The 56,945-nt window shown below is 61.8% G+C and carries 51 protein-coding genes, 1 tRNA gene and 2 pseudogenes (1 of these 54 running past the window's edge); 22 read left to right on the top strand and 32 right to left on the bottom strand.

What is annotated here, in order from left to right:
* The 4 genes from uraD to AC1DOG_RS00255 form a co-directional block, all read right to left on the bottom strand.
* Positions 1 to 441 carry the 5' portion of a 2-oxo-4-hydroxy-4-carboxy-5-ureidoimidazoline decarboxylase gene (gene uraD / locus AC1DOG_RS00270; RefSeq protein ID WP_209235093.1) on the bottom strand. 57 nt of this gene lie to the left of the window's left edge, so the window shows 441 of its 498 coding nt (coding positions 1-441); the start codon lies at positions 439 to 441; its stop codon lies off the left edge, out of view.
* The gene (puuE, locus tag AC1DOG_RS00265) at positions 441 to 1,364 is read right to left on the bottom strand and encodes an allantoinase PuuE (RefSeq protein WP_477926387.1); all 924 of its coding nucleotides are present in this window, start codon (positions 1,362 to 1,364) and stop codon (positions 441 to 443) included. The genes uraD and puuE overlap by 1 nt, the downstream gene beginning before the upstream one ends.
* 98 nt (positions 1,365 to 1,462) lie before the next feature.
* Entirely contained in the window at positions 1,463 to 2,185 is a 723-nt protein-coding gene (locus AC1DOG_RS00260; protein ID WP_477926386.1) for a DUF1045 domain-containing protein, read from the bottom strand.
* Between the two features lie 224 nt (positions 2,186 to 2,409).
* Positions 2,410 to 3,588, bottom strand: a complete 1,179-nt coding sequence (locus AC1DOG_RS00255; RefSeq protein ID WP_477926385.1) for an NAD(P)/FAD-dependent oxidoreductase — start codon at positions 3,586 to 3,588, stop codon at positions 2,410 to 2,412.
* Between AC1DOG_RS00255 and mnmC2 the strand changes: the two genes are divergently transcribed.
* Complete coding sequence (gene mnmC2, locus AC1DOG_RS00250; protein WP_477926384.1) at positions 3,587 to 4,327, top strand: tRNA (5-methylaminomethyl-2-thiouridine)(34)-methyltransferase MnmC2; 741 nt, start codon at positions 3,587 to 3,589, stop codon at positions 4,325 to 4,327. The genes AC1DOG_RS00255 and mnmC2 overlap by 2 nt on opposite strands.
* Positions 4,328 to 4,340: 13 nt before the next feature.
* On the opposite strand, the gene AC1DOG_RS00245 is transcribed toward mnmC2, so the two are convergent.
* Positions 4,341 to 7,559, bottom strand: coding sequence for a response regulator (locus tag AC1DOG_RS00245; RefSeq protein ID WP_477926383.1), 3,219 nt, complete (start codon positions 7,557 to 7,559; stop codon positions 4,341 to 4,343).
* Positions 7,560 to 7,837: 278 nt separating this feature from the next.
* Between AC1DOG_RS00245 and AC1DOG_RS00240 the strand changes: the two genes are divergently transcribed.
* Positions 7,838 to 8,209: a hypothetical protein gene (locus AC1DOG_RS00240; protein WP_477926382.1), complete on the top strand. Its 372-nt coding sequence runs from the start codon at positions 7,838 to 7,840 to the stop codon at positions 8,207 to 8,209.
* Positions 8,210 to 8,564: 355 nt separating this feature from the next.
* The gene (locus AC1DOG_RS00235) at positions 8,565 to 10,277 is read left to right on the top strand and encodes a DEAD/DEAH box helicase (protein WP_477926381.1); all 1,713 of its coding nucleotides are present in this window, start codon (positions 8,565 to 8,567) and stop codon (positions 10,275 to 10,277) included.
* Positions 10,278 to 10,350: 73 nt separating this feature from the next.
* On the opposite strand, the gene AC1DOG_RS00230 is transcribed toward AC1DOG_RS00235, so the two are convergent.
* Positions 10,351 to 11,250 (bottom strand): DMT family transporter, encoded by a 900-nt coding sequence (locus AC1DOG_RS00230; protein ID WP_477926380.1) that lies wholly within the window; start codon positions 11,248 to 11,250, stop codon positions 10,351 to 10,353.
* A 355-nt stretch (positions 11,251 to 11,605) separates the two neighbouring features.
* On the opposite strand from AC1DOG_RS00230, the gene AC1DOG_RS00225 reads away from it, so the two are divergent.
* From AC1DOG_RS00225 to AC1DOG_RS00215, 3 genes are read left to right on the top strand one after another with little or no spacing between them, the layout of a single operon-like run.
* Positions 11,606 to 13,015, top strand: a complete 1,410-nt coding sequence (locus tag AC1DOG_RS00225; RefSeq protein ID WP_113012089.1) for a circularly permuted type 2 ATP-grasp protein — start codon at positions 11,606 to 11,608, stop codon at positions 13,013 to 13,015.
* Between the two features lie 4 nt (positions 13,016 to 13,019).
* A complete protein-coding gene (locus AC1DOG_RS00220) occupies positions 13,020 to 13,961 on the top strand; it encodes an alpha-E domain-containing protein (protein WP_112943882.1) in 942 nt (313 codons plus the stop codon).
* Positions 13,962 to 13,973: 12 nt separating this feature from the next.
* On the top strand, positions 13,974 to 14,798 hold the full coding sequence (locus AC1DOG_RS00215) for a transglutaminase family protein (protein ID WP_477926379.1): 825 nt from the start codon (positions 13,974 to 13,976) through the stop codon (positions 14,796 to 14,798).
* Here the strand turns inward: AC1DOG_RS00215 and AC1DOG_RS00210 are convergent.
* From AC1DOG_RS00210 to chvE, 11 genes are all read right to left on the bottom strand, one after another.
* Complete coding sequence (locus tag AC1DOG_RS00210; RefSeq protein ID WP_477926378.1) at positions 14,752 to 15,636, bottom strand: transglutaminase-like domain-containing protein; 885 nt, start codon at positions 15,634 to 15,636, stop codon at positions 14,752 to 14,754. The two genes, AC1DOG_RS00215 and AC1DOG_RS00210, sit on opposite strands and share 47 nt — an antisense overlap.
* Before the next feature lie 99 nt (positions 15,637 to 15,735).
* Positions 15,736 to 16,611, bottom strand: a complete 876-nt coding sequence (locus AC1DOG_RS00205) for a transglutaminase family protein (protein WP_477926377.1) — start codon at positions 16,609 to 16,611, stop codon at positions 15,736 to 15,738.
* A 79-nt stretch (positions 16,612 to 16,690) separates the two neighbouring features.
* Positions 16,691 to 16,909 (bottom strand): hypothetical protein, encoded by a 219-nt coding sequence (locus AC1DOG_RS00200; protein ID WP_296434711.1) that lies wholly within the window; start codon positions 16,907 to 16,909, stop codon positions 16,691 to 16,693.
* Positions 16,910 to 17,019: 110 nt separating this feature from the next.
* Positions 17,020 to 17,532 (bottom strand): VOC family protein, encoded by a 513-nt coding sequence (locus AC1DOG_RS00195; protein ID WP_477926376.1) that lies wholly within the window; start codon positions 17,530 to 17,532, stop codon positions 17,020 to 17,022.
* 59 nt (positions 17,533 to 17,591) lie between these two features.
* Positions 17,592 to 17,846 (bottom strand): hypothetical protein, encoded by a 255-nt coding sequence (locus tag AC1DOG_RS00190; RefSeq protein WP_477926375.1) that lies wholly within the window; start codon positions 17,844 to 17,846, stop codon positions 17,592 to 17,594.
* 168 nt (positions 17,847 to 18,014) lie between these two features.
* Entirely contained in the window at positions 18,015 to 19,754 is a 1,740-nt protein-coding gene (araD, locus tag AC1DOG_RS00185; protein WP_018897238.1) for an L-arabinonate dehydratase, read from the bottom strand.
* A gap of 63 nt (positions 19,755 to 19,817) precedes the next feature.
* Entirely contained in the window at positions 19,818 to 21,251 is a 1,434-nt protein-coding gene (locus tag AC1DOG_RS00180) for an aldehyde dehydrogenase family protein (RefSeq protein ID WP_047506350.1), read from the bottom strand.
* Between the two features lie 83 nt (positions 21,252 to 21,334).
* Positions 21,335 to 22,330, bottom strand: coding sequence for an AraD1 family protein (gene araD1, locus AC1DOG_RS00175; RefSeq protein ID WP_477926871.1), 996 nt, complete (start codon positions 22,328 to 22,330; stop codon positions 21,335 to 21,337).
* Positions 22,331 to 22,456: 126 nt separating this feature from the next.
* Positions 22,457 to 23,665 (bottom strand): multiple monosaccharide ABC transporter permease, encoded by a 1,209-nt coding sequence (gene mmsB / locus AC1DOG_RS00170; protein WP_113200161.1) that lies wholly within the window; start codon positions 23,663 to 23,665, stop codon positions 22,457 to 22,459.
* A complete protein-coding gene (gene mmsA / locus AC1DOG_RS00165) occupies positions 23,662 to 25,200 on the bottom strand; it encodes a multiple monosaccharide ABC transporter ATP-binding protein (protein WP_047506352.1) in 1,539 nt (512 codons plus the stop codon). The genes mmsB and mmsA overlap by 4 nt, the downstream gene beginning before the upstream one ends.
* A 100-nt stretch (positions 25,201 to 25,300) precedes the next feature.
* Complete coding sequence (chvE, locus tag AC1DOG_RS00160; protein ID WP_018897233.1) at positions 25,301 to 26,365, bottom strand: multiple monosaccharide ABC transporter substrate-binding protein; 1,065 nt, start codon at positions 26,363 to 26,365, stop codon at positions 25,301 to 25,303.
* Between the two features lie 242 nt (positions 26,366 to 26,607).
* On the opposite strand from chvE, the gene AC1DOG_RS00155 reads away from it, so the two are divergent.
* On the top strand, positions 26,608 to 27,639 hold the full coding sequence (locus AC1DOG_RS00155; RefSeq protein ID WP_477926374.1) for a LysR family transcriptional regulator: 1,032 nt from the start codon (positions 26,608 to 26,610) through the stop codon (positions 27,637 to 27,639).
* Positions 27,640 to 27,713: 74 nt separating this feature from the next.
* Complete coding sequence (locus AC1DOG_RS00150; protein ID WP_477926373.1) at positions 27,714 to 28,235, top strand: hypothetical protein; 522 nt, start codon at positions 27,714 to 27,716, stop codon at positions 28,233 to 28,235.
* Here AC1DOG_RS00150 and AC1DOG_RS00145 read toward each other — a convergent pair whose 3' ends face one another.
* On the bottom strand, positions 28,236 to 28,502 hold the full coding sequence (locus AC1DOG_RS00145; RefSeq protein WP_477926372.1) for a hypothetical protein: 267 nt from the start codon (positions 28,500 to 28,502) through the stop codon (positions 28,236 to 28,238). It lies immediately after the preceding gene.
* 167 nt (positions 28,503 to 28,669) lie between these two features.
* On the opposite strand from AC1DOG_RS00145, the gene iolG reads away from it, so the two are divergent.
* Both iolG and AC1DOG_RS00135 read left to right on the top strand, forming a co-directional pair.
* Positions 28,670 to 29,662 carry an inositol 2-dehydrogenase gene (gene iolG / locus AC1DOG_RS00140; RefSeq protein WP_477926371.1) on the top strand — a complete coding sequence of 331 codons (993 nt, stop codon included), beginning with the start codon at positions 28,670 to 28,672 and terminating at the stop codon, positions 29,660 to 29,662.
* A gap of 295 nt (positions 29,663 to 29,957) precedes the next feature.
* On the top strand, positions 29,958 to 31,103 hold the full coding sequence (locus AC1DOG_RS00135) for an acyltransferase family protein (protein WP_477926370.1): 1,146 nt from the start codon (positions 29,958 to 29,960) through the stop codon (positions 31,101 to 31,103).
* On the opposite strand, the gene AC1DOG_RS00130 is transcribed toward AC1DOG_RS00135, so the two are convergent.
* On the bottom strand, positions 31,100 to 32,314 hold the full coding sequence (locus AC1DOG_RS00130; protein ID WP_477926369.1) for an ROK family transcriptional regulator: 1,215 nt from the start codon (positions 32,312 to 32,314) through the stop codon (positions 31,100 to 31,102). The two genes, AC1DOG_RS00135 and AC1DOG_RS00130, sit on opposite strands and share 4 nt — an antisense overlap.
* A 229-nt stretch (positions 32,315 to 32,543) precedes the next feature.
* Here AC1DOG_RS00130 and xylF point away from each other — a divergent pair, with 229 nt between their 5' ends.
* From xylF to AC1DOG_RS00105, 5 genes and pseudogenes are all read left to right on the top strand, one after another.
* Positions 32,544 to 33,584 carry a D-xylose ABC transporter substrate-binding protein gene (gene xylF / locus AC1DOG_RS00125; RefSeq protein ID WP_018897226.1) on the top strand — a complete coding sequence of 347 codons (1,041 nt, stop codon included), beginning with the start codon at positions 32,544 to 32,546 and terminating at the stop codon, positions 33,582 to 33,584.
* Positions 33,585 to 33,836: 252 nt separating this feature from the next.
* The gene (locus tag AC1DOG_RS00120; RefSeq protein WP_018897225.1) at positions 33,837 to 35,147 is read left to right on the top strand and encodes a sugar ABC transporter permease; all 1,311 of its coding nucleotides are present in this window, start codon (positions 33,837 to 33,839) and stop codon (positions 35,145 to 35,147) included.
* Between the two features lie 13 nt (positions 35,148 to 35,160).
* The gene (locus AC1DOG_RS00115; RefSeq protein WP_026282772.1) at positions 35,161 to 35,961 is read left to right on the top strand and encodes an ATP-binding cassette domain-containing protein; all 801 of its coding nucleotides are present in this window, start codon (positions 35,161 to 35,163) and stop codon (positions 35,959 to 35,961) included.
* A 122-nt stretch (positions 35,962 to 36,083) separates the two neighbouring features.
* Positions 36,084 to 36,160, top strand: a tRNA-Arg gene (locus AC1DOG_RS00110).
* Between the two features lie 498 nt (positions 36,161 to 36,658).
* Positions 36,659 to 36,739, top strand: a pseudogene (locus AC1DOG_RS00105) (SEC-C metal-binding domain-containing protein); the annotation flags it as partial.
* Positions 36,740 to 38,482: 1,743 nt separating this feature from the next.
* Here the strand turns inward: AC1DOG_RS00105 and AC1DOG_RS00100 are convergent.
* Together AC1DOG_RS00100 and AC1DOG_RS00095 are read right to left on the bottom strand one after the other, a co-directional pair.
* Positions 38,483 to 39,331, bottom strand: coding sequence for a hypothetical protein (locus AC1DOG_RS00100; protein ID WP_477926368.1), 849 nt, complete (start codon positions 39,329 to 39,331; stop codon positions 38,483 to 38,485).
* Between the two features lie 69 nt (positions 39,332 to 39,400).
* Entirely contained in the window at positions 39,401 to 40,261 is an 861-nt protein-coding gene (locus AC1DOG_RS00095) for a hypothetical protein (RefSeq protein WP_477926367.1), read from the bottom strand.
* A gap of 228 nt (positions 40,262 to 40,489) precedes the next feature.
* Here AC1DOG_RS00095 and AC1DOG_RS00090 point away from each other — a divergent pair, with 228 nt between their 5' ends.
* The 4 genes from AC1DOG_RS00090 (at position 40,490) to AC1DOG_RS00075 (ending at position 44,969) form a co-directional block, all read left to right on the top strand.
* Positions 40,490 to 40,927 carry a universal stress protein gene (locus AC1DOG_RS00090; protein ID WP_477926366.1) on the top strand — a complete coding sequence of 146 codons (438 nt, stop codon included), beginning with the start codon at positions 40,490 to 40,492 and terminating at the stop codon, positions 40,925 to 40,927.
* Positions 40,928 to 41,185: 258 nt separating this feature from the next.
* Positions 41,186 to 42,826: an arylsulfatase gene (locus AC1DOG_RS00085; RefSeq protein ID WP_477926365.1), complete on the top strand. Its 1,641-nt coding sequence runs from the start codon at positions 41,186 to 41,188 to the stop codon at positions 42,824 to 42,826.
* 164 nt (positions 42,827 to 42,990) lie between these two features.
* Positions 42,991 to 43,968: a formylglycine-generating enzyme family protein gene (locus AC1DOG_RS00080; protein ID WP_477926364.1), complete on the top strand. Its 978-nt coding sequence runs from the start codon at positions 42,991 to 42,993 to the stop codon at positions 43,966 to 43,968.
* Positions 43,965 to 44,969: an HAD family hydrolase gene (locus AC1DOG_RS00075; RefSeq protein ID WP_477926363.1), complete on the top strand. Its 1,005-nt coding sequence runs from the start codon at positions 43,965 to 43,967 to the stop codon at positions 44,967 to 44,969. Before AC1DOG_RS00080 ends, AC1DOG_RS00075 begins: the two co-directional genes overlap by 4 nt.
* A gap of 21 nt (positions 44,970 to 44,990) precedes the next feature.
* Here AC1DOG_RS00075 and AC1DOG_RS00070 read toward each other — a convergent pair whose 3' ends face one another.
* From AC1DOG_RS00070 to AC1DOG_RS00055, 4 genes are all read right to left on the bottom strand, one after another.
* Positions 44,991 to 45,968 carry a transporter gene (locus AC1DOG_RS00070; RefSeq protein ID WP_113012070.1) on the bottom strand — a complete coding sequence of 326 codons (978 nt, stop codon included), beginning with the start codon at positions 45,966 to 45,968 and terminating at the stop codon, positions 44,991 to 44,993.
* Between the two features lie 102 nt (positions 45,969 to 46,070).
* Positions 46,071 to 47,771: a tetratricopeptide repeat protein gene (locus tag AC1DOG_RS00065; protein ID WP_477926362.1), complete on the bottom strand. Its 1,701-nt coding sequence runs from the start codon at positions 47,769 to 47,771 to the stop codon at positions 46,071 to 46,073.
* Positions 47,772 to 47,895: 124 nt separating this feature from the next.
* Entirely contained in the window at positions 47,896 to 48,186 is a 291-nt protein-coding gene (locus AC1DOG_RS00060) for a hypothetical protein (protein WP_477926361.1), read from the bottom strand.
* A 226-nt stretch (positions 48,187 to 48,412) separates the two neighbouring features.
* Entirely contained in the window at positions 48,413 to 48,700 is a 288-nt protein-coding gene (locus tag AC1DOG_RS00055) for a hypothetical protein (protein ID WP_477926360.1), read from the bottom strand.
* A gap of 163 nt (positions 48,701 to 48,863) precedes the next feature.
* Between AC1DOG_RS00055 and AC1DOG_RS00050 the strand changes: the two genes are divergently transcribed.
* Positions 48,864 to 49,475: a GNAT family N-acetyltransferase gene (locus AC1DOG_RS00050; protein WP_477926359.1), complete on the top strand. Its 612-nt coding sequence runs from the start codon at positions 48,864 to 48,866 to the stop codon at positions 49,473 to 49,475.
* 34 nt (positions 49,476 to 49,509) lie between these two features.
* Here AC1DOG_RS00050 and AC1DOG_RS00045 read toward each other — a convergent pair whose 3' ends face one another.
* The gene (locus AC1DOG_RS00045) at positions 49,510 to 50,214 is read right to left on the bottom strand and encodes a hypothetical protein (protein WP_477926358.1); all 705 of its coding nucleotides are present in this window, start codon (positions 50,212 to 50,214) and stop codon (positions 49,510 to 49,512) included.
* Positions 50,215 to 50,409: 195 nt separating this feature from the next.
* Here AC1DOG_RS00045 and AC1DOG_RS00040 point away from each other — a divergent pair, with 195 nt between their 5' ends.
* The gene (locus AC1DOG_RS00040; RefSeq protein ID WP_477926357.1) at positions 50,410 to 50,571 is read left to right on the top strand and encodes a hypothetical protein; all 162 of its coding nucleotides are present in this window, start codon (positions 50,410 to 50,412) and stop codon (positions 50,569 to 50,571) included.
* Between the two features lie 134 nt (positions 50,572 to 50,705).
* Here the strand turns inward: AC1DOG_RS00040 and AC1DOG_RS00035 are convergent, their stop codons facing one another.
* The 6 genes from AC1DOG_RS00035 to AC1DOG_RS00010 all read right to left on the bottom strand — a co-directional run bounded on the left by AC1DOG_RS00035 (position 50,706) and on the right by AC1DOG_RS00010 (position 56,510).
* Positions 50,706 to 51,368 (bottom strand): GNAT family N-acetyltransferase, encoded by a 663-nt coding sequence (locus tag AC1DOG_RS00035; RefSeq protein WP_477926356.1) that lies wholly within the window; start codon positions 51,366 to 51,368, stop codon positions 50,706 to 50,708.
* A gap of 138 nt (positions 51,369 to 51,506) precedes the next feature.
* Entirely contained in the window at positions 51,507 to 52,712 is a 1,206-nt protein-coding gene (locus AC1DOG_RS00030; protein ID WP_477926355.1) for an adenylate/guanylate cyclase domain-containing protein, read from the bottom strand.
* 190 nt (positions 52,713 to 52,902) lie between these two features.
* The gene (locus AC1DOG_RS00025; RefSeq protein WP_113012467.1) at positions 52,903 to 53,769 is read right to left on the bottom strand and encodes an efflux RND transporter periplasmic adaptor subunit; all 867 of its coding nucleotides are present in this window, start codon (positions 53,767 to 53,769) and stop codon (positions 52,903 to 52,905) included.
* Entirely contained in the window at positions 53,766 to 53,975 is a 210-nt protein-coding gene (locus tag AC1DOG_RS00020; RefSeq protein WP_047515002.1) for a DUF1656 domain-containing protein, read from the bottom strand. The genes AC1DOG_RS00025 and AC1DOG_RS00020 overlap by 4 nt, the downstream gene beginning before the upstream one ends.
* Complete coding sequence (locus AC1DOG_RS00015; RefSeq protein WP_477926354.1) at positions 53,972 to 56,065, bottom strand: FUSC family protein; 2,094 nt, start codon at positions 56,063 to 56,065, stop codon at positions 53,972 to 53,974. Before AC1DOG_RS00015 ends, AC1DOG_RS00020 begins: the two co-directional genes overlap by 4 nt.
* The gene (locus AC1DOG_RS00010; RefSeq protein WP_183796194.1) at positions 56,049 to 56,510 is read right to left on the bottom strand and encodes a MarR family winged helix-turn-helix transcriptional regulator; all 462 of its coding nucleotides are present in this window, start codon (positions 56,508 to 56,510) and stop codon (positions 56,049 to 56,051) included. The genes AC1DOG_RS00015 and AC1DOG_RS00010 overlap by 17 nt, the downstream gene beginning before the upstream one ends.
* A gap of 248 nt (positions 56,511 to 56,758) precedes the next feature.
* Here AC1DOG_RS00010 and AC1DOG_RS00005 point away from each other — a divergent pair.
* Positions 56,759 to 56,945, top strand: a pseudogene (locus AC1DOG_RS00005) (efflux transporter outer membrane subunit); the annotation flags it as partial.

The following is a 56,945-nucleotide window of genomic DNA, read 5'->3' as shown; positions in this document are numbered from 1 at the left end:
CGTCGCCGTTTCGAATTCCGCGTCGCGGCTGTTGTCGATGCGCTTTTCAAAGGCCGAGAGGATTGCCTGCTTGTCGAGACCCTTTACCGCGATGATGAAGGGAAAGCCGAATTTTTCGACATAGGCGCGGTTGAGTTCGGTGAAGCGCTGGTGCTCCTCAGGGCTCAGCCGGTCGAGGCCGGCGCCGGCCTGTTCCTTTTTGCTATCCTCGGTCAACTCACCGGCGATCGCCAGGCGGCCGGCGAGATCGGGGTGGGCGCGCAGAACGCCGAGGCGTTCCTCCGGGCTCGCGGCGCGGAAGATCGCCACCAGCGCCGTGTGCACGCGGTCGACGTCGAGTGTCTCGCCGACGAAACCGTCGTCGAAGGCGCGCTCGGCGATGAAGGGCGAGTGCTCGAAGACGCCGCCGAAGCGGGAGATGAACTCGTCGCGCGCGATCATCAGATGGCCTCCGGCTTGTGGTGCTTGTGCCAATGCTCGGCGATCTCGATGCGGCGCGGGATCCACACCTTCTCGTGCTCCAGCACATATTGCATGAAGCGCTTCAGCGCCGCCGCGCGGCCCGGGCGGCCGACAAGCCGGCAATGCAGGCCGATCGACATCATCTTCGGGCTGCCCGCCTCACCCTCTTCATAAAGCGTATCGAAGGCATCCTTGAGATAGGTGAAGAACTGGTCGCCCGAGTTGAAGCCCTGCGGCGTGGCGAAGCGCATGTCATTGGTTTCGAGCGTATAGGGAATGATGAGGAACGGCTTGTCGTCCACGCCCTTCACCCAGAAAGGCAGATCGTCGGCATAGCTGTCCGACGAGTAGAGAAAGCCGCCCTCTTCCTGCACCAGCCGCAGCGTGTTGTCGGATGGCTTGCCCTGGTACATGCCGTAGGGCCGCTCGCCTGTTAGTTCGGTGTGCAGCCGCACGGCTTCGAGAATATGCTTGCGCTCCAGCTCTTCCTGGAAATCCTTGTATTCCAACCAGCGGTAGCCGTGGCTGGCGATTTCCCAGCCGGCTTCCTTCATCGCCGCCACCGCCTCGGGGTTGCGCGCCATGGCCTGCGTCACGCCGTAGACGGTCGCCTGCACCTTGAGCTCGGTGAACATCCGCCAAAGCCGCCAGAAACCGGCCCGCGAGCCGTATTCGTAGATCGATTCCATGTTGAGATTGCGCTGGCCGGGCCATGCCGCCGCGCCGACGATCTCCGACAGCAGATTTTCCGAGGCCGCGTCGCCATCCAGAATGCAGCTCTCGCCGCCCTCTTCGTAATTGATGACGAACTGCACGGCGATATTGGCGCCGCCGGGCCATTTCGGGTCGGGGGTGTTGCGGCCATAGCCGACGAGATTGCGCGGGTAAGTCTCGGATACCATGAAATCACCTTCCAGAAAGTCGGCGAACGGTAACACCTCAAGAGCGAATGTCGAGGCGGAAACTGCGCAACAGAGTTTTGCCTTTGTGGCACAACCGCTTAGGCCGGAACGGGAACCCGCTCGCGCCGCGCGCTGACCTTGCCCATCGGATGCAGCGAATGCACCCGGAACGGCCCGCCATTGCCCTCTTCGACCATCAGCGCCACGTTCGATATCTTTACGGGATCGACGAGAACCGGCTCGAAAACGCTGCGCAGCGATCGCTCGATGCGCGACATGTCGACCAGGCTGACCGGTCCGGTCAAAGGCATGTGGAAGCGGAACTCGTCCATCACGTGGGGGCATCCCCAGCGATGCAGATTGGCGAACTGCGCCGCCGAAAGCCCATCCGGATCGCTGCGCTCGATATCGGCATCGCTGAGCGGCGCCCGGAACTGGTCGAACTGCTGCACGATCGAGGAGGCCAGATACTGGACGTTGTCGCAGGGAAGCGAAGGCACCAGGCTGAAGATGCTACCGGTGCGCGCAACCTCGAGCCGCGGAATGGAAAATGGCGTCAGCGTGCCGCAGAAGCGCATCAGTTCCCGCAGGAGTTGCGGCTCCGACATGTCGGTAGCAAGCCGGAATGGTGCCTTCAACGCGCCGTGAAAACCGTAGCGCCGCGGCACCGCCGTATGAAAGGCGACCTCGTGGATGCTGAGCCCGCGGATCGCCGTGGGCTCCACCATTTCGCCAGAAAACACGTTTCGGCCAAGCCAATTGGCAGCCGCATGCGACAGCGGGTCATTCGCGGCGGGCGTGAAGCAGATGGCGTATCGCATGCAATTTTCTCCGTCGGCACCAGGCGCGACTCGTCAGCGCGCCGCCGTTTTGCAAGCAGATAGGCGATTTGCATGACAGATTGACGAAGGACAGCGAGTGCTAATTCACGTTTAACGTGAATTGCCAAATATCTCGCGAAAGTGGCCGCTGATTTCAGGATCAAGACGGCGAAAAGCGGAAAAGCGTAGGCGAAACGAGAAAATTCAAGCGAGCGCGAGGCACTTTAGCGTGAAGCGACGTGAATATGATTGATCAGGTGAAAGCTCTCGGGCACCGCAAACGGTATCGCGCTGCCAGCTGCCATACGCACCACCGCCTCGGCGAGCCGGTGAGCTAGGCCGAAGCTGACCTTGAAGCCACCGGTCAGCGCCAGCAGTCTCTCATGCGCGGGATGCGGACCGATCATCGGGTCGCGGTCGATCGCCTTGGGGCGCAGCCCCGCCCAGCGCTCGAAAACGGGCGCATCGCGCAGCAGAGGCACCAGCGCCCGCGCCTTCTCGACCAGCACATCCAGCTGCCCGTCGGTCGAAAAGGGTGCGTCGAAACGGTTCTCGCTGGTGCTGCCGATCGCGACATGCCCGCCCTCATGCGCCACCACGTAGAGCCCGTCGCGGAAGATTGTCGGGAGGCCAGGATCGATATCGGCCTTCAGAAGCGCCGACTGTCCCTTCACCGGCTGGCCGAGCGGCTGTGTCAGGCCCGCCGTGTCGCGCGCCAGAAGCGGAAACGACTGGTAACCGGCCGCAATGATGCAATGTCCGAAGGCAATCGGCCCCTCATCGGTCTCGGCGATCCCGCGCTCGGCATCTATGCCGCGAACAGCTGAATTCTCGATGATGCGGATGTGTTTGGCGCGGCGGAGGAACGCTGCGAGCACACCCGTCAGCGATCGTGGCGCCACCCGGCCGGCCAGCGTGTCATGCACAAAGCCGCCCTCCATACCGGAAGCGTCCGGCCAGCCGGATACTGCGGGCGTATCGATCACATGCCAATGGAAGCGGCGCTCGCCGGCATGCCAATGGCTGTCGGCATCGGCTGAATGTCCGAGCGCGATATCGCGCAGATGCGGCTTGGGCAGCGGGATCAGGCGGCCGGAGCGACGGTAGCCCGTTGAGAGACCCGTCTCGGCCTCCAACCGCGCCACCTCGGCCTCAAGCGCCACGAGCGCATCGAACTGAAACTGCTTCTTCGGGTTCCATTTGTCCGGCATGTGCGGCATCAGCGCGCCGAGCAGGCCACCGCTCGCCCCACCTCCGAGCACGCCGGCATCGATCAGCACCGCGTCGATCCCCATGCGCTCGGCGTAGACGGCCGCCCAAAGGCCCATGATGCCACCGCCGACGATCAACAGTTCAGTGGACGATTGACCCGAGGGCAAGGCCGGACTATCGGCTGTTGACATGACAGACATCGATCCCGATCAGATTAATTTGGCACAGGCTGAGATAGCGAACCGGCCGCTTGAATGGCGCGACGGCGATATGCCCTATTCGCCGGCCTTTGGCGACCATTTTTATTGCCAGACCGACGGCCGCCTCGAATGCGGCCATGTCTTCCTCGCCGGAAACGGCCTGCTCGAGCGATGGGCCGAGGCGCAAAACTTCCTGATCGGTGAGCTCGGTTTCGGCACCGGCCTCAACTTCGCCGAGACCTTCAGGAACTGGAAGCTGGAGCGCGCGGAAGGACAGCATCTGCACTTCATGTCCTTCGAGCTCTACCCGATGCGGCGAGACGAGATCGACCGCGCGCTGTCGCACTGGCCGGAGATCGACGCCGAGCGCATCGCGCTGGTCTCGGCCTGGCCCGATCAGCCCGAGGGCACCTTGTCCTTAAAGCTCGACGAGCAGACCACGCTCAGCGTCGTCTGCGGTCGGGCGCTCGATGGCGTGGCGGCCGCTAAGGCCGGCTTCGATGCCTGGTATCTGGATGGCTTCGCCCCATCGCGAAATGCCGACATGTGGTCGCAGGAGCTGATGACGCTCGTCTGCGAAAAGACCGTCCCCAATGGCACCTTCGCGACCTACGCCGCCGCCGGTTTCGTCCGGCGCAATCTGGGCGCCGCCGGCTTTGCGGTCGAGCGCCGTCCGGGTTTCGCCGGCAAGCGCGAAATGCTCTGCGGCGTCAAGCGCGCCGAGGGTTAGGTCGAGATCCGGATCAGCTCAGCGAAATCCCGCTCGCGCGGCTTTCCTTGCCGAGCCAGAGTGCGATCTTTTCTTCCAGCAGTTCCGGGCTGATCGGCTTGGCCATGTAGTCGTCCATGCCGGCGTCCAGGCAGAGATCGCGGTCGGCGTCGAGCGCGTGCGCGGTGACGCCGATGATCGGCACGCGGTGCCCCTGCCCGCGCTCAAGCTCGCGGATGCGCCGCGCCGCGTCGTGGCCGTTCATCACGGGCATCGATACATCCATCATGATGATGCGCGGCGTATAGGCTTCCCAGGCCTCGACAGCCTCTTCGCCGTTCTTGACGACGAGGAAGTTGAGACCCGTAGCCTGCAGGATCTGCGTGAAGACAATCTGGTTGACCTCATTGTCCTCGGCGACGAGCACATCGATGAAGGACGGCGGCGCTCTTTCGTTGAGTGGTTCCGGCAATAATTCAGGTTCCAGCGGCGGCGCCTCGATGACGGGGCGCAGCGTCGGCGCCAGCCTGATACGGTTGGTCCGGACGACGTCGACGATGGTATTGCGCAGCACGTTGGCCCGCGCCGGCTTCATCAGATGCGCCTGGCCGTTCAGCGCCGCGAATTCCTTCTCGGTGCCGGAGATATCCATCGACGTCAGGAAGACGATCGGCAAGTCGGCGAAGCGTTCGTCGGCGCGCAGCAGGCGGGCGATATCGGCGCCGTTCATGCCGGGGATCTGGTAGTCGAGCACAAGCGCATCGATCGAAACACCGAGCGCGAAGGCTTCCTCCAGAATGGCGAGCCCCTCGACGCCGTCTTCGGCCGCCGCGCCATCGAAGCCCCATTGCGTGAGTTGCTCGGTCAGGATCTGGCGGTTGACGGCGTTGTCGTCGATGACAAGCACGTGTGCGCCGCGCACATTGACCGGCAGCGGCCGCGGCTCGGCCCGCCTGGCGCCGACGGTAAACGGCAGGGTGACGGTGAAGACCGAGCCTTCGCCGACAGCGCTGTCGACCTCGATATAGCCGCCGAACAGATCGACGAGACCGGCGGTGATCGCCAGCCCCAGGCCGGTGCCTTCGTGACGCCGCGTGGAGGAAGAATCGATCTGCGAGAACTTGCCGAAAATCTGGTCGAGTCGGTCCTTCGGCATGCCGATCCCGGTATCCTCGATGCGCAGCGTCGCCATGATCTCGTCGGCAGCACCCGCAACATAGCCGAGCTCGACCAGCACATGGCCCCGCTCGGTGAACTTGACGGCATTGCCGACGAGATTGGTGACGATCTGGCGAAAACGCCCGGCGTCGCCGATGATAGCGGCGGGCAGGCCCGGCATGACGCGCACCAGAAGCTCGATGCTCTTTTCCGCCGCCAGCGACGACAGAAGCGTCACCACGTCCTCGACGGCCTCGATCGGATCAAAGGTCACGCGCCGCAGCGTCATCTGCCCGGAATCGATCTTCGAGAAGTCGAGAATGTCGTTGATGATGGTCATCAGCGCATTGCCGGACTTGGTGATGATATCGACGAAGGTCTTCTGGCGCGTATCGAGATTGGTCTTCGACAGCAGTTCCGCCATGCCGAGAACGCCATTCATCGGCGTGCGGATTTCATGGCTCATATTGGCCAGGAACTCCGACTTCACCCGATCGGCGACCTCGGCGCGTTCAAGCAGGCTCTCCAGGTCGACTTCGCGGATCTTCATCGCCGAAATGTCGGTGAACAGCACGACCCAGTGCCGGCGCGCGCTGACCATGACGTCCATCTGCACCCAGCGGCCATCGGGCACACGAAACAGATGCGACGCCGGCTGGCCGTCGGCAAGCGCCTGGCCGATATCGTTGAGCAGGTGGTCGGCATCTTCCGAGAAATCACCGCGCGTGGCGCAGAAGGCCAGCATCTCGCGCCAGTTGCGCCCGACGGCGACGCGCTCGGATGCAAGGTCCAGCATCCCGGCCAGCGCATCGTTGCTGAGCAGGATTTCGCCATCCTGCAGCACGAGCAGCCCTTGCGACATCGCATGCGTCGCATCGCCCATCAGCTCGCCGAGGTTTTCGAGCTCTTCGCGGGCGGCGTGGATTTCACGCTCATGCCGGCGCACGGCCGAGACATCGGCATAGGTCAGCAGGATGCGATCCGTCGAGATCTTGCGGCTGTCGACCAGGAGAAACTTTTCGCCCCAGTTGATCTCGGCTGCCGCCGGCTGGTCGGAGCGGAACTGATCGGTGCGCCGCGCAAGGATTTCCTCGGCGGTCACGCCCGGCGGATAGCGCCCCAGCGTGTGGTTGTATTCGACGAGCTCGGCAAAGCCCTTGCCGTCGAACAGGCCTTCGGGCAGCTCGGAGATCGTGTAGAAGGCATGGTTGCCATAACGGATCGTGAGATCGCTCTCGAGGATCAGAACGCCGACCGGCAGCGAATTCAGCACGCGCGCCATGTCGCGATGGAGAATTTCGGTGTGCGCCTGCGCGGCGATGAGCGCGCTTTCGCGCTCCTTCAGCAGCGAGACATCCGAGTAGGACCCGACCGTATAGTGCCGGCCGTCGCCGCCATCGATCCGGTTGATCTGCGCGAGGATCGGATAAACCCCGCCATCCGCGCGAGGAACCAGGCTCTCGATATCGCGCGCCTCTCCCTTGGCCAGCGCCTGCACATGGCCGCGGCTCACCATGTCGCCGGACGCCGTGCCAAACATCTCGCGTTCGGTCTTGCCCAGCGACTCGGCGCGCGGCAGTCCCGTCAGTTGTTCGTAAGATGCGTTGGCATAAACCAGCCGGTGATCCTCGTCGCGCACGAAGGCGGCAACCGGAAGCGCTTCGATCACATCGCGCAGGAAGTCGATATCGGTGCTGTTGTCACTGAGCGCCCGCGTCGCCGGCCATTTCGGGCGCGCCGCCTTGCGTGCCTCTTCGAACATGCCGAGCACGTAGATCCGTTCCTCCGACAGCGCAAAGCTCTCGATCCGCACGCGGTCATGGAGATCGCCTGTCGCGTCGAAGCAGAGCGCACTTTCCTCGCTGCCGAACACCAGCGCGCGCCGCTCCTTGTCCTCGCGGTCCTGCTCTTCCGGACGGTCGAACAGCTCGCGGCTGCGCCGGCCGATAAAATCGGAAATCTCCTTGCCGAAGAAATCCGCATAGGCCTGGTTGACCGCGACATAGCGCAGCTCGCTGTTCTTGACATAGGCAGGGTTGTCCAGATCCGCGATCCGGCCGCATGCCAGTTCGAGAATGTCCCCGTTCGATCCCAAAAACACCTGCTCCACCATGAAAACACTAGGTAAATTGCTACGCCATCGACCATAGCCGAGAGGCGTTTAACAACGAATTAACCATGACCCGGCGAAACAAAAATAACGCTGCAAATTGAGAAGAGTAGAAGAAGAGCATGCTTGGTTGCAGCGGCTTATGCTCCTGTCATCGCCAAGCAACACCTCGAAAATCGTGCTAAAATCGCAGCCATTTCTTAGGCCGCAACGATCTTCTGCTGCCGGCCTCAAGAACAACTCTTCCGCTACAGGAGGCGAACATGTCCGTACTTCATAAAAGCATGGCAACCGGCTCTATCCTGCTCACGCTGACAGTGGCGACGCTGACATCAGCCTCGCCGACGATGGCGCATGAACATTACGCCTGGGGCGGCGCCGCGGCCGGGTTTGTCGGTGGCGTGCTGCTGTCGCAGGCGCTGCGCCCCTACCCCTACACATATGGCTATCCCGACGGCTACGGCTATCCTTATGCCTATGGCTATCGCTACGGATATCCCTATAGGGCATACCGGCCCTACCGCGCCTATCCGGTCTACCGCACGCATTATGTCCAGCCCTGTCGCACCTGCCATCTCGAATGGCGGCGCAACGGATGGGGTGAGGCCTACCGCGTTCGCGTCTGCCCGTACTGACATTTCAGCCGATCGCCCGACAACGGCGCGCGTGACACCTCGTCCGCGCCGTGGCCCTGCTCGGCCTTTTGCGCCCCTCCCCTTGACTTTCCGGCCGAACTAGACCAAATGCAGGCCAGCTTTCACCTTCCGGCCGCCGCGTGAGCGTGCCCCTGCCAGCAAATAGGATGCAGGAAGAAGGACAAAAGCGCATTTCGAATGGACCGCATCCCAAGGGACGCGGCAGAAGCGCTGGAAAGCTTTTTCCAACAAGACAAGTTCCCACTTCACGCGGGGTTCTTGACGCCAGAGTAACACCGGACCGCAAACCCGCGTTCCGGCGGTATTGTTTTGGCGCCCCTGAAAAGGTTATGACTTGACCAATTTTGAATCGCTTGGTGTCTCCAAGCCGATCGTCGCCACACTGTTCCAGCTCGGTATCGAAACGCCGACCCCCATCCAGGAAAAGGCGATCCCGCTTCTTCTCGAAGGCCGCGACCTGATCGGCCTTGCACAGACCGGCACCGGCAAGACGGCCGCATTCGGCCTGCCGCTGATCGAAAAGCTGATCCCGGAAGAACGCCGCCCCGACAACCGCACCACCCGTACGCTGATCCTGGCGCCGACCCGCGAACTGGTGAACCAGATCGCCCAGAACCTGAAGAACTTCCTGCGCAAGTCGCATCTGCGCATCAACGTCGTCGTCGGCGGCGTGTCGATCAACAAGCAGCAGCTGCAGCTTGAAAAGGGCACCGACATCCTGGTAGCCACCCCCGGCCGCCTGCTCGATCTCGTCGCCCGTCGCGCCATCGGCCTCACCGCCGTGCGCTACCTCGTGCTCGACGAAGCCGACCAGATGCTCGACCTCGGCTTCGTTCATGATCTCCGTAAGATCTCCAAGATGGTGCCGAAGCGTCGCCAGACGATGCTCTTCTCCGCCACCATGCCGAAGGCGATCGCCGATCTCGCCGCCGACTTCCTGACCGATCCGGTCAAGGTCGAAGTGACGCCTCCGGGCAAGGCTGCCGACAAGGTCGAGCAGTATGTCCACTTCGTCAACGGCAAGAACGACAAGACCGACCTTCTGAAGAAGTCGCTCTCCGAAAACCCCGATGGCCGCGCCATCGTCTTCCTGCGCACCAAGCACGGCGCCGAGAAGCTGATGAAGCATCTCGAGCATGTCGGCTACTCCGTCGCCTCGATCCACGGCAACAAGAGCCAGGGTCAGCGCGAGCGCGCGCTGAAGGCCTTCAAGGACGGCGACATCAAGACGCTGATCGCGACCGACGTCGCCGCTCGCGGCATCGACATCCCGGCTGTCAGCCACGTCTACAACTACGATCTGCCTGAAGTGCCCGACGCCTACGTCCACCGCATCGGCCGTACGGCCCGCGCCGGCCGCGATGGTATTGCGATCGCCTTCTGCGCACCGGACGAGACCCGTCTGCTGCGCGATATCGAGCGCCTGATGAACATCTCGATCGCGGTTGCCTCTGGCGAAGCCCCGGCCAACATGAACGCGGCGCCGAAGCGCGGCAGCGGCAATGGCCACCGTGGCCAGGGCCAGGGTCGTGGCGGTGAAGGTCGTGGTAGTGAAGGCAGGGGTGGCGAAGGCCGTGGCAACGCCCGCGCCGGTCGCCCCGAGCGCCGTCCGCGCCCGGAAGCTGGCGAGGAAGTCCGCGCCAACGAGGAACGCCGCGAGCGTCGTCCCCGTCCGGAACGCCAGACGCAGCGCAACGAGGATTTCCGTGGCCAGCGTCGCGGCGAAGTCGCGCCGGTCACGGCAGGCCCTGACAACGATCTCGCCTCGACCTCGGATTTCCGTGGCGCAGGCCAGGCCCGCAAGCAGCAGCGCCCGCAGCACGGCAACCACGCCCATGGCGACGCAAACCGTCACCAGCCCGGCGGCGGCGCCCGCAATGCCCCCCGCAACGGCCAGGGCCGTCCGGCCCGCAAGCATGGTGAAGACCGTGGCGCACAGCAGAATGCCGGTAACGGTGGCGGCGAACGCCGCGAAGGCAACGGCGGCAACCGCCGCGGCGGCCCCTCGCGCGGCGGCAATGGCGGCCAGCGTCGCGAACGCGCGTAAGCTTTAGACGCGATTGAATAACGAACGGCGGGAGAGATCCCGCCGTTTTTTTATTGGGCCTGCTCGCTGAGCTCTACTGCGCCTGCTTCCGCAGYGGCGCGACCGCCTGCCGGTTGGTCAGATAGACGCCGGTAACGACCACGATGGTGCCGATAATGAGCGGCAGGGTCAGCGGTTCGCCGAAGGCGATGAAGGCCTCCAGCGCCACGGTCGGCGGCATCAAATAAATCAGCGATGCCGCGCGCGACACCTGCCCGCGCCGGATCAGATAGAGCAGCAGCCCGACGCCGCCCATCGACAGGCCGAAGACCGACCAGACGAGGGCCGCGACCGCCGTTGCCGAGCCGTCAAAATGCATGCGCTCGAAGCTGAGCATCAGCGGCACGCTGACGATGAGCGCGCCGACATATTGCAGCGTCGCGATGGCAGGCAGATTGCCTGTTTGCAGGTGCTTCTTCTGGTAGAGCGTTCCATAGGTGACCGATGCCATCGCCAACAGGTTGATCGCAAGCGGCACGAGGGCATGGGCGAGATTGGCGTTGGCGGGGTCGAAAAGCTTCGGCGAGATGGCGATTGCGATCCCCACGAAGCCGAGCGCGAGCCCGGCCTTCTGCGCCGGTTGCAGCCTTTCGCCGATCAGAAGCGGCGCGGCCATCGCCGTCAGAAGCGGCTGCAGCGCCGCGATGATGCCGGAGATGCCGGCCGGCACCCCATTGGCGATCGCCCACCACAGGCCGCCGAGATAGAAAAGGTGAAGGAAGAGCCCTGAATAGATCGCTTTCCACATGACTGCCCTACCGGGCCATTGCACCCTGAGCACGAGACAGAGCGCCAGGAAGGCCAGCGCCGACAGCGCGAAGCGAATGGCGAGAAAGGTGAAGGGCTCGGAATGGATGGCCGCATATTTCGCCACCACCCAGCCGGTGGACCACAGGAGAACGAAGATGGCGGGTGCGAGGCGATCAAGCGACATGGGCGGCCTTGGAAAACGGAAATGGGGCGAGATAGCCGCTGCGGGTGCCGGCAGTCAAAGGCGAAGCGTTGATGCTTATTGTAAGTTTCGTTGAAGCCGTCGGAAAATCGCTCCAGCATCTCGATCGCCCGAAAATGAATCGCGTCGCGCGTGGAAAATAATCACATGCTCATGTTTTAAGCGACGAGATACAATTGCTCTTTGTCGCCCCGGCGCTACCTTCCCGGAAATGCTCAGTTTTTCGGCTATTTTCGCCGATAGCTATGATTTTATGAATCTTCCGTTTGAACTGAGCATGGTTCTTGCATTGCTTTCTCCGTTGTACTCAAATGAAGAAAAAAGGGGAGCCACACCTTTGGCATTTGATGAAATGATCACCGGGGACGAAAGCCCTCGACAGCCATATGAAAAATACTTTGAGTGGTACAATAATCAGGATCGCGCTCATCTGATCGCCAAATCCCGCGATGCGGAAAACATCTTCCGCAAGACCGGCATCACCTTCGCGGTCTATGGCCACGCCGACAGTTCCGAAAAGCTCATCCCCTTCGACATCATCCCCCGCGTCATCTCCGGCCGCGAATGGCGCAAGCTGGCCCAGGGCATCGAGCAGCGCGTCATTGCGCTCAACGCCTTTCTCGACGACATCTACCACAAGCAGGAGATCATCCGCGCCGGCCGCATTCCGCGCGAACTGATCGAAAAGAACGATGCCTTCCTGCCCGAGATGATCGGCTTTCGCCCGCCCGGCGGCGTCTACACCCACATCGTCGGCACCGATATCGTGCGCACCGGCGAGGACCAGTTCTACGTTCTGGAAGACAATGCCCGCACGCCCTCGGGGGTCAGCTACATGCTGGAAAACCGCGAGACGATGATGCACATGTTCCCGGAGCTGTTCCACGAGAACAAGGTGCGCCCGGTCGAGGATTACCCCTATCTCCTGCGCCAGTCGCTCGCCTCGCTCGCCCCTCCCGGCTGCAAGGGCAAGCCGCGCGTCGCCGTGCTGACGCCTGGCATCTACAACTCCGCCTATTATGAGCACTCGTTCCTGGCCGACACGATGGGCGTCGAGCTGGTCGAGGGGTCGGACCTTCGCGTGATCGACGGCAAGGTGAAGATGCGCACCACGCGCGGCTACGAGGCAATCGACGTGCTCTATCGCCGCGTCGACGACGACTTCCTCGATCCCCTGACCTTCCGCCCGGATTCCGCCCTCGGCATCCCCGGGATCATGGATGTCTACCGCTCCGGCAACATCACCATCGCCAACGCGCCGGGCACCGGCATATGCGACGACAAGGCGATCTATTCCTACATGCCCGAGATCGTCGAGTTCTACACCGGCCGCAAGGCGCTTCTGGAAAACGTGCCGACCTGGCGCTGTTCGGAGGCCTCCAGCCTGAAATACGTGCTGGAGCACCTGGAAGAGCTCGTGGTCAAGGAAGTGCACGGCTCCGGCGGCTACGGCATGCTGGTCGGCCCGACGGCATCCAAAAAGGAACGCGCCGATTTCGCCGAAAAGCTGCGCGCCAAGCCGAACAACTACATCGCCCAGCCGACGCTGGCGCTATCCACCGTCCCGATCCTCGTCAACAAGGGCATCGCGCCCCGCCACGTCGATCTGCGCCCCTACGTGCTGGTCTCCGACAAGGTGCAGATCATTCCCGGCGGGCTCACCCGCGTGGCGCTGAAGCAGGGCTCGCTGGTGGTCAATTCCAGCCAGGGCGGCGGCACCAAAGACACCTGGGTATTGGAGGATTGATCTGATGCTCGGAAGAACCGCAAACGGCCTCTACTGGATGTTCCGTTACTTCGAGCGCGCTGAGAATATCGCGCGCCTCATCGATGCCGGCATCCGCATGTCGCTGACCAGAAGCAGCGGCAGCGACGACAACTGGGACGGCGTGCTGCAGAGCGCCGGCGTCCGCGAAGCCTATGACGAGGGCCATTCGAAGCTGACCGGCCCTGATGCCATCGACTACCTGCTGCGCGACCGCACCAACCTGTCGAGCGTCATGTCCTGCGTGGATTTCGGCCGCAACAACGCCCGCATGGTGCGCACGGCGCTGACCCGCGAGACCTGGGAAGCGACCAACGAGTTCTGGATCGAGCTCAAGGAGCTGCTGTCCAAGCGGCTGAAGCCGGCCGATCTGCCGCAGGCGATCGACGTCATCAAGCACCGCGCCGGCCTGATCCGCGGCGCGCTGCACGGCTCGATGCTGCGCAACGAGCTCTACAACTTCGCCCGCATCGGCACCTTCATCGAGCGCGCCGACAACACCAGCCGCATCCTCGACGTGAAGTATTACGTGCTGCTTCCGGCCGTCTCCGCCGTCGGCACCTCGATCGACAACGTCCAGTGGGAATCGATCCTGCGCTCCGTCTCCGCCCACCGCTCCTATAGCTGGGCCTATGACGGCGAATATCGCGCCACCAACATCGCCGACTTCCTGATCCTCAACGGCCAGATGCCGCGTTCGCTCGCCTATTGCTACGAGAAGATCACCAGCGAACTCGGCCACCTCGCCACCGATTACGGCGAGCGGCTGAAGGCGCACGACACCGCCGACGCCATCCGCCAATCGCTGAAGAAGCAGGCGATCAAGGACATCATGGATCAGGGCCTGCACGAATTCCTCGAGGACTTCGTCTCACGCAACAACCAGCTCGGACAGGAAATTTCCGACGGTTACCGGTTCTACGCATAGGCGGGTCGCGACATGAAACTGAAGATTAGCCACGTCACCGAATACCGCTACGACGAACCCTCCGCCTTCTCGCTGCAGCGCCTCCGGCTGACCCCGCCATCCGGCCCGGGACAGCAGGTGCTGAGCTGGTCGCTGCACGTCGAGGGCGCCAAGCCGGAGGTCGAGTATGACGACCAGTTCGGCAACCACGTCAACCTCGTCTCGCTGGAAGGCGAGCAGCAGGTGACGCGCATCGTTGCCGAAGGAGAGGTCGAGACCCGGGACATGAACGGCGTCACCGGCCCGCACACCGGCTTCTGCCCGCTTTGGCTGTTCCTGCGCGACACGCCGCGCACCAAGCCCGGCAAGCTGGTGAAGGAGCTTATCAAGGGCGTCAGCGGCGACAACGAGCTTGGCCGCATGCATGCGCTGATGGGCGCGATCCACGAGACGGTGAACTACCAGCCCGGCACCAGCGACGTCGAAACCACGGCCGAACAGGCGCTGGAGAAGAAGACCGGCGTCTGCCAGGACCACGCCCATATCTTCGTCGCAGCCGCCCATGCGCTCGGCGTTCCCGCGCGCTATGTCTCCGGCTATCTGATGATGGAAGAAAAGATCGAGCAGGCGGCAACCCATGCCTGGGCCGAAGCGCATATTCCCGGTCTCGGCTGGGTCGGCTTCGATCCCGCCAACAAGATTTGCCCGGACGAGCGCTATGTGCGCATCGCCAGCGGCCTCTCCTACAAGGACGCAGCACCCGTATCAGGCATGCGCATCGGCACGCCGGGCGAAAAGCTGCAGGTGATCGTCAAGGTCGCGGACCAGGGGCAATCTCAGAGTCAGTCGCAGAGCTAGAAATCAATGGCATCGCCAGCAGGGTATCGCCCGCGGCGATCTCATCGGTAACGACATTAAACTGCGCCAGCCGCGCCGGGCCGAACGCCGTGGAGATCGCGACGTCGGTGGCATCGCGGCCGGTCGCCATCAGGATGCGGCCGATGCGCGGCGTGTTGTGGCGGGCATCCACCGTGTGCCAGTGGCCGCCGAGATAGACCTCGAACCAGGCGCTGAAATCCATCGGCGCTGGATCCTTCGGCACCCCGATGTCACCGAGATAGCCGGTGCAGTAGCGCGCCGGAATGTTCATGCAGCGGCAAAGCGTGATCGCCAGATGCGCGAAATCCCGGCACACGCCGGTCCTGTCCGTGTAGCCGCCATGCGCGGTGCGCAGCAGATCGGCGTTCATGTAGTCGAAGCGGATATGGCCGTGCACGAAATCGGTGATCGCCTGCACGCGGGTCCATCCGGGCGCGGTGGCCGAGAAGGTCTCCCAGGCGAAATCGGCGAGCCGATCCGTGTCGCAGTAGCGGCTGCCGAGCAGGAAGACGAGCACGTCGTCGGGCAGGTCCTTGATCTCGTGCTGCACGGCTTCAAGGGGTATCACATCAGGCTGGCCGCTGTCGTAAATGTCGAAGCTGGTCGAGATGGTGGTGATCCCCGCCGGCGCGACGATACGGGTGCAGGCATTGCCGAAATCGTCGATGTAGCCCCAGGCTTCGATCGGCTGGTCGAACTCCAGCACCTGCTCAGTCAAAAGATCGACCCGTCTCGAGGGATGGATGTTGAGCGTTAGAAGCATCGGCGTCGGTTGCACGCATTCATACCCTATCGTGAAACCGGCATGGATCTTCATGATCGTTCCTTCTCGAAAAGCGGCGCGGCGGCATTGGCGCGCTTTCAGGGAACGTCACCGGCACCGATCGGTTCCACGCTGGACCGCCGGTTCACGGCATCATGTTTCGGTGGTCACGTTGACCTGCACGAGCATGTCGCCGAAGTCGTCGCTGGTACCGTCATAGCTCCCCCAGAGCGGGATCGCCTGGTGTGGGTCGCGGGCGACGCCGACGCGGATGAGGTCCTGATTGCCGACGATGCCGTTGGTCGGATCGAACTCCACCCAGCCCGCGCCCGGCAGATAGACCTGGCACCAGGCATGCGTCGACCCGCCGCCGAGCGTGCGCGAGCCGTCGCGATCAGGCACATAGATGTAGCCGGTGACGAAACGCGCGGCGAAACCCAGAGACCGCGCCGCTTCCATCATCAAAAGCGCGAAATCCCGGCACGTCCCCTGTCGCCGCTGCAGCGTTTCCACAGGCGTCTGCGTGCCCCGCTCGACGCGCCGCGCATAGACGAAGCTCTGGCGGATCGAAAAGCAGAGCGTCATCAGGATATGCCCGGTCTGCACCGAAGTGCCTGCGCCGGTGAACTGCCTCGCCCAGTGCGCCACCGCCCCCTCGGGATCGTCATAAGAGCGGGCGATAGTGCAGCTGAGATCGGGAAGCTCGTCCTCTTCATAGGAGAAGGGATAGGTCAAAGCCTCGCTGTCCATCTCGAACTCGACGGGAACCTCGGGCGTATGATCCAGCCGGATGTTGGTCTCGAAGCGGAGATGATCTGACGCGCCCTCTATATCGACCAGCGCAATGCAATTGCCGAACACGTCGTGGATCCAGCGCACCCGCGCGGGCGTCGGCTCGACCACCATCGTCGCATCGAGCAGCCGCTGATCAAAGCTGTCACGCGGGCGAAACAGCACCCGATGCTGGCCGAAGGTGACCGGGCGCTTGTAGCTGTATTGGGTGATGTGCCTGACGGAATATACGGTCATGCTGCCCTCGCCCGCCACGGTCCGGGCGGACGCCCTGCTACTCGAACTCTGCTAATCTAACGCTTCTAGTCGAACGCTTTTAATCGAATTCTGGCACCTGCCCCGACTGGAAGAGAATGATCGACGGCCCCTGCTCGCCCACAGCGACATTGGCCTCACGGCACCAGACAACCACGCCGGCGTAGTCGTTGACCATCGTTTCGGCGACATAGACGGCCGTATCCTCGCCCTTCATCCGTCGCGGTTCGAACGCATGAACAAGAGCGCCGCTGTCATCGATGTTGAACGCGCTCAGCACAATCAATTTCCGCACTCCTGGCATTGACGCTCTCCTGCGGCGATAACGGCAGGACGCCCGTTTCGTTCCGGGCGACAGGCGGTCTGGACACGAAATATGGCCGAGATCGCTCAGCCCCTACGGGCCGCCTCGATCGCCGCGACGTCGATCTTGCCCATGTCCATCATCGCATCGAAGGCGCGCTTGGCCTCGGCGCCGCCGGCGTTCATCGCCTCCGTCAGCACGCGCGGCGTGATCTGCCATGATACGCCCCACTTGTCCTTGCACCAACCGCAGGCGCTCTCCTCGCCGCCATTGCCGACGATTGCGTTCCAGTAGCGGTCGGTCTCTTCCTGATCCTCGGTGGAGATCTGGAACGAGAAGGCCTCGTTGTGCTTGAACGTGGGGCCGCCATTGAGGCCGATGCAGGCAACGCCAGCGACGGTGAACTCGACGACGAGCACCTGCCCCTCCTTGCCCGAGGGATAATCCCCCGGTGCGCGCGTGATCTTCCCGACGGAGCTGTCAGGAAACGTCTTCGCGTAGAAGCGCGCTGCCTCCTCCGCGTCCTTGTCGTACCATACGCAGATCGTGTTCTTAGCCCTTGCGCGCTCCTCCCGCGTTCGTTGCCTATGTGAGGACACATAAGGCAGCGATATCAGTTGACCAGCACAATGGTCGCTTGGGAGCGGATCGTGAAGGCTCAGAGGCTCTCGTATTTTTCAGCCGTGCGGCGGGTCGCCAGCGAATAGAGCCAGTAGAACGGGATGAAGCAGACGAGGACGGCGATTTCGAGCACCGAATGGCGCGTCTCGCGAGCCTCTTCGACAGCAACAGGCGCCTCCGCCCTCACCTCACGCTGCGCGTTCTCGAGCAGACGGTTCACCAGCTGGCGATTGTCTTCCGTCTCGGTCCCGTCGGCGTCGTGATGGGTGGTCTTCGGCGCGGGCTTGCGCATGTCTGGCCTCGTCGTCATTTGCAGTGCGAGGTCAAGCTAACACGATTTTATTAAATCTTTAACTATAACTTCCCTGCTTCCCGCGCGCGGGGCGTGCGCTTCCCGGATACGGAAAAGGCGGAGCTTTCGCCCCGCCTCCTCGTCAATTCACCCGATCGAAACGACCGATTAGTGGCTGTCCTTGCCAACCGCGCTGCCGCGACATCCCTTGAGGAAGTCGAGGTCGGCACCGGTGTCGGCACCTTCGACGTGCTGCTGGTGCAAGAACGCATAACCCGAGGTCGGCAGCTCGTGCTGCGGCTTCCACTCAGCCAGGCGGCGCGCCATCTCTTCATCGGAGATATCGACATGCAGACGACGGTTCGGCACGTCGAGCTCGATCATGTCGCCGTTCTTGATGACGGCGAGCGGACCGCCGACGGCGGCTTCCGGCGAGGTGTGCAGAACGACGGTGCCATAGGCGGTGCCGGACATGCGGGCATCCGAGATGCGCACCATGTCGGTGATGCCCTTCTTCAGCACCTTGGGAGGCAGACCCATGTTGCCGACTTCGGCCATGCCTGGGTAGCCCTTCGGACCACAGTTCTTCATGACCATGACGCAGGTCTCGTCGATGTCGAGATTGTCGTCGTTGATCTTGGCCTTGTAGTCGTCGATATCCTCGAACACCACAGCGCGGCCGCGATGCGTCAGCAGATGCGGCGAAGCAGCCGATGGCTTCAGAACGGCGCCCTTCGGCGCCATGTTGCCGCGCAGAACGACGATGCCGCCGGACTGCGTGAGTGCCTTCTCGGCCGGCAGGATGACGTCTTCGTTCCAGTTGACGACGTCCTTGACCTCTTCCCACATGGTTTCGCCCGAAACGGTCAGCGCATCCTTGTGCAGGAGGCCAGCTTCGCCGAGGCGCTTGATGACGACAGGCAGGCCGCCAGCATAGAAGAACTCTTCCATGAGGTACTTGCCCGATGGCATCAGGTTGACGATGGTCGGCACGTCGCGGCCGCAACGGTCCCAGTCGTCGAGCGTCAAGTCGATGCCGACGCGGCCGGCCATGGCCAGCAGATGGATGACGGCATTGGTCGAACCGCCGATCGCCGCATTGGTGCGAATGGCGTTTTCGAAGGCCTGCTTGGTCATGATGTCTGATGGTTTCAGGTCGTCCTTGACCATCTGCACGATGCGGCGGCCGGTCAGCTGCGCCATCACCTTGCGGCGCGAGTCGACGCCCGGGATCGCGGCATTGCCGGAGAGCGCCATGCCGAGCGCTTCGGCCATCGACGCCATCGTGGACGCGGTGCCCATGGTGTTGCAGGTGCCCGACGAACGGCTCATCGAAGCCTCGGCTTCGAGGAACTCGGCCTGCGTCATCTCGCCGGCCTTCACCATTTCCGAGAACTTCCAGAGGTGCGTGCCGGAGCCGACGCGCTCGCCGCGGAAGTAGCCGTTCAGCATCGGACCGCCGGTTACGACGATCGACGGCAGGTCGACGGAGGCGGCCGCCATCAGCAGCGACGGCGTGGTCTTGTCGCAGCCGACCATCAGCACGCAGCCGTCCATCGGCTGGCCGCGAATGGTTTCCTCGATCGAGAGCGCCGCGAGGTTGCGGTACATCATCGCGGTCGGGCGGAAGGTGTTTTCGGATGCCGAGAAGACGGGAACTTCCATCGGGAAGCCGCCAGCCTCCCAGATACCGGCCTTCACCTTCTCCGCCAGTTCGCGCAGATGGCCGTTGCACGGCGTCATGTCCGACCATGTGTTGAGAATGCCGATGACAGGGCGGCCGTCGAACAGGTCGTGCGGGTAACCCTGGTTCTTCATCCAGCCGCGGTGATAGATGACGTCACGGCTGGTGCCGCCGTACCATTCCTGCGATCGAAGCTTGCGCGGCCATTCCGCTTTTTTAAACATTGTCTTCTGCCTTTTGAGGGATGCCGAGCCGTCCTCGCGACGGCCCGTATCGCTATTTTGACGTCAGGCCAGCGTGTAGCTGGTCTTGACGGATGTGTAGAATTCGGCGGCGTACTTGCCCTGCTCGCGCGGGCCATAGGAAGAGCCCTTGCGGCCGCCGAACGGAACGTGGAAGTCGACACCGGCTGTCGGGAGGTTGACCATCACCATTCCGGCTTCGGCGTTGCGCTTGAAGTGCGTCGCATGCTTGAGGCTGGTCGTCGCGATGCCTGACGATAGGCCGAACGGCGTGTCGTTGGCGGTGGCCAGTGCCTCTTCGTAATCCTTGACGCGAATGACCGAGACGACGGGTCCGAAGATCTCCTCGCGGGAGATGCGCATCTGGTTCGTGGCCTCGGTAAACAGCGTCGGCTGCAGATAGAAGCCGGGCGTGTCGCGCTTCAGGAGCTCGCCGCCGAAGGCGAGCTTGGCGCCTTCCTTTTTGCCGATCTCGATATAGTCGGTGTCGGTCTTCAGCTGCTTCTCGTCGACCACGGGGCCGATATGCGTGCCTGATTTCATCGCGTTGTCGACGATAAGCGTTTCGAGCTTGGCCGTAAGCGCTGCCACGAACTTGTCGTGGATGCCTTCGGTGACGATCAGGCGCGAGGAGGCCGTGCAGCGCTGGCCGGTCGAGAAGAAGCCGGAATTGGCGGCGGCTTCGACGGCGACATTGAGGTCGGCGTCGTCGAGAACGACCATCGGGTTCTTGCCGCCCATTTCCAGCTGGAACTTGCGGTTATGCTCGAGCGAAGCGGCGGCGACGCGTTTTCCGGTGCCGGTGGAGCCGGTGAAGGTGATGCCAGCGACATCGGGGCTGTCGAGCATGGCCTGGCCGACGACCGAGCCCTTGCCCATGACGAGGTTGAGCACGCCCTTCGGCAGGCCCGCGCGGTGGAGAATATCGACGATCGCCCAGGAGCAGGCCGGAACCAGCTCGGCCGGCTTGAACACGATGGTGTTGCCGTAGCAGAGCGCCGGCGCGATCTTCCAGGCCGGAATGGCGATCGGGAAGTTCCAGGGCGTGATGATGCCGATGACGCCGAGCGGGTCACGGGTGATCTCTACGCCGATGTTCGGGCGGACCGACGGAATGGTCTCGCCGGCAAGGCGCAGCACTTCGCCTGCAAAGAATTCGAAGATCTGGCTGGCGCGGATGGTCTCGCCGATCGCTTCCGGAAGCGTCTTGCCCTCTTCGCGGGCAAGCAGCGCGCCGAGCTCGTCCTTGCGCGCCATGATCTCGTCGCCGGCCTTCTTCAGGATGACGTGGCGTTCCCAGATGCCGGAGCGCGACCAGGCCGGGAATGCGGCCTTGGCGGCGGCAATCGCGTTCTTGGTGTCTTCGGCCGAACCATCGGCATAGAGGCCGACGACTTCGTTCGTATCCGACGGGTTGATGTTCTTGGTGGCGTCCGAGCCGATCCATTCGCCGGCGATCAGGTTCTGATAAATGGTCATGGGCCCTGCAAGCCTCCTTTACCGCTTATGAAAGACTGGCCCGACAGCCAATGCGCCGGGCCCTAGAAACCAGAGCTGAGAAATCAGAGCTGCTTGACGACGATCTCTTCTTCGGCGTCGATCTTCAGCGGATTGCGCAGCGGCAGACCGAAGTCTGCAACCTCGATCTCGAACACGTCGCCCTCTTCCGTCTTGATGCCTTCGGCAAACGACAGCGTCGCCGTACCGAACATGTGGACGTGAACGTCGCCGGGGACGCGGAACAGGCCATACTTGAAGTGGTGGTATTCGAGGTTGGCGAAGGTGTGCGACATGTTCGCCTCGCCCGACAGGAAGGGCTTCTCGAAGATTACCTTGTCGCCGCGCTTGATGCGCGAAGTGCCGCGGATATCCTCAGGCGCCGCGCCGATGCGGATCTCTGGGCCGAAGCTTGCCGGACGCAGCTTGGAGTGCGCGAGGTAGAGATAGTTCTGGCGCTCGGTGACGTGGTCGGAAAACTCGTTTGAGAGCGCGAAACCGATGCGGAACGGCGTACCGTCCTCAGCGATGACGTAGATGCCTGCCATCTCCGGCTCTTCGCCGCCGTCGAGCGCGAAGGATGGGGAGACGAGCGCGGCACCCGGAGCAGCCGCACCATAGCCGTTGCCCTTGTAGAACCACTCGGGCTGAACGCCCTTTTCGCCAGCCTTAGGCTTGCCGTTCTCGAGGCCCATCTTGAACATCTTCATCGAGTCCGTGAGCGTTTCTTCCGCGGCCTCGGAGGTCTTCTTGTGCATGCTGTCGCGCGTCGCGGCCGAGCCGAGATGCGTCAGGCCCGTGCCCGTCAGATGCAGGTGCGCTGCGTCAGGATGCGTCATCGGCGGCAGGAAGCGGCCTTCGGCATAAGCCTTTTCCAGATCGACGGTGTCACCCAGGCCATGCGCCTCGATAACCGATGCGAGCGACTTGCCACCGTTTGCGGCTTCCATGGCGAGCGCATAGACGCTGCCGGCATTGTTGACGGCTTTCGCGGTACCGCCCGGCTCGCGCACGGCGACGACGATCTCTCCGTTCGAACCCTTGATCTGCGAAATAAGCACGGTCTTCATCCTTTTTTCCATTGCGCGGAATGTGCTCCGCCATTCCGGCTCCCGAGGGAGCCGGATTACAAGTTCACGTCACTGCGAATTCAAGTCACTGCGAATAGGTGGGCAGCGCCGAAGCGCTTAGCCCTTGTTCTTGTTGTAGACGTCGAAGAAGACGGCTGCGAGCAGCACGAGACCCTTGACCATCTGCTGGAAGTCGATGCCGAGACCGACGATCGACATGCCGTTGTTCATGACGCCCATGATGAACGCGCCGATGACGGCACCGGTGATCTTGCCAACGCCGCCGGATGCCGAAGCACCGCCGATGAAGCAGGCCGCGATGACGTCGAGCTCGAAGCCGACGCCGGCCTTCGGCGTCGCCGAGTTCAGGCGCAGCGCGATGATCATGCCGGCGAGACCAGCAAGAACGCCCATGTTGACGAAGGTGAGGAAGCTCAGGCGCTCGGTGTTGATACCGGAAAGCTTGGTCGCCTTTTCATTGCCGCCCATCGCGTAGATGCGACGACCGATCGTCGTCTTGCGGGTCACGAAGCTGTAGACCGCGATCAGCACCAGCATGACGATGAGAACGTTCGGCAGGCCGCGATAGGTCGACAGCAGGTAGCCGAGCGCGACGATCGCCAGCGAGATGATGACGTTCTGCGCGATGAAGAAGCCCATCGGCTCGACGTCGATGCCATGGCTTTCGTTCACCTTGCGGCGGCGCCATGCGAGGTAGAACAGGATGACCGGCAGGATGACGCTGAGCACCAACGAGGTGATCTGCGTCGGTACGCCGAAGATATCGACCATGTCGCCAGGCAGGAAGCCGGTGGAGATGATCTGGAATTCCTTCGGGAACGGGCCGATGTTCTTGCCGCCGAGAACCGTCAGCGTCAGGCCGCGGAACACCAGCATGCCGGCCAGCGTCACGATGAACGACGGAATGCGATGATAGGCGATGAAATAGCCCTGCGCCGCGCCAATGACGCCGCCGATCGCGAGACAAAGCAAGGCCGCGAGCCAGAAGTTCATGCCCCAGGAGACGGTGAAGATCGCCGCCAGCGCGCCGACGAAGGCGACGATGGAGCCGACCGAAAGGTCAATATGCCCGGCCACGATGACCAGCAGCATGCCGAGCGCCATGATGACGATGAACGAGTTCTGGAGAACGAGGTTGGTCAGGTTGACCGGCTTGAACAGGATGCCGCCGGTGTAGAACTGGAAGAACACCATGATCGCGACGAGCGCGATGAGCATGCCGTATTCACGAATGTTGCCGCGGATGTAATCGACGACGGAAACGACGTTGCTTTCCTCGTGGCTGGTCGGGTTGACAGGAGTCATTGTTTCTTCTCCCCAGAGCGCATGATGGCGCGCATGATGGTTTCTTGGCTCGCTTCGCCCTTCGGCAGTTCAGCGACGATGCGACCTTCGTTCATCACATAGATGCGGTCGCAGTTGCCAAGCAGTTCCGGCATTTCCGACGAGATCATCAGAACGCCTTTTCCATCGGCAGCAAGCTGGTTGATGATAGTATAAATTTCGTATTTTGCACCCACGTCGATACCGCGGGTCGGCTCGTCGAGGATCAGCACGTCGGGATCGGAGAACAGCCACTTGGACAGAACCACCTTCTGCTGGTTCCCGCCCGAGAGGTTGACCGTCTCCTGGTAGATGCCCGACGAACGGATGCGCAGCTTCGACCGATAGTCGGTCGCGACCCTGCTTTCCTTGATGCCGTCGATAACGGTGCTCTTCGAAATCCCCGCCAGATTGGCGAGCGACGTGTTGTGCATGATGTTGTCGGCGAGCACGAGACCGAGATGCTTGCGGTCTTCGGTCACGTAGGCAAGACCGGCATCGATCGCCTTGCGAACGGTGCTGGTGTCCACCTGCTTGCCGTCGACATAGACTTCGCCGGTGATCTTGTGGCCATAGGCCTTGCCGAACACGCTCATCGCGAACTCGGTACGGCCGGCACCCATCAGGCCGGCGATGCCGACCACCTCGCCCTTGCGGACGTTGATGTTGATGTCGTGCAGAACCTGGCGGTCGCGATGCTGCTGGTGAAACGCGTTCCAGTTCTTCACTTCGAAGATGGTTTCGCCGATCGGCACCGAGCGTGGCGGATAGCGGTCTTCGAGATCGCGACCCACCATGTTTCTGATGATGGTGTCCTCGCTGATCTCTTCCTTATGACAGTCCATCGTCTTGACGGTCATGCCGTCGCGCAGAACGGTGATCTGGTCGGCGACCTTGCGGATCTCGTTGAGCTTGTGCGAGATGATGATCGACGTGATGCCCTGCTTGCGGAACTCCATCAGGAGGTTCAGCAGCGCATCGGAATCGCTTTCGTTGAGCGACGCGGTCGGTTCATCGAGAATGAGCAGCTTGACGCTCTTGGACAGGGCCTTGGCGATTTCGACGAGCTGCTGCTTGCCGACACCGATGTCGGTCACGAGCGTGTTCGGAGATTCGCGCAGGCCCACCTTGGCGAGCAGCTGCTTGGTGCGGTTGAAGGTGGTTTCCCAGCTGATGACGCCGCTCTTCGCATTCTCGTTGCCGAGGAAGATGTTTTCCCCGATCGAGAGCAGCGGTACGAGCGCCAGTTCCTGGTGAATGATGACGATGCCGATTTCTTCGGAGTCCTTCAGGACTTTGAAATTGCGGACGTCGCCGTCGTAGAAGATCTCTCCATCATAGGTGCCCGAGGGATAGACACCGGAAAGAACCTTCATCAGGGTCGACTTGCCGGCCCCGTTTTCCCCCACAACTGCGTGTATCTCACCCTGGCGAACCTTGAGGTTCACATTCTCGAGCGCTTTTACGCCCGGGAACGTCTTGGTGATGTTCCGCATTTCGAGGAGTGTATTTTCCATGATCAAAATTCCAGCGCCGTGGCCGTAAGATCGGCCTGGCGTTTTAAAAATCGGAAACCGGAACCCGCGCGCGAAGGCGCGGATTCCGGCGTTCGTCAGATTACTTCAGCTGGTCTTCTTTGTAGTAGCCGCTGTCGACGAGAACGGTCTTGTAGTTCTCCTTGGTGACGGCAACCGGCTTCAGCAGGTAGGACGGAACGACCTTTACGCCGTTGTCGTAGGTCTTGGTGTCGTTGACTTCAGGCTCCTTGCCGGACATGACGGCATCAACCATGGCAACGGTAACCTTCGCCAGTTCGCGCGTATCCTTGAAGATCGTGGAATACTGCTCGCCTGCGATGATCGACTTGACGGAAGGAACTTCCGAATCCTGGCCGGAAACGACCGGGAGCGGCTGATCGCCAGAACCATAGCCTACGCCCTTGAGCGAGGAGATGATGCCGATGGACAGACCATCGTAAGGCGACAGAACGGCGTCAACCTTGGCGTCGGTGTAGTTAGCCGACAGCAGGTTGTCCATGCGAGCCTGGGCCGTTGCCGGGTCCCAACGCAGCGTGCCGACCTTGTCCATGCCGGTCTGGCCGGACTTTACGACGAGCTTGCCCGAGTCGATGTAAGGCTGCAGGACGGACATTGCGCCATCGTAGAAGAAGAAGGCGTTGTTGTCGTCAGGCGAACCACCGAAGAGCTCGATGTTGAACGGGCCCTTGCCATCCTTGAGGCCGAGCTTGTCGACGATCGTGCCGGCCTGAAGAACGCCGACCTGGAAGTTGTCGAAGGTTGCGTAGTAGCTGACGTTGGCCGAATCGCGGATCAGGCGGTCGTAAGCGATGACCTTGATACCGGCGTCAGCAGCCTTCTGCAGCACGTCCGACAGCGTGGTGCCGTCGATCGAAGCGATGACGAGAACCTTCGCGCCCTTCGTGACCATGTTCTCGATCTGAGACAGCTGGTTCGGAATGTCGTCGTCTGCATACTGCAGGTCGGTCGTGTAACCGGCGTCCTGGAGCTGCTTGACGATATTGTTGCCGTCGTCGATCCAGCGAGCGGACGACTTGGTCGGCATGGCAATACCGACGAGACCCTTGTCAGCGGCAACAGCCGGCATAACGAACGAAGCAACGCCGAACGCGGCAGCTGCCATCAATGAGATAATGGATTTCATCTCTCTCTCCCTAAGTTAATAAATGCGCGGGCGACTCCTCGCCCACCCCGAACTGTGGCGGGTTTCGTATTGGATAATACTTCAATAGCGAGAAACGAAGTAGGTCTCCTCCACGCTCTCACACGTGTTGAGTGCCAACCAGCACACGGCGGCAAACTGGTATGGATTCCTATAACTGTCAAATAGAATAAGTGGCAAAAGGCATAACAAATTTGGTATATCGTTAAAAAGTATTACTTTTGATGGAGAGCAGTGGGGAGGCTGCAACCATGTCGAGCAATTCAGGGCATGTGGCATTAGAGAACGTGGATATACAGACAGAGATTTTTGGGGATGACGGCCTTCTGCGGTCGGGACTCAAGCTGAATCACCTGCGCATGATCGTCGCAATCGAAGATAGCGGCCAGATTTCGGCGGCTGCCGAAGCACTTAACATTTCACAGCCCGCCGCGTCGCGAATGCTGTCGGAAATGGAGACCATTGTTAAGACTCCGCTTTATGAGCGCGTTGCCCGTGGCGTGGTGCTCACCACCTTCGGCGAGGCACTCGCAAGGCGTGCGCGCAAGATCATGTTGGAACTCAGGGAGGCAAGCCGCGAGATCGCCGAGCTCAGATCCGGTAAGGGCGGATCGGTCTTCATCGGCGCGGTGACGGCCCCCGCCATGAGCCTCGTCGTCCCCGCCATCAAGCAGATCCGCACGGCGCTTCCCGGCATCGAGGTCAACATCCAGGTCGAGACCAGCAACGTGCTCGCCCGCGAACTTCTGGCCGCCCGCCACGACTTCGTCATCAGCCGCATCCCGGATGATCTCAACCCGCGGCTTTTCGAGGTGCAGGAGATCGGCGTCGAGCGCGCCTGCCTGATCGTGCGCAGCGGCCACCCTCTATTACAGAAGGGTGTGGCCACCATGGTCGATCTCACGGACTATGACTGGGTCTTCCAGCCGCCCGGCACATTGCTCAGGCGCACGATCGAGGACATGTTCCTGTCGCGCGGCGTTGCCGTGCCAGAGAATATCGTCAACACCTCGTCGCTGCTGCTCACCTGCGCGATCATCTGCCAGACCGACGCGATCGCTCCGATCGCCATCGACGTCGCCCACTTCCTGGCGGCGCAGCGCTCGCGCGCCTCCGATGTCCGCGTGCTGCCGATCGATTTCGAGATCAACGTCAGGCCCTACAGCCTGATCACCGCGAGGGAACGCGCCCTGCCCCCGAGCGCGCGGCTGCTTTATGATCTGGTTCTGGCCGAAAGCCGGAAGGGCGGGACCTGAATGGTTGGATGGGGCCTCACAAGCCCCACGCCATCTTGGTCGCGTTCTATGCGCATTCGCGCAAGGGAGGCTCCATGCTATTCGGACAATCGCTGTTCCAGTCAGTGCTCGATCGCCTGAAGGAAGAGGATGGCGAAGCTAGTGAAGAGGCCGCTCCCGTTTCGCACCGCATGCCGGGCTTCACGACGGGCCTAGCCTTTGACGTGATGGAGGGCGTATCCGCACCCTCGGCGCGGCCCGGCCAGGCCTATTTCGACAATCTGGAATTCGAAACGCCGCGAGAGACGACCGACGCTTCTCCCCCGGCTGAGCCATCACCCGAGCCGGTGGCCGAGCCACTCCCCGAGATCGAGCCCGAACCGGTGATGCCGGAGCACCTCGCCCGCACGGCGCTGCCTGAAATCGCCGCCGAACTGGCGATCTCGCCGAATGACACCATCCAAAGCCTCAGCGACAAGCGACGCGGCTTCGCGAAGGCCAATCATCCCGATCGCGTCCACCCACTGTTTCGCGACAACGCCACCAAGCGCATGACCATCGCCAATCAGCTGATCGACGAAGCGATCCGCCGCAAGACGAGAAGCGCCAGGCGCTGACTACGCGTCGTTCTTGGGAGCGTCCTGCGTTTCGGCAGGCTCGGCCGTCTTGTTCTCGACAGCCGCTTTTTCCTCTGTAGGGTCTGCAGGCTTGTAGGACCAGAGCAGCACGTAGGCGGCATAAGCGCCGGCGCCGGCCGCCAGCACCGCCCAGAAGGGATCGCCCCACAAGGCCTCGACCCCGGTCCAGCCGAAGCAGACCGCGACGATGAGAACGCGCACCCAAAGCGCGCGGTAGGCCGGATGGTTTGGATCGATCAGCTGCATCTCATTCCCACATATGAACTGTTACGTGTCTTTAAGATGGTTTCTTAAAATGTGAAAGGCCCACGGCCTTGACGACGCGCGGATAAAATGGAATGAAAATTCCACAAGGAGATAATTTCGGCCCATCCATTCCGCGAGAGGGAAAGCCGAATTCTAGGGAGGAAGTCATGACAGTCAGATTTGGTCTTCTCGGCGCCGGTCGTATCGGCAAGGTTCACGCCAAGGCAGTCAGCGGCGATGCCAATGCAAGGCTCGTTGCCGTCGCCGACGCCTTTCCGGAGGCCGCCAACGCCATTGCATCCGCTTACGGCTGCGAAGTCCGCACCATCGAGGCGATCGAAGCCGCCGGCGATATCGACGCCGTCGTCATCTGCACGCCGACCGACACCCATGCCGACCTGATCGAGCGCTTTGCCCGCGCAGGCAAGGCGATCTTCTGCGAGAAGCCCGTCGACCTCTCCGTCGAGCGCGTCAAGGCCTGCATCAAGGTCGTGGAAGAGACCAAGGGCAAGCTGATGGTCGGCTTCAACCGCCGCTTCGACCCGCACTTCATGGCCGTACGCCATGCCATCGACGATGGCCGCATCGGCGAAGTCGAGATGGTGACGATCACCTCGCGCGATCCCGGCGCCCCTCCCGTCGACTATATCAAGCGCTCCGGCGGCATCTTCCGCGACATGACGATCCACGATTTCGACATGGCTCGCTTCCTGCTCGGCGAAGAGCCGGTCGCCGTCACAGCAACGGCCGCCGTCCTCGTCGACAAGGCGATCGGCGAAGCCGGCGATTACGACAGCGTTTCCGTCATCCTGCAGACCAAGTCGGGCAAGCAGGCGATCATCTCCAACTCCCGCCGCGCCACCTATGGCTACGACCAGCGCATCGAAGTGCACGGCTCCAAGGGCATGGTCTCGGCCGAAAACCAGCGCGCCGTATCGATCGAAGTCGCCAACGGCGAAGGCTACACCCGCCCGCCGCTGCACGATTTCTTCATGACCCGCTACACCGAAGCCTATGCCAACGAAATCGCGAGCTTCATCGCCGCCATCGAAAAGGGCGCCAAGATTTCCCCCTCGGGCGCCGATGGCCTCGCCGCCCTCGTGCTTGCCGACGCGGCCGTCCAGTCCGTCAAGGAAGGCAAGCTGATCAAGATCGGCTGACGGTTTTCTCCCGACCGAAAGCTACATAGGAGATGGCCGGGGCCCGACCCGGCCATTTCTCGTTTTTGCCGCTGGCGCAGCACCTGCCCTCTAACGCCGCATGTAACAATCGCCCGGTCCGATCACAAAACGAACTTTGGCGCGGTGCTCGCAAGTGCATTGCCTGCGTTTGTATATTAGCGATTTTTCCGCGCGTCTGACGCATGTTACATTGCGCTAGATATCTAAATCACCATTGGATTCCTTCAGCTTTCCGGCCATTCATGCCACCTCCGACGAACTGGGTGACCAATAGATGGCGGATATTTCGGGCTCTTCCGGGCGAATTGGCAGCCTCGATGGCTTGCGTGGCATTGCCGCTTTATGGGTGCTGATCGGACACGCAATGCTGCTCACCGGATGGCATCTGCCACTGATCGGCGATCCCGATCTCGGCGTCGATCTCTTCATCATGCTCTCCGGCTTCCTGATGGTGTTTCACTATCAGTTGCGCCAGGACAAGGAGCCGTGGTCGGAGATCTCGACATGGTCGAATTTCTGGACCCGCCGCTTCTTCCGCATCGCCCCGCTTTATTACGTGATGCTGGCGATCGCCATCGCGCTTGGCCCCGTCATCTTCGACAGCCGCATGGTGATCGATCATTTCCTCGAGGTCACCCCTCAGCAGCCCGAGCGCTATCTCGACGGTAGCCTTGAGAATGTGCTGCTGCATGTGAGCTTCCTCTTCGGCCTCTCGCCTGCGCACGCCTTCCGCACGCCGCTGCCAGATTGGAGCATCAGCCTTGAGATGCAGTTCTACGCCGCCCTGCCCTTCCTGATGCTCTTCATCCACAGGCTCGGATGGCTGCGCGGGAGTATCGGCGTGGTTATCGCCGGCGTTGCGATCGCCATGGCGCTGCGCCTCGTCGGCATAAACTTCCCGATGCCGGCCTTCCTGCCGCTGAAGATGCACGTCTTCGCATCCGGCATGCTGCTTGCCGGCGCGCTCAACGCCTCAACCCCACGCGCCCTCGTCCACTTCCTCCTGGCGCTGGCCTTCGTGGCGATCCCGATCGGCGGTGGCATGACCGTCATGCGTGAAGTCGTTCGCCTCGGACTTGTCGTGGCCTTCTTCGCGCTGATCTTCCACGCCCATCTACCCCGCCCACTGGCAAACCCGCTGAACCGGATTTCCGATTTCATGGGCAACAAGTTCTGCCACGAGCTCGGCGAACTCTCCTTCGGCGCCTATCTGATCCACCTACTGGTCATGCAGCCCGTCATCGCTTACTTGATCAAGGCGCATGGCCACGACATCAGCGACTTCCAGCGCTTCCTGCTCTCCATCGCGATCACCATCCCGATCGTCTATGCGCTGTCGGCCGTCGGGCACAGGTTCATCGAGATGCAGGGACAGAAGATCGGCAGGACGCTCACCCGACGCAGGACATCCGCCGCTTAACCGAACCCGCCCTGGACGATATCCCCGTCGATGACCGACAGCGCCCGGTTGAGATGCCCCTCGAACACGAGCAGCGGCTCGTCGAACACGACGCGCAGCTCTGGCATGCCCTGCATCCTGACCATGTGCGACTGAGCAAGCCCCTCCTCTATCCCCGGCCTCAGCAGATCGTAGTAACGAGTGCCGGGCCCGGTGATCGCCACCGGCATCCGCTCGGTGAGGCTGAGCAGCCGCGACAGCCCGTTTCCGAGCGCCAGCCCCGCCTGCCGAAAGGCAAACGCCGACATCCGGTGCCCCTGGCGCGCCCGCGCCGCGATCTTGTCCAGCTCGCCGACGGGCACGAACTTCGCCGGGATCGTATCGTCAGGCACTTCGAAGGCCATGCGCAGGATGGCGTAAAACCCGGCATAGGCCTCGATGCACCCCCTGCTTCCGCACCGACAAAGCCCGCCATTGGCCACATGCAGCATGTGCCCGAAATTGGGCGCCGAAATCTCCCGCTCCGCCGGCCCCGCATTGCGGACGATCCCGAGCCCGATACTGTGTCCCAGCGACAAAGCCGCCAGCGACCGCAGCCCCTCGGGATTGCCCGCATCCTCACGCGCGCCAAGCGCTGCGGCAACCAGCAACGTCTCGTTGTCGAGAATGATCTTAGCCTGCCATGCGGGCCTCAGCGCCGCCTCGAAATCGATCCGGTCGCTGCCGAAGATCGGCGACCACAACAGCACGGCATCATCCGAACTCACAAGCCCCTTGCTGCTGATCGAGATCAGCTTGATCTTGTCCCGAGACAACCGCGAGCGCTCGAGCAGCCGCTCCAGCCCCTCACCGACAGCATCAGCGAATCGAGCCGCGCCATCGGGATCATGCGAGCGGTCCTCGCCGAACCGGTCGATCAGCGTGCCGGCGTAGTCCACCAGCGAATATTGCACGCCATCCGACGAAATGATGACGACGATCAGATAGCCGCTGTCGCGTCTCTGGCGAAACTGCACGCGCGGCCGCCCCCGGCCACTCGCCGCCTGCTGCTCGGACTTTTCGATCACCTCGCCCTTTTCGAGATCGGCGGTAATCGCCGAAATGGTGGCCGAGGAAAGTCCGGTGAAATCAGCTATTTCGGTATGGGACAGCGCGCCGTGGCGCCTCAGCGCGGCAAGCACCAGCACGCTGTTGCGCTGGCGCACCAGTTCCGTGCTCGATCTGGTCAGCATGAAGGCCGCCCTATTCCCGCGTGCATTCCACCCCTCGTTCACACCGTATCTCCAACAACCTCCACGTGAGAGATCATTCACAGGTAGTGCGGTGTTGACAGTTGAAAAATTCTCTGACACTTATTTTCTCGACTGTCGAGAAAATAATGAAAACCTTTCCCGACAGCACATCGCGGCGGCCGGAGGAACCACTGGCTGGGGCTGGCCGCATTCTATTCGGGAGGATATTATGAAGCATGTTTTGAAGCTGATGGCAGGTGCTGCCATCCTCGTATCGGTGCATACCGCCGCAATGGCTGCCGACCTCGTGGTCGGCGTGTCGTGGTCCAACTTCCAGGAAGAGCGTTGGAAGACCGACGAAGCCGCCATCAAGAAGGCGCTTGAAGCCAAGGGCGCCAAGTACATCTCCGCAGACGCCCAGTCGTCCGCCGCAAAGCAGCTGACCGACGTTGAATCGCTGATCTCGCAGGGCGCCAACGCCCTCATCGTTCTCGCTCAGGATTCGGACGCAATCGGCCCGGCCATCGAAAAGGCTGCCGCTGAAGGCATTCCGGTCGTAGGCTACGACCGCCTGATCGAAAACCCGGCCGCCTTCTACATCACCTTCGACAACAAGGAAGTCGGCCGCCTGCAGGCTGAAGGCGTGTTCAAGGTCAAGCCGGAAGGCAACTACGTCTTCATCAAGGGCTCGTCTTCCGACCCGAACGCGGACTTCCTGTTCGCCGGCCAGATGGAAGTGCTGAAGGCTGCCGTTGACGCGGGCAAGATCAAGAACGTCGGCGAAGCCTACACCGACGGCTGGCTGCCGCAGAACGCCCAGCGCAACATGGAACAGTTCCTGACCGCCAACAACAACAAGGTCGACGCCGTTGTTGCTTCCAACGACGGCACGGCCGGCGGCGCGGTTGCTGCTCTCGACGCACAGGGCATGGCAGGCACCGTTCCGGTCTCCGGCCAGGACGCCGACAAGGCAGCTCTGAACCGTATCGCGCTCGGCACCCAGACGGTTTCCGTCTGGAAGGACAGCCGCGAACTCGGCAAGCGCGCCGCTGAAATCGCGCTCGACCTCGCCGGCGGCAAGACCATGGACAAGATCGACGGCGTCACCGCCTTCGAAGGCGGTCCGAAGAAGGTGAAGATGCAGTCCATCTTCCTGAAGCCGCAGGCGATCACCAAGGACAACCTGAACGTCGTCATCGACGCAGGCTGGATCACCAAGGCTGAAGCTTGCCAGGGCGTAAAGGCCGGCAGCGTCAAGGCTTGCGACTAATCCTCGCCAGCTGAGCCAACACACCGGCGCCGTGGCGATCTCGCCGCGGCGCCGGATGCGGCTGGAGCCTAACTGATGCGCTCCCCGCCTCGCAACGCACCGCGAACGCTTTGATTCCCTGCCGCAACGATGCCGCGCCCCACGCGGCCGCTTCGGAAGTCTCTCGGTGGTCGATTTGAAGAACAGGGCACCTCGGCTAGGGCTTTCGGGCGCCCGCGCCAGAGCCCAAACAATGGGGGAAACGGCAAACCCATGGCAAACATCACGCAATCCTCATCGAGCCATCCGCGCTCGGCGGAGGGTAACCCTTTCACGCGCTTCCTGCGCGCCACCGAGATCGACACGCGCCTGCTCGGCATGGTCGCGGCGTTGCTGGTCATCTGGATCGGCTTTCATCTCTACACCGGCGGGCTGTTTCTGACGCCACGCAACCTCTGGAACCTCTCGGTCCAGACCACCGAGATCGCGGTTCTCGCGACCGGCATGGTGCTCGTCATCGTCACCCGCAACATCGACCTGTCGATCGGCTCGATGCTCGGCCTCGTCGCCATGATCATGGGCGTCGTCCAGGCGAAATTCCTGCCGCAATATCTCGGCTTCGACAATTCTTGGACCTGGCTGATCACGCTCATCTGTGGCCTCATCGCCGGCACGCTGATCGGTCTCTTCCAGGGCGTCATCATCGCCTTCCTCGGCGTCCCCTCCTTCATCGTCACGCTCGGCGGCTTCCTCGCCTGGCGCGGTCTTGCCTGGTACGTCACATCGGGCCAGACGGTCGCCCCCCTCGACACCACCTTCCGCATCATGGGCGGCGGTGCGGAGGGCTCCGTCGGCGCCACCTGGAGCTGGATCATCGGTCTGATCGCCTGCGTGCTGATCATCGTCGGCATCATCAGCTCGCGCCACCAGCGCAAGCGCTTCAATTTCCCGCGCCGGCCGCTCTGGGCCGAATATTTCCTGGTTGTTCTCGGCTGCGCCCTGGTGCTCGGCGCCATCTGGGTCTCGACCATCTATTACTGGCCGGTGGCGATCGCCAAGAAATACGCCGAAGCCAACGCCATCGCCTGGCCGGAAACGGGGCTCTTCATCTCCTACGGTATCGCCGTGCCGGTGCTGATCGCCGTTCTCGTCGGCATCGTCATGACCTTCATCGCCACCCGCCTGCGCTTCGGCCGCTATGTCTTCGCGATCGGCGGCAACCCTGAAGCAGCCGAGCTCGCCGGCATCAAGACCCGCTGGGTGACGGTGCGCATCTTCGCGCTGATGGGCTTCCTGGCAGCCGTTGCCGCGGCGATCTCGACCGCCCGCCTCAACGCCGCCGCCAACTCGCAAGGCACGACCTACGAGCTCTACACCATCGCGGCGGCCGTCATCGGCGGCACATCGCTTGCCGGCGGCACCGGCACGATCGCCGGCGCCATGCTCGGCGCGCTCGTCATGCAGTCGCTGCAGTCGGGCATGGGTCTCGCCAATGTCGATACCCCCATACAGAACGTCGTCGTGGGCGCGGTTCTCGTCGTTGCCGTCTGGCTCGACACCGTCTATCGCTCGCGGTCGAAGTAAGAGGAGCCTGGATATGACTGATCAACGCACTTCCCCAAGCCCGAACACTCCTCTCGTGGAACTGAAGAACATCTCGATCTCGTTTGGCGGCATCCACGCCGTGGACAATGCCTCGGTCGATCTCTACCCCGGCGAAGTCGTCGCCCTTCTCGGCCACAACGGCGCCGGCAAGTCGACGCTCATCAAGATCCTCTCGGGCGCCTACAAGCGCGACAGCGGCGAGATCATGATCGACGGCGAACCCGCCGATATCAAGAACCCGCGCGACGCCAAGAAATACGGCATCGAGACGATCTATCAGACGCTTGCCGTCGCCGATAACGTCGACGCCGCCGCCAACCTCTACCTGGGCCGCGAGATCCGCACCAAGTGGGGCACGCTCGACGACGTCGCCATGGAGGCCTCGACGCGCGAGGTGATGGGCCGCCTCAACCCCAACTTCCGCCGCTTCAAGGAGCCGGTGAAGGCGCTCTCGGGCGGCCAGCGGCAATCGGTTGCGATCGCCCGCGCCATCCTCTTCAACGCCCGCATCCTGATCATGGACGAGCCGACGGCAGCCCTTGGGCCGCAGGAGACCGCGCAGGTGGGCGAGCTGATCAAGCAGTTGAAGAAGGAAGGCATCGGTATCTTCCTGATCAGCCACGACATCCACGACGTCTTCGACCTCGCCGACCGCGTCTCCGTCATGAAGAACGGCCAGGTCGTCGGCCACGCCCGCACCGAGGACGTGACCAAGGACGAAGTGCTCGGCATGATCATCCTCGGCAAGGTGCCCCCCAAGGCCATCCCCGGCCCCGGCGCCATGCAGGTGTGATTAAGAAACCAAGGTCCGCCGATCGACAGAACGGCGGACTTTTCATTTTGGTGATTGAAGCCAGCCAAAAGCTAGGCTAAGAACCACCCATCGGACAGGCGATTCAAACCCGCCTCAGGCATGCACCCGTAGCTCAGCTGGATAGAGTGTTGGATTCCGATTCCAAAGGTCACAGGTTCGAATCCTGTCGGGTGCGCCATTTTTCTCCAGAAAGCCGTTAAATACCAATAATTTCTATGCTTGATCAATCTTTCAGGTACACAAACGGGTCCGCGGAAGGTACACAATGGGGCTTGCCTTGAAACATATTGTCGTCAGTCAGGCGCGGACATATCACTAGCGTCGGCGACTGCCCCGCGACATCGCGCATCTGATGGGGAAGAACGAGTTCAAGCGTTTACGGATGCACCATGAGTGGCGAGCAACAGCGTCGGCTATACGCCCCTATATCGAAGGTGTGATCCAGCGCTACGAGTACGTGTTGAACGCAGCAGAGCAAAGCGAGCCGCCCTCTCTCACCGCACCGCTCCCTAGCCGTCCAAAGGACCGTGGTTGGGACGCCCCTCCGCTGCGACTTGAATGGGTACGGGGGTGATACGCTTCCTCACTTGTCGAGGTCGATACCTCGGGTTTTTCTGGCAAATTACACGCCTTGAGGTGTGGTATACATAGCACCGGCGCGAACCACTTTAGAGGGACAATGAGCAAAATCGGACGCAACCAGACGTGTCCATGCGGGAGCGGTAAAAAATACAAACGGTGCCACGGCGCTTTAGAGGCTGCTTCCTCTCCAGCCCCTCTTCTTCCTCCGTCCAAGACTATTGAAAATGCAATGCGTCAAGCAGCAGCGCAGCAAACGCTCAGAGAGCGTCAGCAAGGGCGCGGTCGAGGCATCGTCTCTACGAAGCTGGGCGACAGACGCTTCGTTGCGGTCGGAAAGAACGTCTTCCACTCCGAAACGTGGCTGACGTTCTATGACTTTCTATTCTCCTACATAAAAATGAAGCTAGGTGCCGAATGGGGTAACGGCGAACTGGCGAAGGATTTTGCGGCCCGGCATCCGGTGATTCAGTGGTATGATGCGGTGGCGAGGGCCCAGGCCGAACACTCCGACGCAACTGACAAGAAGGTGGTGAAATCGTCGCCAATGACGGGAGCGATGATTTGCTATCTCGGCCTCGCATACAATCTCTATCTGCTAGAGCACAACGTTGAGCTTCAAGAACGTTATCTCAAACGTTTGAAAGACGTAAAAAACTTCCAAGGAGCATACTACGAGCTAATCGTCGCGGGCGCGCTTCTTCGTGCGGGTTTCCGCCTTGAACTGGAAGATGAGACCGACAACTCTACAAAGCATTGTGAGTTCTCTGCCATCTCGAAATCCACGGGGCAGAAATACTGGGTAGAGGCAAAGATGCGGGCCGTTGAGGGCGTCTTGGGCAAGACCCACCACGACGGCGCAAGGCCCTCCGACCGCGATGCTACGCGCAACCTCACGGCCCACTTGAACGGCGCTCTAAGCAAACCAGCGGCAGACAAGAGGTTAATATTCATCGATCTGAATGCGGAGATACGCGCCGGGGACGAGATGCCCGATTGGTTCGACAAGGCGATAAAGCGGTTGGACGCACGGGAAAGAGATTTAAAGGCAGATGAGACGGCCTATGTCTTTGTGACAAATCTCCCATTCCACCGCTATCTCGATGAAACGAATATCGCTCGCCACGCGCTTGCCTACGGCCTTGGCATTCCAGATTTCAGCAAGCCGATGCCTCGCACACTAAGGGAAGCGTATCGCCTAAAGCGAAAGCACATCGACGGCCACGAAATCATGGCTGCCCTTCGCGAATATCCGGTGTTTCCTGACACTTTCGACGGTTCGCTTCGGTCGGACGCGAGTGGCCTAAACATCAAAGTCGGGGAAACGTATCAGTTCAATGATTTGGGAGAAAACGGCGGAACCATCGCAACGGTGACCACGGGGACGGTGGATGACGTTGCAGGCATGGCAATGATAGGAGTTACGACCCTAGACGGCAAAAGCTTGATCTTGCGGCAACCCCTTACTCCGGAACAACTAGAGGATTATAGACGGTATGGCTCATTGTTTCTTGGCGAGGAAAACCGCAACGGGAACAATATCGATGATCCCCTAGAATTCTTCGAATGGCTATTGAAAACCTACTCGAAGACGCCGAAGGAAAAGCTGCTAGAGTTCATGTCAAGCGACCCGAATGCCGCCGCCTTGACCCCGCTGCCTCAATCGGACTTAGCAGAAATCTATTGCGAGCGGCTGGTCGTGAACTTTTTGATGCAACACGATCCAACTAAACTACGGCCAGCATGAAAACTGCCTTGAGGAAAACGCCGCATAGTATCTACAGAACGTCGGTTGCCGAACTGCTTCGCAGAGAGTTCATAGGAATGTTACAGCCGCACAAAAGTCGGTGTGAATTGCATGATTATAGTCCGCAGCTGGGCTGTTGGGAGAATGTCCAATCAGAGCTGATTTCCCACCCCCTCAAACCATCAACCCCCGCACATACCGCCGCAGCTCGCAATCCTCGCGCGGCACGCGCTTGACGCTGAAAACCCCCTCGAAGGTCGATACCCCGATATGCGGCGAGCGCATCGATCTCGGCACCCGCTGCGCGTAGACCGCACCCTTTCCCGCTCTGATCTGGTCGATCAGCTCCGGCGTCATCCGGATCGCCGTCGAGTAGTCGCAGAAGGTGATCGGATGGGCGTAGTTGACGCCGGCCATGGAAAGGCTGGCCGCGACTGTCGGCGGGATCACCTCTTCGCTGTTGAACCCGCACGGCGCCATCGGAAAATTCTCGACGAACACCCGAACGATACGAGCGAAGATGCGCTCGTTGAAAAACTGCCCTTCCGCCTGCCCCGCGAAGTAGGAGGTCAGCCCGAGGCTGGCGACGAATTTGCGCACGGACCGGTCGCTCGCCACGTCTGTACGGAAACCGCCCCAATCGGCGGCAAGGTCGTAGATCTGCACGTGGCTGCCCATGGCGAATTTCGACATGTATTCGGCAAGGCCGGGCTTTACGAGAAGTTCGTTCGAGGACAGCAGAACGATGCGGTCGAAAGCTACGCCGCGCTCAAGCGCGTAGAGATAGTTGCTGACATGCGTGTGGAAGATGCCTTCGTTCCATCTCGTCTCGTATGAGCTCGGATTGATCAGAACATTCGGAAAATCGCACTGCCGCCGAAATTCGTCTTCGAGCGCAGCGGCGCCCGCCGATATGTGGATGACGATCGTGGCACCGGGGCAGAAGTGGTTTATGTTCTCGATCTGGTCCCGCACGATGGCGGGCATTTCATGTACTGGCAGGGAAAATAGGACTTTGGTCATCGACAGGCCCAGTCTTAGGAAATTGACGGCTTGGAGAGTTGGCGGCGTGGCATGAAACGGAAGGGCAGCTCAGCTGTTTTCCAGCTCGCCCACCACCTTGCTCCAGATCTCATGTCGATCGGCCGGCAGGCTGACCGCGTAGACATTCTTCAACACGCATGCACCGATATGAGCCGGCCGCAGGGCGCCCGGTCTTGCGCGCGCGTGAAGCGCGCCGTCACCCTTCGCGAGCTGACGGAGAACGCCCTCGGATATCTCGATCTGGGCGCTCGCCGCCGTGAATGTGATCGGCAGCGATATGTTCGTGCCGGCAAAACCGTGGCGCATGCCAAGCGTTGCAGGCACGATCTGCTCAGTTGGAAATCCGCAAGGCTCCATCGGAAACGCCTCGATGAAGACGCGCTCCAGGTGGGCGAAGACATCCCGGCTGAAGAACTGCCCTTCCGCCTGTCCTCCGGCAAAAAGAGGCAGCCCGAGAAGGGAGAGCATTTGCTTGACACCGGGAAAATTCAGGACTTCCGGCCGAAACCCGGCCCAGTTGTTCGCGGTCTCGATATTTTCATAGAGCTCGGTCTGCGCGCCGATCGTGAAACGCTTCGTATATTCGCCCAATCCTGATTTGATCAGCAGTTCCTGCGCCGAAAAAAGCACGATCCTGTCGAAATCGAGGGACTGGGCAACCGCATATTTGAAGTTGCCGACATGGGCGTGCAGGACGCCTTCGTGCGGTCGGACCGCGTAGGAATTGGGATTGATGAAGACGTTGCCGGCGGCGATGCGGTCAAGCACGTCGGGTCCTGGAGGCGTCGTATCTTTTGCATGATGGATGCAGATAAGAGAGCCCAGCGAGAAACGATTGATCGCCGAAATCTGGCGCTCAAGAATTTCCGAGTTGCCATCGGCAAGGATCGAGAAGAGTAGTTTGTCCATATAGGCACCAGCATGTTAGACGGCGATTGCGCGCATTCGACGACTAAAAACGGGCATCGTTGCTGCGCATGCCTTAGCTGTCTAAGCTGTCCCGAGGCTGTTTCAGATCTGTGGAACCTCGCGCGCAGGGCTTAACATCCTCACTTGACACCGATCAAAGCCCCCGCACTCCCGGTCCTTTACACTCCTCCAGGTTGATCCCACCAAGATCCAAAAGAGGAACCCCGCATGTATACCCGCATTCTCATCCCCACCGACGGCTCGCAACTGGCCACCAAGGGGCTGGATCATGGTCTGGCATTGGCGAAGACCCTCGGGCTGCCCGTCACCGTCGTTTGCGTGACGGTGCCGCTCGGCGGCCTTGCGCTGCAGGGCGTCGTGCTGGGGCAGGCGTTCGAGAGCTATGACCAGGGCGTCAGGCAAGAGCTTGCAGCCACCGAACTGTTTGTCCGGCATAGGGCGGCGGAAGCGGGCGTAGTGGCCGAATTCATCAACGAAACAGCCGTCTCGGCGGCAACCGGCATCCTTGACACCGCGCAGGCGCGCAACTGCGGCCTGATCGTCATCTCCTCGCATGGCCGCACCGGCATCGTCCGCATGATCCTCGGCAGCCAGACGCAAGACGTGCTGGCCAGATCGACGATCCCGGTTGTGGTCGTGAAATAGCGGCTGCACACCTATTTCACCGCGGCTGCAATCTGCGCGCACAGCATTTTATAGATGCCGGCGCTTCGTGCACCTCACACGCAAGCGCTCCGTTTACATGGCCGTTACACCGCCATTTACCGTTACGTACTTACGCGCGCGCGCATAAAGCGAAAGGCTCCCCTCGCGTCGGCTGACGACGATCGAGATCCGGCGGCACCGGCCGCCCGGCACAAGGGAGACCGCAATGTTGAACGATCCATCGGTGAGGAGCGCGTCATGACGAACTCACTCCCCAAGAAGCTGTTTTCGGCAACGGTCGCGGTCGCGATGGCGCTGACGTCGACCACCTTTCTTTCTCCGGCCAGAGCCCAGCAGGCAGCGCCGGCTGCCCCCGCGCCCGCAGCTGAATCCGCGGCGACGCAAGACACGTCCAAGCCCAACATTCTCGTCATCTTCGGCGACGATATCGGCCAGGCCAATATCAGCGCCTATTCCTTCGGCCTGGTGGGTTACAAGACGCCGAATATCGACCGCATTGCCAAGGAAGGCATGATGTTCACGGACTATTACGCCGAGAACAGCTGCACGGCGGGACGCTCGACCTTCATCACCGGTCAGGTCTGCCTGCGCACCGGCCTTTGCAAGGTCGGCATCCCCGGCGCGACTGTCGGCCTGCAGCCGCGTGACATCACCATCGCCCAGGCCCTCAAGCCGCTCGGCTACGCCACCGGCCAGTTCGGCAAAAACCATCTCGGCGACCGCGATGAGTTCCTGCCGACGAAACATGGCTTCGACGAATTCTACGGCAACCTCTATCACCTGAATGCCGAAGAAGAGCCCGAGCGGCCCTATTATCCGAAGGGTGACGAGGAATTCGTGCGGTCCAATGCCCCGCGCGGCGTCCTCAAGGCATCGGCGGACGGCAAGATCGAGGATACGGGTGCGCTCACCACCAAGCGCATGGAAACCATCGACGACGAGACGACGTCTGCGGCCATCGACTTCATGGACCGGCAGGTCAAGGCCGGCAAGCCCTTCTTCACCTGGATGAACACGACCCGCATGCATGTCTTCACGCATGTCAGGGACTCGATGAAGGGCCAGAGCGGCATGCCGGGCAACGACTATGCCGACGGCATGGTCGAGCATGACGGCGACGTGGGCAAGCTGCTGCAAGCGCTCGACGACCTGAAGGTCGCCGACAACACGATCGTCGTCTACACCACCGACAACGGCCCCAACCAGTTCTCCTGGCCGGATGCAGCAACAACCGCCTTCCGCAGCGAGAAGGACACGAACTGGGAAGGCGCCTTCCGTGTTCCCGCGATGATCCGCTGGCCGGGCAAGATCAAGGCCGGCGAAGTGTCGAACGAGATGATGTCGGGCCTCGACTGGTTTCCGACCCTGGTCGCGGCTGCCGGCGACGGCGACATCAAGGAGAAGCTTGCGAAAGGCACCTCGATCAGCGGCAACCAGTTCAAGGTTCACCTCGACGGCTTCAACCAGCTTCCCTACCTCAAGGGAGAACAACCGAAGTCCGCGCGTGACGAGTTCTTCTATTTCAACGACGATGGCGAACTCGTCGCCTATCGCTACGACAACTGGAAGATCGTCTTCTGCGAACAGCGTCAGCCGGGTGGCTTCGTGGTATGGGCGAACCCGTTCACCTGCCTGCGCGTGCCGAAGGTGTTCAACCTCAGGATGGATCCCTACGAGCGCGCTGATGTCGTGTCGGATCAATATTACGACTGGGTGATGAAGAACGCCTATCTCGTGCAGTATGGCGTCTACAAGGTCGCTCCCTTCCTGCAGACGTTCCGCGAATATCCCCCGAGCCAACGGCCTGCGAGCTTCAGCGTCGACCAGATGATTTCGGCGCTGATGAACTCGATCGACCAGGGTCCGGGCGCGAAATAGCGGAAAGCCAAAATTGCCGGGCGCGGGAAAATCGCGCTCGGCACATCTCGTCTATAGCGCCCATTTACGGACCCGCACCGTAAACGCATCAGGCATTTACCGTTGCGTACTTACCTCGCGCGCGCGCCTGCGCGATGCTGATCGCTTACAATCGGGAGACAGCGATGGCGCTTGCGTTCGAGAAGATCGGAACTTCGGAAGCGGCCCCGGAAGGAATGCGCTGGATCGAGGGCGGCACCTTCACCATGGGCTCGGACCAGCACTATCCCGAGGAAGCGCCGGCGCATCCGGTGACGGTGGATGGCTTCTGGATCGATGAAACGCCCGTCACAAATCGCAAGTTCATGGAGTTCGTCAAGGCGACCGGCCATGTGACCATGGCGGAGAAGGCGCCGGACGCGAGCGACTATCCGGGCGCGCTGCCGCACATGCTGCGGGCCGGCTCCCTGCTCTTCACGCAGCCGAAGACGGTCAATGGTACCGACATCTCGCAGTGGTGGAGCTTCAAGTTCGGCGCCAATTGGCGGCGTCCGCTCGGCGGCATCAGCGACCTGCGCGGCAGGCTCGACCATCCGGTCGTGCATGTGGCATGGTCGGATGCGAAGGCCTATGCCGACTGGGCGGGCCTCGAACTCGCCACCGAAGCCGAATGGGAATTCGCCGCGCGCGGCGGATCGGAGAGCGAATACGCCTGGGGCGACGAGCTCTCGCCCGATGGCAAGGCGATGGCGAATACCTGGCAGGGCATCTTCCCGACACAGACGACCAAGCCGAAGGGCGAGGAACGGACATCGGCGGTTCGCTCCTTCCCGCCCAATGGATACGGCCTGTACGACATGATCGGCAATGTCTGGGAGTGGACATCGGACTACTGGACGACGCGCCATCCGGAGCCCGCGAGACATTCCTGTTGCATTCCGAGCAACCCGCGCGGCGGCGATGCGGAGGCAAGCTACGATCCGCGACTGCCCGATATTCGCATTCCGCGTCGCGTGCTGAAGGGCGGCTCGCATCTCTGCGCGCCCAATTACTGCCGCCGCTACCGCCCCGCCGCCCGCCATGCCGAGCCCGAGGATACATCGACCAGCCATGTCGGCTTTCGCTGCATCAAGCGGGTTGGCCGCAAGGGAGAAGCGCGATGAACGCGATGGGACAATTGCTGACCGCCGTCCGCGCCTGTCTGCTCGCCGTCACCCTGCTTGCCGCACCGGCGGTGGCGCTTGCGCAGGAACCGCTGGCCTCGTGGAACGACACGCCTGCCCGGCAACGAATCATCGACTTCGTGAAAGCCACCACGACCGAGGGCAGCGATGGCTTCGTCGCTCCGGATGATCGTATCGCCGTCTTCGACAATGACGGCACGCTGTGGACCGAACAGCCCTTCTATATCCAGCTCGGCTTCATGCTCGACCGGGTGAAGACGCTGGCGCCTGAGCATCCCGAATGGAAGACCAAGGAACCCTTCGCCAGCATCCTGAACGGCGACGTCAAGGGCATCGCCCGGGGCGGCGAGATGGGGATGGTCGAGCTCGGCATGGCAACGCATGCCGGCATGACGACGGATGAGTTCGAAAAGATCGTGACCGATTGGTTCGCGACCGCGAAACACCCGAAATCCGGCCGCCCCTATACCGAAATGACCTTTGTGCCGATGCGCGAGCTGCTGGACTATCTGCGCGCCAACGGCTTCACCACCTATATCGTCTCCGGCGGCGGGGTCGAGTTCATGCGGCCGGTAACGGAAAAGCTCTATGGCATCCCGCCGCAACAAGTCGTGGGCAGCACCATCGCCACCCAATATGCGATCGTCGGCGATGTGCCGGTACTGAAGCGCCTGCCGAAGATCGATTTCATCGATGACGGCCCCGGCAAGCCCACCGGGATCAACAAGTTCATCGGCCGCAAGCCGATCTTCGTGGCCGGCAATTCCGATGGCGATTACGAGATGCTGCGTTGGGTCACGGCCAGGAAGCCCGGCTTCGCCCTCATCGTCCACCACACCGATGGCGCGCGTGAATATGCCTATGACCGCCAATCCGCTTTCGGCAAGCTCGACAAGGCGCTGGACGAGGCCGAACGCCGCAACTGGCTTGTCGTCGACATGAAGAACGACTGGAAGAAGGTCTTCGCCTTCGACCAGTAACGCCAGCGACGATGACCGATCTTATTGCACCGCGACTGGCTTGGTGATCGACAGCGGCATCGAGATCGTCAGAAACACCGAGTCTCCCTCTGCACGGTTCTCGGCGGCGAACTCGTGGAAATATTTGATCCGCGCCGAGATCGGCAGCTCGCCGGCCTTGAAGTTCCAACCGATCGTCGCACCGATCGCCGCCACGCGTCCCTTGAACGGGCCGAAGGCGCCCTCACCGCTATCCCCCGTCAGCTGGTCGTAATAGTAGCCCACCAGACCGGCGTCGAACTGCTCGTTGAAATGCTGGACGGCCGCCCATTCGAAGTGGAACTCGGTGCCGGTGCGATAGTTCGTATCCGGGTTCTCGCCGTTGAAGGTCACGCCGATTGCCGCAGAAAGATCGAGCCCGATCTCCGGATCGAGCCATGTTCCGGCAGCGCTGACATCGGCACCCCAGCGATGGAAGGCGATGTTCGAGATCTCGCCATCCTGGTAGTCCCCGATCGGGATGTTGACGAGAACGCCGGTGGTCCAGTGGAAATTACCGGCATCCCAGCCGAGCGTGCCGCTGACGAGCGGATCGCCAACGGTAAAGATCGTATCCTTCGTCGCGCCGGACAAGACGCCCCCACCAGGGCCTGAGAGCGTTAGATCGGCGATCGTCTCTTGCCAGCCGACAGGGATGGTCGCGCCAAGCCCGAGCCGGCCGCCCATCACTTCCTCAGGAATGACCCACATGACGGTCGGCGCCGCGAGCGCGGCCTTGCCCTCGACGCCGACGGCGACGCGGCCACCGGTCGGAAGCTGCGTGCCGCCGCCGAGATCGCCCTTATAGAGCCAGATGTCGTTTTGAAGGTAGACGCCGGGTGGCGGAAGAATACCCGCGGCAGGCCCCTTGCCGCCGAGCAGATAGAAGCCGGCACCGCGTTCGGCGGCGGTGGCCATGTGCGCGCAGGCCAGCATCGATGCGCCGGCAAGAAGCGCTCCGGTCAGAAATCTCAGTTTCATGCTCTTCCCCTCATTCGTCCCGCGGCAGGCCCTTCGCTACCTTGGAACCTTCAATCCCCCCATCCGCCGTCACAAGTACGCAACGGTAAATGCGCCCGTAAATCACTGCCCCGCAATGCTCGCGACCGCCTCGAAGCTCGCGCCCGCCTTCCCGAGCCCTGTCTCAAGACTGGCGACGAGATCGGCCCGAAGCTGCGCCATCTTCGCCGCCTGCCGGAAGGCCGCAATAAATGCCGCCCGATCCGTTGCCGCCTCCCCCAGACGCTGCCCAGCGCTCTCCGCACCGAGTTCGCCAAGAGCGGCCACGCGAATGGCGCGCGTCAGGATATCGTTTCCCAAGGCCTGCTCGGCGGCAAGCGACGCCGCCGACCACCGGCCGTTCCGGTAGGCATCAAGCGCCAGCACCAGCGAGGCGTCGCGCGGCGGCGTTTCCTCCATCGCGACAGCCTCCCGCGCGAGGTCGTTCGCCGCCTTGAAATAGCCGGCGGAAAACAGCACGAGGCTGAGCGACGCGGCATTCGCCGAATTGTTGGGATTGAGCGCCATCGCCCTGTTTCCGGCATCGATCGCCGCATCCAGCCGTCCGCTCGCGAAACGCGCCGCCATCAGCGCCCCCTGCGCCCGATCGGACAGAGGTGCGGTGGAAACCGCAGACTTCGCCATCTCAAGGGCTTGCGGAATGGTTGCGGTATCGCGGGCATAAAGCCGCGCCAGCATTGCGCTGGTATCGGGATCCTGGGGATCACCCGCCAGCGTCCGCTCCAGGCATCCGCGAAGCCCTTCGACGCCGCCGCTTTCACTACCGTCGAGCATGAATTCGGCTCTTGCAACGCAAGCGTTGCCCAAGGAATCTACCGGAGCCTCCCGGGCCTCGAGCGCATTGATCACGCCGCGCGACGATGCGATCTGTCGCGCGACCGCGCCGGCGATCTCGAGCCTTATCGTCGCCGGCTCCTTGCCCTCGGTCTCCACCCGCTCCAGTCCCGATTTGAGCAATGTGCCGCTCGCGATATCGACAACCTGCCACCAGACGGAGCGATCATCGCTGTCGGCGTAATATTTGAGATCGACCTCGTATCCTCGCCGCGCCGGCTGCGTCGGCGATCCCGGCCTCGTCACCACGATCGTGCTGAAGGCGGAGAGAGCGGTCAGCAGCGTGTCGCGGGCAACGCTCGCCTCGCCGGCCATGTCAGGCGAGGCCGCGCTCATCATGATGGTGACGGCAGGCTTCAGCGTCACGGCAGGACGGTCGATGGCTTTCCAACCAGCAGCGCCCGCAAGCACAAGCAGCCCGACGCACAGAGCCGCCGGCATCCACCGTCGTGAGACCAGCGGAAGCGACGACGGCACCACGGCGCGCCCTTCCGGTATGCCATCGGCGAGCGCCGGATGCGGGAGACGCGCAAGCAGCGATGGCGCGACCTGTGCACCGCTACTGACGACCTCCTGCGGAAACAGAGCGACGTAGCTGCCCTTCGGAATATGGACGGAGACACCCAGTTCGGCGCCGAACACGGCATAGTAGCCGTCGAGCGCGGCTCTGAGACGGCTGATCTCGATCCTCACGATCGGATCGATGGACGCATCGAAATTGCTGGAGCGGCCGAGCACGTCAAGCGCGATGGAATAGGCTTTTACGCCCTCGCGGCAACCCGCAAACCGCCGCTCGGCGAGATAGCGCAAGATATCGCGCTGTCGGTCAGATACCCTGAAGCGGCTGTCCGAGAGAAGCCGTTCCAGCTCCATCTCGGCCTCTTCAAGGCTGACTTCGCATGCCCCCTCACCGTGTACTTCAGCACTCATGGGCCGCCCCCGATACGCACTGGTCACTAAAGCAGAACAGGAAAACTATCGCGCACTTAACATTAAGTTGCAATACGAAACGCTAACAAGCCCGATAAATGATACAGTTCGCGGCAAATCCGTCTCATTTCGGCATATGCGAATTCGTGCGTAGGATGTGCTGGGTTACATCATCCTCGATACCGGAACAGAGCCCTTCATATTCGCTGGTCCGTGCGAGGTCGCCGCTCCGGCGAAACGTCTCGAGTGCGACCGCAGCGATTTCATAGGCCTCGAAGAGCTCGTCGAGATCGCGCGACCGCAATGCAGCGGCCTGCAGTCCCGCGCGCAGGCCGGGCAGCTTCAACATCAGCCGCGCCAGCCCTCGCCGCGCCGCATCGCTGGTCGTTCCTCCTGCCCCTCCCTGCCTGCTCATCGTCGTGAAGGCCTCCACGCAAGGGTAATCGAGAAAGACTAGAGGCAGTGCCTCATCGGCGTAAGTACGCAACGGTAAACAGCCCGCTGTTACGCTGGCACGACGGGGCCGGCGCGCCACACGGGTCGATTTTTGCAGCGGGAAACGTCCAGTTCTCAATCGGGAACGGATTGAATAGCGAACCGGTCAGCCGAGTAGGCAGAGGCAGCGCAAGGCAGCGTCGACATCACTGCGGCTTACCGACCGGATCGGCGTTCTGAATTCCTTCGCGCCCAGCCGGCTGGACGACACGCTGTTGCGCCGCCCCCACCCGGATCCACCATGTATTCGACAAGACGGGGGCTGCAAGCGCGCCGTCGTGCGGATTGGGCTTGATGACATCGCGGACGGAAATCATGGCGCCCGGCGGCGTGCGTCTGGCCGCCTTCTCCTGCGCCAACAGCGTCGGCGCCTGGCCGGCGACCGCGGCGGCGATGACGGATGATGTGAGCGATACTGTCCTGTTGCACAGCATGAGCATTCATCCAGCGGGAGATGAAAGAGAGTGTAAGGCCGAAAGCCCGAGGAAGGGAAGTGGCTGCTGAAAATACTGTTGCCAAGGGCTATGCCACAATGCGAGATCGGTTGGTTTCGCCAGCACTTGCAGGCGCCGACGACGAAGAGCAAGGACGCATTGAATGAAGACCAACCCGCCGCTGCCGATGGGCTATTCCGAACTTCCGCGTGGCAAGCTCGCCAATGTCGTGACGTGTCTCGAAATGCGCGAGAAGCCGGACGTCAGTGTTCCCGCCCCGGGCACCCTGCGTTTCGAGCGCTGGCAGGCGCCTTCGCTCGACGACTATCGCAAGCTGTTTCGCGAAGTCGGCGAGAATTGGCTCTGGCTTTCGCGGCTGATCATCAGTGATGAAAAGCTTACAGCGATCATCCATGATCCCGATGTCGAGATTTACGTGATCCTGTCGGAAGAAGGTCGCCGGATCGGTCTGCTCGAGCTCGATTTTCGTGAGCCCGGCGAATGCGAGCTGGTGTTCTGCGGCCTCGTTCCCGATGCAATAGGCCAAGGCGCCGGCAAGCTGTTGATCACCCAGGCGGTTGCCCGCGCATGGGCGCGGCCGATCAACCGCTTCTGGCTGCACACCTGCCACTTCGATCATCCGTCGGCGATCTTCTTCTACCAGAAGGCCGGCTTCAAACCCTATGCCTTCCTGGTCGAGGTGATCGACGATCCGCGCCTTTCCGGCCATATGCCGGAGACAGCCGCTCCGCACGTTCCCCTGCTTCGCCCCTGACCGGACAACCGGTCAGGACAAGAAAACAGCGGCTTTATCGATCATAACGCCGGCGCATCTCTGCCGCCGCCAAAGGCAGGGCCGCACTTGCGACCGCACCCAGCGGCAGCCGCCGCAGCAATCTGGTTGCGACAAAGGTGAAGGCCATGGCGCCGGCAAGCTTCGCCCATGGGTAAGACCCGAGCTGCTCGTGGGCGCTGGCATCAGCCCATTTGGCATTGGCGCTGACAACCGTGCCCGCCTGCTCACGAATGACGTGAAGCCGGGCGCGCAGATTGTCGACCTCCTCCTGAAGCCGCCGCAGCGATCCTTCCTCGTCGAGCATGTCTTCATCGGCCACGTAGTCGTCTTCGAGCACATAATCGGCCGGCGGTCCTTGCTGGCCCTCTTCGGCGGGCGCGTCGGCCTCAAGAGCGGCCAGGTGCTCCTGCAACGCAGCCTCCGTCTCAAGTCCTTCCGGCTTGCCCTTTTTGGCCCGCGTAGCCTCGCTTGTCTTCATCGATACAGCCGACGACGCGGCGACGGCCGGATGCTCGCGAAGCTCGTCGGCGGCGATAAACACGTCGGTCTCCCCCGCTTTGTGATCGGGATGCGACACCTCGACATCGACGCTGTCGGCAAGCTCGAGCGCCTGCTCCGCATTCATGATGCCCACAGCCACGCGCCCTTCCTCGGAGGTAACGGCGACTTCGACGATGGGCGGCTTCGACTTCTTTTTCATGCCAGTCGCGTTTTTCATGCAAGTCTCCTTTGGCAGGGAAACACCTGCAGGACTCGATGGGTTCCATGACAGCTCAATCAAATTCGCTGCGGCAGACCGTCTCTGGAACGCAAGCCTCCCAATCCCCATATATGTCTGGACCACGGAGCAGATGTCGCAACGAACCGCGATCCGCCTTCCGCGATAACCCACACAATGGATTGGAGACAGGGGATGGCTCAAGCCACACGAACGGCTGCGTCCGACGGACCCTATGATGCGGTCACGCTTGCCAAGAAGCACCGCATTTCGGTCGAGGACGCCAAGCAGATCATCGAGCAATATGGCGACGACCGCAAAGCGTCCGACAAGGCCGCGCGGCGCATCGCCGTGTGAAACACAATGCGGCGGCCAGAAACCCAGGCCGCCGCACACTTTAAAAATAGTTATTAAATAACAATAGATTGCCACCAATTGCGGAATCATATCGCCAAGCGGCTCAACAGACGCTCGAAGTGATCAGCAAGACCTCAATCGAAACGCAGCTTGCTCTTCTGCTGCCCCGCATCGTCGAAATTGTCGGGATCGAGCCAGGCCTCGTAGCCGGCCTTCAGCCTCGGCCAGTCGGCATCGATCATCGCGAACCACGCCGTATCGCGGTTCTTGCCCTTGGCCACCATATGCTGGCGAAACACGCCTTCGAAGGTGAAGCCGAAACGCTCAGCCGCCTTCTTCGATGGCTCGTTCGAATTGTTGCATTTCCATTCGAAACGGCGATAGCCGAGCTTGTCGAAGGCGAGCTTCGCGAAGAGATAGAGCGCCTCGGTCGTCACGCGGCTGCGCGCGATCGCCGGCCCCCACAAGATGTTGCCGATCTCGATCACCCCATGCGCGGCATCGATGCGCATCAGCGCCTGGCGCCCCTCAGCCCGGCCGCTACGCTTGTCGATGACCGCGAAGAACATTGGATCCGCCGACACCTCGGCCTTCTCCAGCCACGCGGTGAAGGCTGCCATGTCGGCGGGAGCGTCCTCGAAGAGGTAGCGGAAGCGATCGTCGGCGCCCGGCTGCTGCGCCGAGGCGAGCAGGTCTCGCCCATGGCGGCCGGCATCGAGCGGCTCGAGCCTGACATAGCGTCCTTCGAGAGCAATACGCTCCGGGCGCTCCACGCCCTTCCAGTTCGAGAGATCCATCGAAATTCCCCATTGTCGACATCAGGCGGCCTTGCCTCCTCGGCTGAGGAAACCGCTGTACGGATATGCTGTTTTAGAGTCTGACGAATTACTTGGCGAGGTCTAATTTGGCCAACGGCGATCTCAGGACCGCCGCCGTCACAGCGGGGGAAGAAGCGTGAAGAGCTCCTGCGCGCGGTTGACTCCACGCAGCGCGTGCTGGCCGATCGACGTCAGGTCGATCTGCGTCGAGGGAACGATCGCCGCAAAGCTTGCCGACATCAGCACCTTGCGCTGCAGCGACCGACAGAGCGACACGATGCGGCTGACCTCGTTGACGGCAGGGCCGATGACCGTGAAGTCGAGACGGTCCTTGCTACCGATATTGCCGTAGAACACATCGCCCATATGCAGGCCGAGATAGACGTCCGTGACCGGCCGGCCCTCGATGCGGCGCTGGGCGGTCAGGTCGGAAAGCCGCTTGTCGAGCAGCGTCCGCGCCTTCAGCGCCGAAAGACAGGCATCGCTCGGCTTCTGCCCCTTGAAGATCGCAAGCGTCCCGTCGCCCATCAGCTTCAGCACCTCGCCTCCCGCCTCCTGCACCGAGGAAATCACCGCATCGGCATAGTCGTTGAGCATCGGAATGATTTCTTCGGGATCGACAGTATCTGAAATGTGGGTGAAATTGGCGAGGTCGGAAAACCAGAGTGCAGCCGAAATCCTGTCGCTGCGCCCGCGTGTGATCTTGCCGTGCAGCACTTGGTTGGCGGCGTCGTCGCCGAGATAGACCTTGGCGATCGTTCCGGCAACGCCGCTGACTGTCACGCATTTGACCGCCAGTGCCAGGCAGGGAAGTAGCTCGCGCAACGCCGCCAGATCGCACGGCGAAAAGCCATCGGCGGCCCGCGTGGCGAAATGCGAGAAGAAGCAATCGATCTCGCCGATCGCCCCCTCATCGCCGAAACGATGGGCCATGGCGACAAAGTCGGTGAAACCCGCGGCTTTCAATTCGTCCAGCAGAAAGAACTCGGCGTCATCGCCACGGATGAAAGATCGGCGAACCTCGTTGGTGCCTTCGACCTCAAGATAATGAAACGCCGAGCGCAGCCAGTTGTCGGCGAAGTTGCCCGCCCCGGCGACGCCATAGGCCGAAACGCGCTCGACGGCCTCCAACGCGTCCCACCGGAACGCACGTCCCTCATAAAGCGGATGCAGCGTGTCGATGACGGCAACCGACCGGCCGATCGGCAGACCGTTCGCGACGCAACGCTCGCAGAACCCATCAAGCAGGTCGGCTTCGGAGAGGCCTTTCAGCCCGCTCTGCATCAGCCATTTGGTAATTTCGATAACGTGGCGATCGTCCACGGATGTCTCCTGATCCCAGGCGTTCTTCGAATGGCAAGCATTCACAGGCTACCGGGCATTGGTAGGTTCAGGCATGCGCGGACGGGCTTAATCCGCGCATGCCTCGTCACGGCCCTTGAAGGACCCGTGGGCCGTAACGTGTTGGATCATGTGGGAGGCGCCGAGCCGGCTGCCTCACGCGACTGTTCGATCACTCGATGATCGTGACGCTTGCCGTGCGTCCCGCCACCAGCGCAGCACCATCAGGCGCCCCGTCGAGCGTGACGCGAACCGGCACGCGCTGCGCCAGGCGAACCCAGGTGAAGGTCGGGTTCACATTGGCAAGCTGGGCACCCGTATCGCTGCGCTCGCGATCTTCGATGCCGCCTGCAACGCCGGTGACGCGTCCCTTGAGCGGCGTCTCGCTGCCCATCAGGTAGACCAGCGCTTCATCGCCGACCTTGATGCGATCGAGCTTGTTTTCCTCGAAGTAGCCGGAGATGTAGTAGGAGTCGGTATCGATCAGCGCCGTTACCGCACTGCCCGCCGTCACGTAGTTGCCGGGACGCATCGAGAAGTTGGTGAGCACGCCGTTGACGGGCGCGCGCACGACCGAGCGGTCTAGGTTGAGCTGCGCGGTGTCGCGGCTGATGACGGCCTGGTTATAGGTCGCCTCGTCCTGCTGAACGGTGGTCTCCGCCTGCTGGATCTTCTGCCGGGTGACCGAGCTCTCGCCGAGTTTGCGGTAGAGATCGAGATCGCTCTTGGCCATGTCGAGCGCGGCCTTGCTGCTCTCCATCTGCGCCTCGGCCTGGCGCAGCGCCAGTGCAAAGCGAGCCTGGTCGATGCGGAAGATCACATCGCCCTTCTTGACCGTCTGGTTGTCGGTCGCATCGACTTCGCTGACGATGCCGGAAACGTCGGCCGCCAGGTGAACGACGTCGGCGCGCACCTTGCCGTCACGCGTCCACGGGTCGTTCATGTAGTAGTCCCAGAGATGCCAGCCCAGCACACCCGCCAGCGCCACGACGACGCCGGTCAGAAGGAAGCGGCCGGAATAAGCAAGAAGCGATTTCATAATGACACCTTATTCAAAGATAGCGCGAGTGCGCCGAGCAGGCAGAAGTACATGGCCGTATCGAAGAGTGGCCGGTGCCACACGAGACGATAGAATCCGATGAAGGCCAGGATCCGCCGCAGGATGGAGTTGAGAAAGAAGGCCACAACGGCGATTGCTGCCAGCGTGGGTATGAAGACGCCATAAAGATCGAGTTCCGGTCTCATGCCGCGTTCTCCTTTGCGAGTTGTCCGCCGGCCTGAATGGTCGCGTCAGGCACCACGAAGCGCGCATCCGGATACAGATTGTAGCGAAGCGACGTGATGGCCCGGCGTGCGCCCTCGACGGCCGACGACGGATTTTGGTGAAGAAGGTCGGCCAATGCCTTATCGATCGCCTTCAACAGGCCCTCGCCCGCCTGGGCGTGACCATGTTTTTGCTTTTGCTGATAGAACTCGGCAATTCCCGACAGTACCTCGGCGACATCCTCGCGGCTGTCGCGGGTCAGGAGCTGGCGGTGGCGCTGCAGTTCCATTGTATTCAAGCCATTGCGCAGATCGCCCAATATGTCGTTCTGGGCGACGGCCGATTCGACCGGAATGCGTGCCAGGCGCGGTGCAACGAGACCGAAGCGATCCACCATGCGGTAGAGCATCCGCGCGAAATCCGGGGCATCCGACTTGCGCGCCACGGCGACAATATCCGCCCAGCCGGCGCGCAGCACGCGATAGGCCGTCCACTCTGCCCCAACCGAGCGCACCAGCACTGTCGTTCCACAGGCGATGACCAGCCCGATTACCGTGGCTACGTTGGAATTCAGGAACGACGTCATGTCGAGGTTCAGTCGATCCTGAAGGCCTAGCATGGTCGGGAAGTTCACGCCGAAACCCAGGCCGTAAATCATCAGCGACGGCTTTGGCATCAACACGCCTGCCGGAATGAGCACGAGTCCCAGGGCCGCAGCCAGCGGAACGTAGCCGTGGACGAACGGCAGCAGGCCGAACTGGAAGACGAAGGCGGCAATGACGGCGAAGATCGAGACATACATGAACTTCAGCATCATCGGTGCGGGATCGTCCATCGTCGAGAAGATGCAGCAGAGCACGCCTGCCATCATCGCCGCGGCACCACCCTGCGACCAGCCGGTGAGAATCCAGAACGCGGCGGCGAGAAAGGTCGCCAGCATGACCGAAAGACCGGAGTGGATGGCCATGCCGTAGTCGCGGTGGATCGGCGCGCGGTCGAAGAGCGTACCGAAACGCTGCCAGCGCAGTTCGCGGCGGCCGCCGGTTTCGATATCCTCGCGCAGCGCCAGACAGTCGCTCCAGATCTGCAAGAGGTCGCGCAGGCGGGAGGTGAAATTATGGGCGAGAAGGCCGTTCCATTCCTGCTGCTCCCGGCCCTCCTGCTCGGTCTTTTCCATCAGCGCCAAAATTTCCTGCCGCTCGACCTCGCCATAGGAGGCCTCATGCGACAACAGTTCGGTCACGCGGCCGATCAGTTCGTTGGCCGATGGGGTCAGCTTGCCGTCGGTCGCCTTGCGGAAGGCGTGAAGAAGATCGGCAAGACCGGAAACGACGGGCAGCATGGCGACCATGCGCTGCTGCAACGTGCGTGTGCGTCCGACCATGTCGCGCAGGCCCGATGTGTYGTAGGCGACGTGCGTGGTGAAGCTGTGCAGATCGACTGCGTCAGCCGCCAGCCTGCGGGCGGCGGCGTGAAGCGCGTCGCTTTTGTCGGTGCTGTTGAGCGTGCTGGTTGCGAGCGCGGCGACATCGCGAACCCAGCTGTCGATTCGCTCGGCAAGGACAGGTCCGGCATGGCGCGGAAAGACCAGACGGCTGACAAGCGCCGCACAGATGATGCCGAGCGCGATTTCCTCGACGCGGGCGACGGGATAGGTGAATGCGGTCTCGGGACTGGCAACGATCGGAAAGCTGGTGAGCGCGGTCGTGTAGCCGGCCAGCATGAAGGAATAGCTGCGCGGCGTGCGGTCGAGCAGGCTGACCGCGAGACAGAACGCCATCCAGAGCGCGATTGCCAGCGTCAGAAGTTCGGGCGAATCGACGAGATTGGGTACGAGTATGATGGTCATGGCGCCGCCGATGGCGGTACCGATAAGGCGATAGATCGCCTTCGACGTGCTCGCGCCCGACAGCGGGTGCGCCACGATGTAGACCGTGCCGACGGCCCAGTACGGGTTCGTTAGATCGAAGCAAAGCGCGATGAGAAGCGCCAGCATTGCCGCGATGAAGGTCTTGATGGAGAAAACGACATCCCAGATGCTTGGGGCGATCGTGTTATGGCTGCTCGTCATTATCCTGCGTTCCGGTTATCGCCGCGGTTCGATCCGCGACGGCGCGCAAAACCTCGATAGCGGCATCGACCTGTTCGGGATCGAGATCGCCAAGGATTTGCTCTCGCAACTTTGCCGCACAACGTTCGGCGCGCTCGGCGACCGCTGTGCCCTCTCCGGTAAGCTGCACCAGCTTGATCCTGCGGTCCGCCTCATCGGCGACCCGGCAGATCAGGCCATCATTCTCCAAACTGTCGAGTACGCGCACGAGTGTGGGGCCTTCCACGCCCACCCGTTCGGCCAGCACATTCTGTGGAATCCGGTCGCCATGGCGCAGCAACGCGATAAGCGGTGCGGCACTGGCGTCGGAAAGTTTGTGGTCGGTCAAAGCGGCGTTCAGCGCTCGGCGCCATCCACGCCCGCAGATCATCAGCAACGGTGCGAACTCGGTCCAGGTCTTCTTCATGTTCGTTGTCATGGAATTAGATAACATCCTATCGATTTGAATTCAATGATATTGCTGCATAGCTGCCATTCGATAGTTAGCGAACTCTTATCCGCCCATTGTCTGTGATCCCCCTCTCAACGCGCCGAGCCCCCTCCTCGCGAAGCTTGCCATGCGACTTTGCCGTGCAACATGGAAAGTAAAAATTAACCATAAGCGATAATAGATTGTTAGCGAACCGCCTTGCGGTCGTTGCCTATGGAGATTTCATGCGCCGCATTGCAATTCTTGCCGGATTATCCGTTCTCGCGGGCTGTGTGAGTGGCCCGGATCATGTTCCCCCGGAGATGCCCCTCCCGGCCAAGTTCAATGAAGGCTCGGCCAAGGCCGACGGCGACGTCTCGACGGTCGCGTGGTGGACCGCTTACCGCGACACCCGCCTGAACGGACTGGTGT

The sequence above is a fragment of the Rhizobium sp. 01N48 genome, assembly GCF_056399145.1.
The sequence above is the reverse complement of the archived record's forward strand: the minus strand, read 5'-3'. Positions and strand labels throughout refer to the sequence as shown.

Coding starts and splice junctions, on each gene's coding strand:
- AC1DOG_RS00210 (WP_477926378.1), bottom strand. CDS start 15,636: ATGAAGATCCATGCCGGTTTCACGATAGGGTATGAATGCGTGCAACCG.
- AC1DOG_RS00205 (WP_477926377.1), bottom strand. CDS start 16,611: ATGACCGTATATTCCGTCAGGCACATCACCCAATACAGCTACAAGCGC.
- AC1DOG_RS00240 (WP_477926382.1), top strand. CDS start 7,838: ATGTCCGTACTTCATAAAAGCATGGCAACCGGCTCTATCCTGCTCACG.
- AC1DOG_RS00135 (WP_477926370.1), top strand. CDS start 29,958: ATGGCGGATATTTCGGGCTCTTCCGGGCGAATTGGCAGCCTCGATGGC.
- AC1DOG_RS00255 (WP_477926385.1), bottom strand. CDS start 3,588: ATGTCAACAGCCGATAGTCCGGCCTTGCCCTCGGGTCAATCGTCCACT.
- AC1DOG_RS00040 (WP_477926357.1), top strand. CDS start 50,410: ATGGCTCAAGCCACACGAACGGCTGCGTCCGACGGACCCTATGATGCG.
- puuE (WP_477926387.1), bottom strand. CDS start 1,364: ATGGTATCCGAGACTTACCCGCGCAATCTCGTCGGCTATGGCCGCAAC.
- AC1DOG_RS00055 (WP_477926360.1), bottom strand. CDS start 48,700: ATGCTGTGCAACAGGACAGTATCGCTCACATCATCCGTCATCGCCGCC.
- mmsB (WP_113200161.1), bottom strand. CDS start 23,665: ATGACTCCTGTCAACCCGACCAGCCACGAGGAAAGCAACGTCGTTTCC.
- AC1DOG_RS00130 (WP_477926369.1), bottom strand. CDS start 32,314: ATGCTGACCAGATCGAGCACGGAACTGGTGCGCCAGCGCAACAGCGTG.
- AC1DOG_RS00115 (WP_026282772.1), top strand. CDS start 35,161: ATGACTGATCAACGCACTTCCCCAAGCCCGAACACTCCTCTCGTGGAA.
- AC1DOG_RS00260 (WP_477926386.1), bottom strand. CDS start 2,185: ATGCGATACGCCATCTGCTTCACGCCCGCCGCGAATGACCCGCTGTCG.
- AC1DOG_RS00215 (WP_477926379.1), top strand. CDS start 13,974: ATGAAACTGAAGATTAGCCACGTCACCGAATACCGCTACGACGAACCC.
- AC1DOG_RS00095 (WP_477926367.1), bottom strand. CDS start 40,261: ATGGACAAACTACTCTTCTCGATCCTTGCCGATGGCAACTCGGAAATT.
- AC1DOG_RS00010 (WP_183796194.1), bottom strand. CDS start 56,510: ATGAAGAAGACCTGGACCGAGTTCGCACCGTTGCTGATGATCTGCGGG.
- xylF (WP_018897226.1), top strand. CDS start 32,544: ATGAAGCATGTTTTGAAGCTGATGGCAGGTGCTGCCATCCTCGTATCG.
- AC1DOG_RS00145 (WP_477926372.1), bottom strand. CDS start 28,502: ATGCAGCTGATCGATCCAAACCATCCGGCCTACCGCGCGCTTTGGGTG.
- AC1DOG_RS00075 (WP_477926363.1), top strand. CDS start 43,965: ATGAACGCGATGGGACAATTGCTGACCGCCGTCCGCGCCTGTCTGCTC.
- AC1DOG_RS00045 (WP_477926358.1), bottom strand. CDS start 50,214: ATGAAAAACGCGACTGGCATGAAAAAGAAGTCGAAGCCGCCCATCGTC.
- iolG (WP_477926371.1), top strand. CDS start 28,670: ATGACAGTCAGATTTGGTCTTCTCGGCGCCGGTCGTATCGGCAAGGTT.
- AC1DOG_RS00025 (WP_113012467.1), bottom strand. CDS start 53,769: ATGAAATCGCTTCTTGCTTATTCCGGCCGCTTCCTTCTGACCGGCGTC.
- AC1DOG_RS00050 (WP_477926359.1), top strand. CDS start 48,864: ATGAAGACCAACCCGCCGCTGCCGATGGGCTATTCCGAACTTCCGCGT.
- mmsA (WP_047506352.1), bottom strand. CDS start 25,200: ATGGAAAATACACTCCTCGAAATGCGGAACATCACCAAGACGTTCCCG.
- AC1DOG_RS00100 (WP_477926368.1), bottom strand. CDS start 39,331: ATGACCAAAGTCCTATTTTCCCTGCCAGTACATGAAATGCCCGCCATC.
- AC1DOG_RS00150 (WP_477926373.1), top strand. CDS start 27,714: ATGCTATTCGGACAATCGCTGTTCCAGTCAGTGCTCGATCGCCTGAAG.
- AC1DOG_RS00085 (WP_477926365.1), top strand. CDS start 41,186: ATGACGAACTCACTCCCCAAGAAGCTGTTTTCGGCAACGGTCGCGGTC.
- AC1DOG_RS00065 (WP_477926362.1), bottom strand. CDS start 47,771: ATGAGTGCTGAAGTACACGGTGAGGGGGCATGCGAAGTCAGCCTTGAA.
- AC1DOG_RS00090 (WP_477926366.1), top strand. CDS start 40,490: ATGTATACCCGCATTCTCATCCCCACCGACGGCTCGCAACTGGCCACC.
- araD (WP_018897238.1), bottom strand. CDS start 19,754: ATGTTTAAAAAAGCGGAATGGCCGCGCAAGCTTCGATCGCAGGAATGG.
- AC1DOG_RS00070 (WP_113012070.1), bottom strand. CDS start 45,968: ATGAAACTGAGATTTCTGACCGGAGCGCTTCTTGCCGGCGCATCGATG.
- AC1DOG_RS00190 (WP_477926375.1), bottom strand. CDS start 17,846: ATGCGCAAGCCCGCGCCGAAGACCACCCATCACGACGCCGACGGGACC.
- AC1DOG_RS00035 (WP_477926356.1), bottom strand. CDS start 51,368: ATGGATCTCTCGAACTGGAAGGGCGTGGAGCGCCCGGAGCGTATTGCT.
- AC1DOG_RS00080 (WP_477926364.1), top strand. CDS start 42,991: ATGGCGCTTGCGTTCGAGAAGATCGGAACTTCGGAAGCGGCCCCGGAA.
- AC1DOG_RS00155 (WP_477926374.1), top strand. CDS start 26,608: ATGGAGAGCAGTGGGGAGGCTGCAACCATGTCGAGCAATTCAGGGCAT.
- AC1DOG_RS00020 (WP_047515002.1), bottom strand. CDS start 53,975: ATGAGACCGGAACTCGATCTTTATGGCGTCTTCATACCCACGCTGGCA.
- AC1DOG_RS00180 (WP_047506350.1), bottom strand. CDS start 21,251: ATGACCATTTATCAGAACCTGATCGCCGGCGAATGGATCGGCTCGGAC.
- AC1DOG_RS00120 (WP_018897225.1), top strand. CDS start 33,837: ATGGCAAACATCACGCAATCCTCATCGAGCCATCCGCGCTCGGCGGAG.
- mnmC2 (WP_477926384.1), top strand. CDS start 3,587: ATGACAGACATCGATCCCGATCAGATTAATTTGGCACAGGCTGAGATA.
- AC1DOG_RS00060 (WP_477926361.1), bottom strand. CDS start 48,186: ATGAGCAGGCAGGGAGGGGCAGGAGGAACGACCAGCGATGCGGCGCGG.
- AC1DOG_RS00220 (WP_112943882.1), top strand. CDS start 13,020: ATGCTCGGAAGAACCGCAAACGGCCTCTACTGGATGTTCCGTTACTTC.
- chvE (WP_018897233.1), bottom strand. CDS start 26,365: ATGAAATCCATTATCTCATTGATGGCAGCTGCCGCGTTCGGCGTTGCT.